Origin of the sequence: Campylobacter concisus (assembly GCF_002913045.1) — a bacterium.
GTDB classification, from domain to species: domain Bacteria; phylum Campylobacterota; class Campylobacteria; order Campylobacterales; family Campylobacteraceae; genus Campylobacter_A; species Campylobacter_A concisus_AP.
The window spans coordinates 230469-287577 of record NZ_PPAF01000035.1 but is presented as its reverse complement, the minus strand read 5'-3'; the positions used below and the strand labels follow the sequence as shown (position 1 = coordinate 287577).

The 57109-nt window shown below is 36.7% G+C and carries 63 protein-coding genes and 1 tRNA gene (1 of these 64 running past the window's edge); 32 read left to right on the top strand and 32 right to left on the bottom strand.

Translation table 11 applies throughout. The annotated features are described in order from the left end of the window. The 13 genes in view from hslU to CYP43_RS05380 are tightly spaced (at most 59 nt apart) and all read left to right on the top strand, a layout consistent with a single transcriptional unit that may run on beyond the window. Positions 1-1140 carry the 3' portion of an HslU--HslV peptidase ATPase subunit gene (gene hslU / locus CYP43_RS05440; RefSeq protein WP_103582785.1) on the top strand. Its footprint begins 183 nt before the window's first position, so 1140 of the gene's 1323 nt are visible here — the last part of the coding sequence; its start codon lies beyond the left edge, outside the window; the stop codon is at positions 1138-1140. Next, positions 1137-2006 (top strand): GTPase Era, encoded by an 870-nt coding sequence (gene era / locus CYP43_RS05435; protein WP_103582784.1) that lies wholly within the window; start codon positions 1137-1139, stop codon positions 2004-2006. Before hslU ends, era begins: the two co-directional genes overlap by 4 nt. A gap of 59 nt (positions 2007-2065) precedes the next feature. Continuing rightward, the gene (locus CYP43_RS05430; RefSeq protein ID WP_103582783.1) at positions 2066-3586 is read left to right on the top strand and encodes a C4-dicarboxylate ABC transporter; all 1521 of its coding nucleotides are present in this window, start codon (positions 2066-2068) and stop codon (positions 3584-3586) included. After that, a complete protein-coding gene (locus CYP43_RS05425; protein ID WP_103582782.1) occupies positions 3583-4230 on the top strand; it encodes a pilus assembly protein PilO in 648 nt (215 codons plus the stop codon). The genes CYP43_RS05430 and CYP43_RS05425 overlap by 4 nt, the downstream gene beginning before the upstream one ends. After that, a complete protein-coding gene (locus tag CYP43_RS05420; protein ID WP_180998646.1) occupies positions 4230-4643 on the top strand; it encodes a hypothetical protein in 414 nt (137 codons plus the stop codon). Before CYP43_RS05425 ends, CYP43_RS05420 begins: the two co-directional genes overlap by 1 nt. Continuing rightward, on the top strand, positions 4621-6141 hold the full coding sequence (gene mshL, locus CYP43_RS05415; protein ID WP_084107949.1) for a pilus (MSHA type) biogenesis protein MshL: 1521 nt from the start codon (positions 4621-4623) through the stop codon (positions 6139-6141). Before CYP43_RS05420 ends, mshL begins: the two co-directional genes overlap by 23 nt. Further along, on the top strand, positions 6134-6961 hold the full coding sequence (locus CYP43_RS05410) for an ATP-binding protein (protein WP_103582781.1): 828 nt from the start codon (positions 6134-6136) through the stop codon (positions 6959-6961). The genes mshL and CYP43_RS05410 overlap by 8 nt, the downstream gene beginning before the upstream one ends. Then, positions 6954-7832 (top strand): transformation system protein, encoded by an 879-nt coding sequence (locus tag CYP43_RS05405; protein WP_103582780.1) that lies wholly within the window; start codon positions 6954-6956, stop codon positions 7830-7832. Before CYP43_RS05410 ends, CYP43_RS05405 begins: the two co-directional genes overlap by 8 nt. Continuing rightward, positions 7829-8368 (top strand): hypothetical protein, encoded by a 540-nt coding sequence (locus tag CYP43_RS05400; protein ID WP_103582779.1) that lies wholly within the window; start codon positions 7829-7831, stop codon positions 8366-8368. Before CYP43_RS05405 ends, CYP43_RS05400 begins: the two co-directional genes overlap by 4 nt. A gap of 9 nt (positions 8369-8377) precedes the next feature. Then, complete coding sequence (locus CYP43_RS05395; protein WP_087580060.1) at positions 8378-10129, top strand: GspE/PulE family protein; 1752 nt, start codon at positions 8378-8380, stop codon at positions 10127-10129. Continuing rightward, a complete protein-coding gene (locus tag CYP43_RS05390; protein WP_103582778.1) occupies positions 10126-11364 on the top strand; it encodes a type II secretion system F family protein in 1239 nt (412 codons plus the stop codon). Before CYP43_RS05395 ends, CYP43_RS05390 begins: the two co-directional genes overlap by 4 nt. A 21-nt stretch (positions 11365-11385) precedes the next feature. After that, a complete protein-coding gene (locus CYP43_RS05385; RefSeq protein WP_087577028.1) occupies positions 11386-11886 on the top strand; it encodes a PAS domain-containing protein in 501 nt (166 codons plus the stop codon). Between the two features lie 2 nt (positions 11887-11888). Further along, entirely contained in the window at positions 11889-13148 is a 1260-nt protein-coding gene (locus CYP43_RS05380; protein ID WP_103582777.1) for a methyl-accepting chemotaxis protein, read from the top strand. A gap of 9 nt (positions 13149-13157) precedes the next feature. Here CYP43_RS05380 and CYP43_RS05375 read toward each other — a convergent pair whose 3' ends face one another. From CYP43_RS05375 to CYP43_RS05365, 3 genes are all read right to left on the bottom strand, one after another. Continuing rightward, the gene (locus tag CYP43_RS05375) at positions 13158-13652 is read right to left on the bottom strand and encodes a SixA phosphatase family protein (protein ID WP_103582776.1); all 495 of its coding nucleotides are present in this window, start codon (positions 13650-13652) and stop codon (positions 13158-13160) included. Further along, positions 13652-14461 (bottom strand): ferritin-like domain-containing protein, encoded by an 810-nt coding sequence (locus tag CYP43_RS05370; RefSeq protein ID WP_103582775.1) that lies wholly within the window; start codon positions 14459-14461, stop codon positions 13652-13654. The genes CYP43_RS05375 and CYP43_RS05370 overlap by 1 nt, the downstream gene beginning before the upstream one ends. A gap of 108 nt (positions 14462-14569) precedes the next feature. Beyond that, entirely contained in the window at positions 14570-15250 is a 681-nt protein-coding gene (locus CYP43_RS05365) for an NlpC/P60 family protein (protein ID WP_103582774.1), read from the bottom strand. Positions 15251-15389: 139 nt separating this feature from the next. On the opposite strand from CYP43_RS05365, the gene murA reads away from it, so the two are divergent. From murA to CYP43_RS05290, 15 genes are all read left to right on the top strand, one after another. Then, positions 15390-16658, top strand: coding sequence for a UDP-N-acetylglucosamine 1-carboxyvinyltransferase (gene murA, locus CYP43_RS05360; RefSeq protein ID WP_103582773.1), 1269 nt, complete (start codon positions 15390-15392; stop codon positions 16656-16658). Between the two features lie 2 nt (positions 16659-16660). Continuing rightward, positions 16661-17821: a molybdopterin molybdotransferase MoeA gene (locus CYP43_RS05355; RefSeq protein WP_103582772.1), complete on the top strand. Its 1161-nt coding sequence runs from the start codon at positions 16661-16663 to the stop codon at positions 17819-17821. A gap of 51 nt (positions 17822-17872) precedes the next feature. Further along, positions 17873-17947: transfer RNA gene (locus CYP43_RS05350), tRNA-Gly, on the top strand. A gap of 65 nt (positions 17948-18012) precedes the next feature. Next, a complete protein-coding gene (gene flgA / locus CYP43_RS05345) occupies positions 18013-18819 on the top strand; it encodes a flagellar basal body P-ring formation chaperone FlgA (RefSeq protein ID WP_103582771.1) in 807 nt (268 codons plus the stop codon). Beyond that, positions 18816-19367: a UbiX family flavin prenyltransferase gene (locus CYP43_RS05340; protein WP_103582770.1), complete on the top strand. Its 552-nt coding sequence runs from the start codon at positions 18816-18818 to the stop codon at positions 19365-19367. Before flgA ends, CYP43_RS05340 begins: the two co-directional genes overlap by 4 nt. Continuing rightward, on the top strand, positions 19364-19834 hold the full coding sequence (coaD, locus tag CYP43_RS05335; protein ID WP_103582769.1) for a pantetheine-phosphate adenylyltransferase: 471 nt from the start codon (positions 19364-19366) through the stop codon (positions 19832-19834). The genes CYP43_RS05340 and coaD overlap by 4 nt, the downstream gene beginning before the upstream one ends. Position 19835: 1 nt before the next feature. Then, entirely contained in the window at positions 19836-20423 is a 588-nt protein-coding gene (tmk, locus tag CYP43_RS05330; RefSeq protein WP_103582768.1) for a dTMP kinase, read from the top strand. A 29-nt stretch (positions 20424-20452) separates the two neighbouring features. Next, on the top strand, positions 20453-21679 hold the full coding sequence (hisS, locus tag CYP43_RS05325) for a histidine--tRNA ligase (protein WP_103582767.1): 1227 nt from the start codon (positions 20453-20455) through the stop codon (positions 21677-21679). Beyond that, positions 21676-23511, top strand: coding sequence for a biosynthetic arginine decarboxylase (speA, locus tag CYP43_RS05320; RefSeq protein WP_084041350.1), 1836 nt, complete (start codon positions 21676-21678; stop codon positions 23509-23511). The genes hisS and speA overlap by 4 nt, the downstream gene beginning before the upstream one ends. Before the next feature lie 12 nt (positions 23512-23523). After that, entirely contained in the window at positions 23524-24702 is a 1179-nt protein-coding gene (locus tag CYP43_RS05315) for a pyridoxal phosphate-dependent aminotransferase (protein ID WP_103582766.1), read from the top strand. Further along, the gene (thiS, locus tag CYP43_RS05310) at positions 24702-24905 is read left to right on the top strand and encodes a sulfur carrier protein ThiS (RefSeq protein WP_103582765.1); all 204 of its coding nucleotides are present in this window, start codon (positions 24702-24704) and stop codon (positions 24903-24905) included. Before CYP43_RS05315 ends, thiS begins: the two co-directional genes overlap by 1 nt. Positions 24906-24912: 7 nt before the next feature. Further along, the gene (thiF, locus tag CYP43_RS05305) at positions 24913-25764 is read left to right on the top strand and encodes a sulfur carrier protein ThiS adenylyltransferase ThiF (protein ID WP_103582764.1); all 852 of its coding nucleotides are present in this window, start codon (positions 24913-24915) and stop codon (positions 25762-25764) included. Continuing rightward, positions 25765-26529, top strand: a complete 765-nt coding sequence (locus CYP43_RS05300; RefSeq protein WP_103582763.1) for a thiazole synthase — start codon at positions 25765-25767, stop codon at positions 26527-26529. It begins immediately after the preceding gene. Then, positions 26529-27683, top strand: coding sequence for a 2-iminoacetate synthase ThiH (gene thiH / locus CYP43_RS05295; RefSeq protein WP_103582762.1), 1155 nt, complete (start codon positions 26529-26531; stop codon positions 27681-27683). Before CYP43_RS05300 ends, thiH begins: the two co-directional genes overlap by 1 nt. Next, a complete protein-coding gene (locus CYP43_RS05290; protein WP_258032162.1) occupies positions 27670-28284 on the top strand; it encodes a thiamine phosphate synthase in 615 nt (204 codons plus the stop codon). Before thiH ends, CYP43_RS05290 begins: the two co-directional genes overlap by 14 nt. Before the next feature lie 36 nt (positions 28285-28320). Here CYP43_RS05290 and CYP43_RS09490 read toward each other — a convergent pair whose 3' ends face one another. From CYP43_RS09490 to CYP43_RS05235, 12 genes are all read right to left on the bottom strand, one after another. After that, positions 28321-28662 (bottom strand): hypothetical protein, encoded by a 342-nt coding sequence (locus CYP43_RS09490; protein WP_180998645.1) that lies wholly within the window; start codon positions 28660-28662, stop codon positions 28321-28323. Positions 28663-28665: 3 nt separating this feature from the next. Further along, positions 28666-28890 carry a hypothetical protein gene (locus CYP43_RS09485; RefSeq protein WP_180998644.1) on the bottom strand — a complete coding sequence of 75 codons (225 nt, stop codon included), beginning with the start codon at positions 28888-28890 and terminating at the stop codon, positions 28666-28668. Further along, the gene (gene mog / locus CYP43_RS05280; protein ID WP_103582761.1) at positions 28891-29430 is read right to left on the bottom strand and encodes a molybdopterin adenylyltransferase; all 540 of its coding nucleotides are present in this window, start codon (positions 29428-29430) and stop codon (positions 28891-28893) included. A gap of 10 nt (positions 29431-29440) precedes the next feature. Further along, on the bottom strand, positions 29441-31093 hold the full coding sequence (locus tag CYP43_RS05275) for an ATP-dependent metallopeptidase FtsH/Yme1/Tma family protein (RefSeq protein WP_103583039.1): 1653 nt from the start codon (positions 31091-31093) through the stop codon (positions 29441-29443). Continuing rightward, positions 31080-32318, bottom strand: coding sequence for a tRNA (N(6)-L-threonylcarbamoyladenosine(37)-C(2))-methylthiotransferase MtaB (gene mtaB, locus CYP43_RS05270; RefSeq protein WP_103582760.1), 1239 nt, complete (start codon positions 32316-32318; stop codon positions 31080-31082). The genes CYP43_RS05275 and mtaB overlap by 14 nt, the downstream gene beginning before the upstream one ends. Further along, the gene (locus CYP43_RS05265) at positions 32318-33907 is read right to left on the bottom strand and encodes a mechanosensitive ion channel domain-containing protein (protein WP_103582759.1); all 1590 of its coding nucleotides are present in this window, start codon (positions 33905-33907) and stop codon (positions 32318-32320) included. Before CYP43_RS05265 ends, mtaB begins: the two co-directional genes overlap by 1 nt. Next, a complete protein-coding gene (gene aroB / locus CYP43_RS05260) occupies positions 33904-34941 on the bottom strand; it encodes a 3-dehydroquinate synthase (RefSeq protein WP_103582758.1) in 1038 nt (345 codons plus the stop codon). Before aroB ends, CYP43_RS05265 begins: the two co-directional genes overlap by 4 nt. Before the next feature lie 2 nt (positions 34942-34943). Continuing rightward, positions 34944-36362 (bottom strand): COG3400 family protein, encoded by a 1419-nt coding sequence (locus tag CYP43_RS05255; protein ID WP_103582757.1) that lies wholly within the window; start codon positions 36360-36362, stop codon positions 34944-34946. 93 nt (positions 36363-36455) lie between these two features. Beyond that, positions 36456-37016, bottom strand: coding sequence for an ABC-type transport auxiliary lipoprotein family protein (locus tag CYP43_RS05250; protein WP_103582756.1), 561 nt, complete (start codon positions 37014-37016; stop codon positions 36456-36458). Continuing rightward, positions 37013-37945 (bottom strand): MlaD family protein, encoded by a 933-nt coding sequence (locus CYP43_RS05245; protein ID WP_103582755.1) that lies wholly within the window; start codon positions 37943-37945, stop codon positions 37013-37015. Before CYP43_RS05245 ends, CYP43_RS05250 begins: the two co-directional genes overlap by 4 nt. Continuing rightward, entirely contained in the window at positions 37946-38686 is a 741-nt protein-coding gene (locus CYP43_RS05240) for an ABC transporter ATP-binding protein (RefSeq protein ID WP_103582754.1), read from the bottom strand. Continuing rightward, positions 38683-39789: an MlaE family ABC transporter permease gene (locus CYP43_RS05235; RefSeq protein WP_103582753.1), complete on the bottom strand. Its 1107-nt coding sequence runs from the start codon at positions 39787-39789 to the stop codon at positions 38683-38685. Before CYP43_RS05235 ends, CYP43_RS05240 begins: the two co-directional genes overlap by 4 nt. A gap of 78 nt (positions 39790-39867) precedes the next feature. Here CYP43_RS05235 and tgt point away from each other — a divergent pair, with 78 nt between their 5' ends. Continuing rightward, on the top strand, positions 39868-40998 hold the full coding sequence (gene tgt, locus CYP43_RS05230; RefSeq protein WP_103582752.1) for a tRNA guanosine(34) transglycosylase Tgt: 1131 nt from the start codon (positions 39868-39870) through the stop codon (positions 40996-40998). Next, on the top strand, positions 40988-41686 hold the full coding sequence (locus tag CYP43_RS05225) for a CorA family divalent cation transporter (RefSeq protein WP_103582751.1): 699 nt from the start codon (positions 40988-40990) through the stop codon (positions 41684-41686). The genes tgt and CYP43_RS05225 overlap by 11 nt, the downstream gene beginning before the upstream one ends. Before the next feature lie 162 nt (positions 41687-41848). Here the strand turns inward: CYP43_RS05225 and rplS are convergent, their stop codons facing one another. From rplS to CYP43_RS05140, 17 genes are all read right to left on the bottom strand, one after another. Next, positions 41849-42205 (bottom strand): 50S ribosomal protein L19, encoded by a 357-nt coding sequence (gene rplS / locus CYP43_RS05220; protein WP_021090978.1) that lies wholly within the window; start codon positions 42203-42205, stop codon positions 41849-41851. An 8-nt stretch (positions 42206-42213) separates the two neighbouring features. Next, positions 42214-42906 carry a tRNA (guanosine(37)-N1)-methyltransferase TrmD gene (gene trmD / locus CYP43_RS05215; protein WP_103582750.1) on the bottom strand — a complete coding sequence of 231 codons (693 nt, stop codon included), beginning with the start codon at positions 42904-42906 and terminating at the stop codon, positions 42214-42216. Further along, on the bottom strand, positions 42903-43433 hold the full coding sequence (gene rimM / locus CYP43_RS05210; protein ID WP_103582749.1) for a ribosome maturation factor RimM: 531 nt from the start codon (positions 43431-43433) through the stop codon (positions 42903-42905). Before rimM ends, trmD begins: the two co-directional genes overlap by 4 nt. Continuing rightward, the gene (locus tag CYP43_RS05205; RefSeq protein WP_072594183.1) at positions 43426-43668 is read right to left on the bottom strand and encodes a KH domain-containing protein; all 243 of its coding nucleotides are present in this window, start codon (positions 43666-43668) and stop codon (positions 43426-43428) included. Before CYP43_RS05205 ends, rimM begins: the two co-directional genes overlap by 8 nt. Next, positions 43668-43895 (bottom strand): 30S ribosomal protein S16, encoded by a 228-nt coding sequence (gene rpsP / locus CYP43_RS05200; protein ID WP_009293992.1) that lies wholly within the window; start codon positions 43893-43895, stop codon positions 43668-43670. The genes CYP43_RS05205 and rpsP overlap by 1 nt, the downstream gene beginning before the upstream one ends. A 73-nt stretch (positions 43896-43968) precedes the next feature. Then, positions 43969-45309: a signal recognition particle protein gene (ffh, locus tag CYP43_RS05195; RefSeq protein WP_103582748.1), complete on the bottom strand. Its 1341-nt coding sequence runs from the start codon at positions 45307-45309 to the stop codon at positions 43969-43971. Positions 45310-45371: 62 nt separating this feature from the next. Next, positions 45372-46130: an RluA family pseudouridine synthase gene (locus CYP43_RS05190; RefSeq protein ID WP_103582747.1), complete on the bottom strand. Its 759-nt coding sequence runs from the start codon at positions 46128-46130 to the stop codon at positions 45372-45374. Continuing rightward, positions 46127-47263, bottom strand: coding sequence for a lipid IV(A) 3-deoxy-D-manno-octulosonic acid transferase (gene waaA, locus CYP43_RS05185; protein ID WP_103583038.1), 1137 nt, complete (start codon positions 47261-47263; stop codon positions 46127-46129). Before waaA ends, CYP43_RS05190 begins: the two co-directional genes overlap by 4 nt. Before the next feature lie 8 nt (positions 47264-47271). Continuing rightward, a complete protein-coding gene (locus CYP43_RS05180) occupies positions 47272-47979 on the bottom strand; it encodes a zinc ribbon domain-containing protein (RefSeq protein ID WP_054196578.1) in 708 nt (235 codons plus the stop codon). Between the two features lie 17 nt (positions 47980-47996). After that, the gene (locus CYP43_RS05175; RefSeq protein WP_103582746.1) at positions 47997-48719 is read right to left on the bottom strand and encodes a Nif3-like dinuclear metal center hexameric protein; all 723 of its coding nucleotides are present in this window, start codon (positions 48717-48719) and stop codon (positions 47997-47999) included. 6 nt (positions 48720-48725) lie between these two features. Beyond that, entirely contained in the window at positions 48726-49586 is an 861-nt protein-coding gene (glyQ, locus tag CYP43_RS05170) for a glycine--tRNA ligase subunit alpha (RefSeq protein ID WP_103582745.1), read from the bottom strand. 18 nt (positions 49587-49604) lie between these two features. Continuing rightward, complete coding sequence (locus CYP43_RS05165) at positions 49605-51143, bottom strand: AbgT family transporter (protein ID WP_103582744.1); 1539 nt, start codon at positions 51141-51143, stop codon at positions 49605-49607. Between the two features lie 5 nt (positions 51144-51148). Continuing rightward, positions 51149-51568 carry a GyrI-like domain-containing protein gene (locus CYP43_RS05160; protein WP_103582743.1) on the bottom strand — a complete coding sequence of 140 codons (420 nt, stop codon included), beginning with the start codon at positions 51566-51568 and terminating at the stop codon, positions 51149-51151. A 3-nt stretch (positions 51569-51571) separates the two neighbouring features. After that, positions 51572-52045: a DUF3972 domain-containing protein gene (locus CYP43_RS05155; RefSeq protein WP_087584427.1), complete on the bottom strand. Its 474-nt coding sequence runs from the start codon at positions 52043-52045 to the stop codon at positions 51572-51574. A 12-nt stretch (positions 52046-52057) separates the two neighbouring features. Further along, positions 52058-52552: a 5-(carboxyamino)imidazole ribonucleotide mutase gene (purE, locus tag CYP43_RS05150; protein WP_103582742.1), complete on the bottom strand. Its 495-nt coding sequence runs from the start codon at positions 52550-52552 to the stop codon at positions 52058-52060. Then, entirely contained in the window at positions 52549-53808 is a 1260-nt protein-coding gene (locus CYP43_RS05145; RefSeq protein WP_103582741.1) for a peptidase U32 family protein, read from the bottom strand. The genes purE and CYP43_RS05145 overlap by 4 nt, the downstream gene beginning before the upstream one ends. Then, a complete protein-coding gene (locus CYP43_RS05140) occupies positions 53808-54566 on the bottom strand; it encodes a chemotaxis protein (protein ID WP_103582740.1) in 759 nt (252 codons plus the stop codon). The genes CYP43_RS05145 and CYP43_RS05140 overlap by 1 nt, the downstream gene beginning before the upstream one ends. Positions 54567-54701: 135 nt before the next feature. On the opposite strand from CYP43_RS05140, the gene CYP43_RS05135 reads away from it, so the two are divergent. Together CYP43_RS05135 and glnA are read left to right on the top strand one after the other, a co-directional pair. Beyond that, the gene (locus CYP43_RS05135) at positions 54702-55481 is read left to right on the top strand and encodes a histidinol-phosphatase (RefSeq protein WP_103582739.1); all 780 of its coding nucleotides are present in this window, start codon (positions 54702-54704) and stop codon (positions 55479-55481) included. Between the two features lie 86 nt (positions 55482-55567). Next, positions 55568-56998, top strand: a complete 1431-nt coding sequence (gene glnA / locus CYP43_RS05130; protein ID WP_103582738.1) for a type I glutamate--ammonia ligase — start codon at positions 55568-55570, stop codon at positions 56996-56998. The last annotated feature ends 111 nt before the right edge of the window (positions 56999-57109 follow it).

The window sequence follows — 57109 nt, the reverse complement described above, 5'->3', positions numbered from 1 at the left end:
AAAACTGAGATCGCAAGGCGTCTTTCAAAGATGATGGGACTGCCATTTATCAAGGTTGAGGCTAGTAAGTATACTGAGGTTGGCTTTGTCGGCCGTGACGTTGAGAGCATGGTAAGAGACCTTGCTATGGCATCATATAACCTCGTAAAAAACGAGCAAAGCGAGAAAAATCAAGACAAAATCAACGCCTACATCGAAGAAAAGATCGTCTCAAAACTACTTCCGCCTCTGCCAAAAGGTGCAAGTGAAGAGAAGCAAGCAGAGTACGCAAAGAGCTATGAAAAAATGTTAAATAGACTAAGAAACGGCGAGCTTGACGAGCTAAGCATCGAGATAGAGGTGCAGCAAAACCCGCTTGAAGCTGGCTCAAATGTGCCACCTGATATGGCGCAGATGCAAGAAAGCTTTATAAAGATAATTGGCATCGGTGGCAAAAACATTAAAAAAGAGATGAAGGTAAAAGACGCCAAAAAAGCCCTTCAAAGCGAAGCAAATGATAAAATTTTAGACCTTGAGAGTATAAAAACCGAGGCCTTAAGAAGGGCTGAAAACGAAGGTATCATCTTTATAGACGAGATCGATAAGGTTGCCGTTGGCTCAGGTAGCTCAAACAGGCAAGATCCAAGCAAAGAAGGTGTGCAAAGAGACTTGCTACCTATCGTTGAGGGCTCAAATGTAAATACTAAATTTGGAAATTTAAAGACAGATCACATTTTGTTTATCGCAGCTGGTGCCTTTCATATAAGCAAACCAAGCGATCTAATCCCTGAGCTTCAAGGCCGTTTTCCACTAAGAGTAGAGCTTGATAGCCTTGATGAAGACGCGCTTTATCAAATTTTAACTCAGCCAAAAAATTCGCTTTTAAAACAATACATCGCCCTACTCTCAACCGAAAATGTCGAGCTAGAATTTGACGATGAAGCAATAAGAGAGATAGCCAGGATCGCTCACGCCGCAAATGAAAAGATGGAAGATATCGGTGCTAGACGCCTTCACACTGTGATCGAGCGCGTGATAGAAGATATCAGCTTTGAGGCTAGTGAAAAGAGCGGCGAGAAGATAAATGTGACAAAAGAGCTTGTAAAAGAGCGCCTAAAAGACGTGGTTGAAGACCAAGATCTAGCGAGGTATATACTTTGAAATCAGGCTTTGTTAGCATCATAGGACGCACAAATGCCGGCAAAAGCTCGTTTTTAAATGCCTTGTTGAACGAAAAGATTGCCATCGTCTCGCATAAACAAAACGCAACTCGCAGAAAGATAAATGGCATCGTGATGAATGGTGAAGATCAGATCATCTTCACCGACACGCCAGGACTTCATGAGAGCAACAAGGCGATAAATCAACTACTAATTAGCCAAGCTATAAAATCGATGGGAGATTGCGATCTCATCGTATTTTTAGCGCCTATTCATGATAATACAAGTGACTACGAGAAATTTTTAGCCCTAAATCCTGAAAAACCACACATCTTAGTGCTAACAAAAGTCGATGAGAGCTCAAATGCGAAAGTCTTAGAAAAGATCACCCAGTATCAAAAATTTCAAGATAAATTTGCAGCTTTGCTTACTTTTAGTACCAAGCAGCCTACTTATAAAAAGCCGCTTCTTGATGAAATTTGCAAGCTTTTGCCAGAGCATGAGTACTTTTATGATCCAGAATTTCTTACTCCGACAAACGAGAAGGAAATTTTTAGAGAATTTATACTTGAAGCGATCTATGAAAATTTAAGCGACGAGATCCCATATCTTAGCGACGCGATCATAAAAAGCGTAAAAGAAAAGCCAGGTGTTACTGAAATTTATGCAAATATCATCACAGAGCGTGAAATCCATAAAAGTATGATCATCGGTAAGAATGGTGAAACGATAAAACGAATAGGAATTTTTGCAAGAAAGTTAATACAAAATTTAACCGGATCAAAGGTCTTTTTAAAACTCGATGTAGTCGTTAAGAAAGGCTGGAGCAAAGAAGAAAAGAGCCTTAATAAAATAATTGGATATTGATTTTTTATTGTAAAAATATTAAAATACAGCCCAATTAGAGCATTATGAGGTAAATTTTTATGTTAAAGCTTAGAAAAATTAACGATAATCCAATCGTTACGCTAGATCCTTATGAATATGAAGGTTTTAGATTTTCTAATAGCAATGTCGATACGCTAAGTCTTTCAAAGAATATTCTAAAGCGAGACTTCTTTATATCTTACATCGAGTACAAAGATATAATAACAGCTACCATAAACATCTCAAGAACAATAGATGATGAGGATATTGAAAATAATATCTCGATCAAAATTTACGAAGAGCTCTCTCTTGATCCTGCGATTGACTATAAAATAGTCTATTTTGAAAGCAATGTTGAAAAAGAAGATAGAATTTTTAATGTTTTTATTGCTACAAATGAAACGATAAATAAAATTTTTAAAAATATTTCTAAAAGAGTACCTTTTATAGATTATGTCGTTGTAGAGCCACTTTTATATAGTGCTATCTATAAAAAAGGCTTACTTCCTAGCACTCAGAGTGATTGTTTTTTGACATTTAGGGCCGATGAAGCATTTATAAGCATTTATGTAAATGGTGAATACCTTACATCAAGAGGTTTAAGATACACACTAAATTATCTAAAAGATAAATTTATAGAGCAAAGTGGCGAAAGAGTAAGCCTAGAAAGCTTTTTGGATATCCTAAAGACAAGAGGACTTTTAGATAGCAATGAAGAAGGCTTTAGCTACGATCTAAATACTGTTTTTGAGGACTATATATTTTACGTAAATGACACGATAAATGTTGTCAATAGAATCTATAGCATAAATATAAAAAATATCTATATTGACTGCGACTATAAAATAGAGCGTTTTGAAAAATTTATCAATACAAAGCTCGGCACAAATGCTACGAAATTAAATACAAGCACTGTAATAAATTCTAAAAATTTAGCCATTAGTGAACGATATAACATGATGGCTTTGTATGCAAATTTTTACAAAAAAGAGGCCTTTAATGCCGATTTTAACTTCTCAAATTTGCTTAGACCTGATCCGTTCACAAAAAGAAAAAGTGGTAAATTTATACTGACATGTGCTGCTGCTTTTTGCCTAAGCATGTCCTATCCTCTTTATAATTATATAGCTGGCAGTATTTTAGAAGCAGACTCGCAAAGACTAAGCGATGAGCTTGATGTGCTTAATGCACAAGCAGCACAAATAAGAAGTACTCTTGAAAGACTAAAAAAAGAGCAAAATGATATAAAGGGATTGACTGACAAAGAGGAAGAGAAGCTAAATTTTAGAAAAGGGTTGCTTCAAGAAATTGAAAACAAAAAAGACCATTACGTAATGAAAGGTTTAAATCTTTTTGAAATTACCGATATGATAAACAACAATAGCGTTTTTATAACAAATATTAAAAATAACGATAAAAATTTAACTGTAACGGTTGTTAGCGATAATGAGAAAAGGATTACGCAGCTAATAAAAGATATTAGCAAGATGCCTAAATATTCAGTAAATACAAAAAAAATTAAAGAAGATAGGCAAAACAACGAATATGAAAGTAATATAAGTATAGAGATTAGACAATGAGACAAGACGTTTTAAGTAAAATAGATAAATATTTTGACGCAAAAAAACAAAGTGAAACAAATATAATTTTTTTGGGTTCAGCTTTAATTATTATTTATATTGTTTATATGCTTTGCTTTGATCCGTCGCAAGATTTTTATGATGAAAGATTTAATTCGCATACTAAAATTAGCAATGATCTTTCAAGAACAAGAGATTATTTAAGATCGACCAGCTCACCTAGTGGGGATAAAAATTTTAAAATAAATGAAGAGACCAAAATACTTGAAACGCTTAAAGGCAAATATTCTAGTGTTTTAAAATTTAATGCCCATTTTGACTCAAAGCTAAAAGAACTATCATTTTTATTATTTAACGATCAAAATTGGGCAAATTTTTTAGACAACATCGTATCTTTAGCAAAGCAAAATAATATAAAAATTTTAGAATTAAAAAGCGATATAAAAGAGCCAAATTTCCAAAAGATTGAGCAAATTTTAAATATTGACTTGACATTTTTGGGAGGTTTTAAAGATATGCTTTCATATATAAATGGTCTTGAAGAATCAAAGCTAGTAGTTGATCTTCATAAAATTGATGTAAATTCTACCCAAAAAGAGCTTGGCGCTAAGATCTCAATATCTGTTTGGGGGATGAAATACTAATGAAAATAAAAATTTTATTGGCTTTTTTATTTTTAAATATTGCTTTTGCTAATCAGCTTCAAGAGGAAATGGACTCTTATGATAAAATTTTTGAAAAAATAAAGGAAAAAAGAAGCGGACTTAGTGATATTGAGCTTTCGAGCATAAAAAATCCTTTTAAACAAGAACCTATCAAGACGGTAACGGATCAAAATTTATCAATTGCCCCTCAGGCTTCAAAAGGGCTTAGTTTAAAAGCAATTTTATTAAACAAAGCAAATATTGATTCCAAGTGGTATGCTGTCGGTGATATTGTTGATGGTTACAAAATAGCCAACATTACTAAAAATAGTGTTTTTTTAGTAAAAGGCGATGAAAAACAAGAGCTAATTTTAAAAAATGGAAGTAAAAATGTTGAGATTAAAATTAAATAAAATATTAATAATAGGTGCACTATTTTGCTTAAATATGAATTATGCTAGTGCTAATGAGAGTAGTTGTTTAAGCAAGAATTTTAATATGAAAATTTCAGATGATGTTGCACTAGTAGATGTGTTAAATCAGCTTTCAGAGATGTGTAACTTTAGTATTGTTGCAAAAGATACTTATAGTAAGACAGAGCTAAAAGATAAAGTTTTTGGCGTTAATATCAGAAATATGAGTCTTAGCGAAGTTTTTGACCTACTTTTAAGTGAGAAAAATTTAAGCTACGAGTTTTCAAATAATGTATTAAAAATTTCATCTTTAAAAACCCAAATTTTTAAACTAGATTATATAACTTCTATTAGAGAAGGAACTGCTGTCACCCAAGCTTCAGTAGATGCTACTCCATCTGAAATTTCTAGTGGTTCAAGTAGTAGCGATAATTCCCAAGATGATAGTTCTCAAGGCTCAAGCAACCTTATAAAAACTACCGAAAGGTTTGACTTTTGGGAAAAACTAGATGCTGAGCTTAAAGCTATTTTAAATAATAGTAGCGAACATATCACAGCGCCTGATCCTATTATAAATCAAAATGCAGGTCTTATCACTGTTACAGCAACCCCTTCTCAACTTAAGCGTGTTGAGAAATATATAGATGAAATGCAAAAAAGACTAAAAAAACAAGTAATTATTGATGTTTCTATTATTTCAGTTGAGTTAAATAATGAATACAAACAAGGCGTTGACTGGAGTAAATTTGAACTTGGATTTAATACATACATTGGTAATTCAAGAAACAATCCTAGCTCAAGCGCTACTTGGACAAATAAAGGAAATAGCCTAAGTGATGGATTTGGACGTACATTAAATATTGCAGCTAATTTAAATTTTAGCCTTGATGGAATGATAAATTTTCTTGAAACAAATGGAAAGACAAAGGTTATATCAAGCCCAAAAGTAACAACACTTAATAATCAGCAAGCGCTAATCTCAGTTGGTGATAACATAAACTACCGTGTTCAACAAAAAACTGACAATGGAAACAGTAATAGTGATAGACTAACAACTACCTACAAACAATACTCTGTTTTTATAGGCATATTATTAAATTTATTACCAGAAGTCTCTGATAATAACAAAATCATGCTTCGAATCAATCCATCGCTTAGTAACTTTAAATACGCTGAAGACGACACAAGACAAAATGCGTTAAGAGAGATTGCTCCAGATACAGTGCAAAAGAAGCTTTCAACTGTTGTTCAAGTTGATAGCGGTGATACTATTATTCTTGGTGGATTAATAGGCCAGACAAAGGGTAAAAATAATACTTCTGTACCTCTTCTTTCTGACATTCCACTTATAGGTGGTGTCTTTAAAAGCACAAGAGACAATATAAAGACAACAGAGCTTATCTTTGTCATCACTCCTCATGTGGTTGATTTTGACAAAAAAAAGCCACTTAACCAATCATTAAAAGACTTAGGTTTTTCTAAAACGATCTATGAATAACAAGAATATTTATACAGATATAAAAAATATCTTTATCAACGAAGACGAAGTAGCTGATTTTGTTAATCTAGATAACTCAATCACTTGTTACAATAAGATCGTCTCGGCTCTAAAAAAGCCATTAAAACTTATACTTTTTTATGGCAAGCCTGGCAGTGGAAAGACCTTTTTGTTAAACAAGATAGCCTCTGATCTTCAAAAGGATAAAAAATTAATTTTTTTCCCGCATCCTTTTTTTAGCGAAGCTACATTTATAGAAGCTCTTTGTGAAGATATATACGGAAATAAACTTGATAATATAAATAATTTTGAAAGTTTTGTTACACACTACTCAAAAGAATTTAAAAATAAAGATGAAATTTTACAAAACCAAATAGTCGTCATTCTGGATGAAGCGCAACTTTATCCTACTGAATTGATCGAAAAAATAAGGCTTATGGCCGATACAAGATTATTTAAATTTCTATTTACTATTCATAAAACTGAAAATGAAGATGTGTTAGCAAAGGACTATTTTCAAACCAGAATTTGGGAGAGTATAGAGCTTGGAAGTGCAAACACGAATGAAATCATAGTTTATTTACAAAGAAAAATAGGACAAAAAGGCTACGATAAATACCTAAATTTTCAGAAAAAAGACTATGACAAAGCCTATGAACTTTGTTGCGGAAATCTACGCACACTAAATAAAATTATGTATAAATTTTATGAAATTTGTGAATATTATGAACAAAATCAGCCGTCAAAATTAAGTAGTGAGGATGCAAATATTAAAATTTTGACAATGTCTGCACTTGATACAGGAATAATTCATGCTTGAATTACAAGAAATTCAAAGGCTAGAAAAGCTCTATGAAGAGTACGAAAAAAAGAATAAAAATAGCTTTTTAAAATTGTTATCACATAAAAAGCTAGGCCTTTTAATAATTACAACCTTGCTAATTGCTTTTATTTTTGGTGCTTTTTTATTTTTTTCAAATGCTAAAAACAAAAAAGAGACAACCAATAATCCAACTTTAGTTGAGAAAAATTTGACAATACAAACAGATATAAAAGAAAAAAACATAACCTTTGCTGAAACTAATGTCAGTAAAAATATTTTAGAAGATGGCAAACAAAAAAGTGAGCAGGCAAAAGAGAGATTTGAATCAGATAAGAAGCAAGATGAGCTCGCTGAGAAAATAGCTAAAAAGCTAGAACAATCCATAAAGCTAAATGAAGATAATAAAGAGCAGGCATCAGATAAAAAACAAAGAAGTGGTGGCGGTTGGCTAAAGCTAAATCTACCAACTGAAAATGAAAATATACAAAATGAACAGCCTCTACCAAATGAAGAGATAATAGAATTAGAACCAAAGGCAAAGCCAAAAATTGATATTCAAATTTCAAGTGAAAACAATGAAATTTCTATACTAAAAGAAAATTTTAATAAAAGCAAAAATCCAGAAATTGCCCTTAAAATAGCAAGAAAATGCTATCAAGATAAAAGATATAGCGACACTATAAAATGGGCACTATCGGCAAATAATTTAGATAGTAGCATTGAGGAGTCTTGGGTTATGTTTGCTAAGGCAAAATATATGCTAAAGCAAAAAGATGATGCCTTGCGCGCATTAGAAGAATATAATAAAAATAAAAATAAGTCCGAGATAAATGAGCTAATAAATAAGATAAAAAGTGATATGTTGTGAAATTTTTACTTATTATATTTTTATCATTAAATGCCTTTGCACTTGGAACGGCTGACATTAAAAGTTATTTTGAAAAAGCTGAATATCCTAAAATTTGTAATCAAAAAATACAAGATCTTTTAAAAGATTCACAAAATGAAGAATTTCTTAATATCTTTGGTATATCTTGCTTAAAAACAAATGATATAGATAGGCTCGCTCTTCCGGCAGGCAAGCTATCAAAAACACAAAGTTCAAGAGAGAATGCAGCATATTTTGCAGATATATTGCTTAAAAAAAAGTTACTGCTTCATGCTATCTTGGATGGGGCTGATATAAGCTATATTAGACTTCCAAAGAGCGATTACATTCTTTCATTTATATTTGATAAATTTGTCAAAAAAGAATACGTTGAGGAGCTTGGCGTATTTATTTTTGAAGAGCCAAATTCAGACACAAGATATGAACTTAGTACAATTGTTAGCCCAAATTTTGCAAAAATGATTTTAAAAATTTTTAAAAATGACGATCTTACTTCGCAGATTGAGTATAGATAAAGAGAAGAGATGAATAATTTAGAAAATTTAACGCTAAAAACATTAGAGCAACTTAATAAACTAAATGATGAGCAAATTTTAAAGATTATAGAGATAAAAAAGATAAATAAAAAAAGTCTTTTGGCTATTTTGCTTGAAGAAAATATGCTAGAAGAAGAGATTTTTTTTGAAATTCTATCTGATATTTATAGAAGAGGACATACTGACATTGATGAAATTTCAACTAGCCTTCAGATAGATCAAAAGCGCTTTATTCAATATGTATGTGATAAATTTAAAATTACATTTTTTGATCTTGACGATATAGATATCGACTACCGTATCAGTGAAAAGCTGAGCACCTCTCAGCTAAAATCATATAACGCTATCCCAGTAAAAGAAGACGAGATAAGCGTTTATGTAGCTTTTAAAAATCCTTTTGATGTAATCATTCAGGATAAAGTTCAAAATTTATTTAACAGAAAGCTATTAAAAGTAGCTTGCGCCGATCCAGCCCAGATAGAAAAATATATAAACAAAATAGCTCTTAATGAAAGCATAAAGGACGTTATTACAGAGATTAGAAAAGAGCTTTCAAGTTCTAGCAGTCAAGGGCAAAGCACAGAAAGCTCTGGAATTTTAAAGCTAATTGAGATAATTTTAAAAACATCCATTCAAAGCAGAGCGAGCGATATTCACATCGAGCCAACCGAAACAAACTGCATTGTAAGAAGCAGGATAGATGGCATGCTAAGCGAGACATTTATATTTGATAAAGATATCTATCCGCCGATGGTAAGCCGAATGAAGCTACTTTCAAATATGGATATCGCGGAGCGCCGCCGCCCACAAGATGGTAGGTTTTCAGCTCAAATTTTAGATAAAGAGTACGATTTTCGTATCTCTACACTACCTATTTTAAACGGCGAAAGCATAGTTTTAAGAATTTTGGACAAATCAAAGGTTATCATAAACATTGAAGACCTTGGTATGCATCCAGATAACTTTGCTAAGTTTAAAAAAAGTATGAAAGCGCCTTATGGCATCATCCTTGTTACTGGCCCAACAGGATCAGGAAAAACGACTACACTTTATGGTGCATTAAATGACATAAAAAGTGTAAAAACTAAGATTATTACCGTTGAAGATCCGGTCGAGTATCAGCTAAATATGATCCAGCAAGTACATGTAAATGAGAAGGCTGGGCTTACTTTTATCTCGGCTCTTCGCTCTATTTTAAGGCAAGATCCAGATATTATCATGATAGGTGAGATCAGAGATCAAGAGACGCTTAGAATCGCAATTCAAGCAGCACTAACTGGCCACTTGGTTTTTTCTACACTTCATACAAATGATGCTATTAGCGCTTTACCTCGTATGGTCGATATGGGCATTGAGCCATATCTAGTAAGTGGCGCACTAGTTTGCATCGAGGCTCAAAGGCTTGTAAGAAAGCTTTGCCCGTATTGCAAACAAAAGGTCACGTTATCTCAAAAAGCTCTTGATGAGATTAAGAAATTTCTCCCTGAAGATTATCAATTTTATAAAAGCGTAGGTTGCCAGCACTGCTCGCAAACTGGATATCTAGGGCGTGAAATGATAAGTGAGATATTATCCATCAGCGATCATATAGCAAGTATCGTAGCAAATAACGCTTCAAAAGAAGAGCTTAAAAAGGCTGCCTATGACGAAGGCTTTATAGATATGTTCCACGATGGCGTTATACGCGCAGCAAATGGTGTAACAACAATCGAAGAAGTATATAGAGTTGCCAAGATATGAAATTTTACGAAATAGAATATATAAAAGATGGCAAACGCCAAAAGATGAGCCTAAAGGCCAATAGCAAAAATGATGTAAAAAATCGTGCAAATATTCAAGGCATGATAGTAAAGATAAAAGAAGCTCAGGTTTCAAGCATTAACAATGATTTTTTGGATTTGCAAGAAAAATTTAACAAAATTTTCTCTTCTTCGAAAGTAAAAATTCCAGCTCTAGTCGCTACCATAAGGCAACTTAGCGTTATGACTAATGCTGGCATATCAATACATGATGGCATAAAAGAGACAGCAAATGCTACTGAGGATAAAAGGCTAAAAACAATATTTCAAACACTGGATGAAGACCTAAATCAAGGTGCAAGCTTAACTCAAAGTATAGAAAATTTTCAAGAAGAGCTAGGCGATGTCACTGTCGCTATGGTAAGGCTTGGAGAGAGTACTGGTAATATGGCTGACGCATTATCAAAGCTAGCTTCTATCTTGCAAGAAGTCTGGGATAACCAGCAAAAATTTAAAAAAGCCATAAGGTATCCAATAACCGTAATATGCTCTATAATTTTGGCTTTTATTGTGCTTATGACATCAGTTGTTCCACAATTTCGAGAAATTTTTAGCCAGCTTAATGCCGACCTACCTCTTCCTACTAAAATTTTACTAAACATTGAATACATAATGAGCAATTACGGCATATATATAATAGTTGTTCTTGTCGCATTTGCTTTTTTGCTAAAAAGGCAATATTCAAATGATGAAAATTTTAGGGATAAGGTCGATAAATATCTACTAAAAGTCTATCTTGTGGGCAAGATAATATTTTTTGCAAATATGAGTAGATTTAATCTAATCTTTACAGAGCTTGTTCGCGCGGGACTTCCTATCGCTGATGCGCTAGATACTGCCGTTGTAACTGTTTCAAATCAAGACATAAGAAATAAGCTAACTGCTGTAAAAGTACTGGTTGGTCGCGGCATAAGCTTAACCGAGGCCTTTAGGCAAACTGGGCTTTATGAGGGTATGCTTATACAAATGATAGGCGCTGGCGAACAAAGTGGTAGCTTAGATGATATGACACAAAAAGTTACTGATTATTATAGAGTGAAATTTAATGATATTATTGATAATATTTCAAACTATATTGAGCCGATACTACTAATATTTATCGCAGCTATGGTGCTTTTGCTCGCCCTTGGTATATTTATGCCAATGTGGGATATGGCAAAAGCTGTTAAAAATTAAATCAACATTTAAAGGAGTAAAATGCCTATAGAAAGAGAATATGGCGTTGATGAGAACGCATTTTTAGTTTCAAAAACGGATACAAAAGGAAGGATTACTTATTGCAACGAGCCTTTTTTAAATATCGTAGGGGTAAAACAAGGTGATCTCTTGGGAAAACCGCACAATATAATAAGGCACACTGATATGCCAAGAGTTATTTTCAAGCTACTTTGGGAACGCATACAAAATAAAGAGGAAATTTTTGCCTTTATTAAAAATAAAACTCTCAATGGTGGATTTTACTGGGTATTTGGCAATATCACAGCCTCGCTTGATCAGCAAGATAATATCGTTGGATACTATTCTGTTAGACGTAAGCCAAATGCAAAAGCAATAGAGATCATAAAACCACTTTATGCAAAACTACTTGAGCTAGAACGAGATGGCGGTATTGAAGCGTCTAAAAAATATTTATTAAAATTTTTGGAAGAAAAATCAACAAACTATGATGAATTTATAAACAACTTGCAAAGGTTCTAGATATGTTTAAGAAAAAATCAAATGCAATAAATGAGATTTTAAGTGTTGTCAAATCGGCAAGCAATGGCATACTAGAGCCTCGCATTGTAAATGTTGGAGAAAAGGACGAGATGTATGAAGTCGCCCTTGGCATAAATGATTTATTAGATCAGGTTGAGGCGCTTCAACGTGAAATTTCAACCTCAGTCCAAGCTGCACAAAACTCGAAAACATATAGAAATATATTTGTAGAAGGGTTTAGGGGTTTATTTAAACGAAATGCCATATCTATGAGCAAGGGTGTCACAGGTATAAAAGACGGCCAAAAAAGCAAGGTTAGAGGTCTTCTATCAAGCGAGCTTGACAAGCTTGGAAACGGTATAAATGGTATAAATTATGTAAGAGATGATCTAAATGAAAGTATCAAAAATTTAAGCCAAACAGCAACAGATGCTAGACAAACTGCACAAGTAGCAAAAGAAAATATGTCTAATATCGCCGAGCTTAGTCAAAATATGGGAGAGCTTGATGGTCTAGTACAAAGCTGCTCGAACGCTACTGGTATGCTAAGCACTAGGGCTTCTGAAATAAGCTCTGTTTTAAATTTAATAAAAGATATTGCCGATCAGACAAATCTGCTTGCTCTTAACGCTGCCATTGAAGCTGCTCGTGCAGGAGAGCACGGACGTGGTTTTGCGGTAGTTGCTGATGAGGTAAGAAAACTAGCTGAAAATACACAAAAAGCCACAAGCGATATAGAGGTCAATATAAAAACACTTCAGCAAGAGGTAAATGATATCGATGAAAATTCTAAAAAAATCGATGAAATTTCTAAACTAACGACACAAAATGTAGAAAATTTCAAAAAGGTATTGAGCGAGTTTAATGCAAACGCACAAAATACCGCTCAAACATCAAAATATGTCGAAGATAAAACCTTTGCCATAATCGCAAAAATTTCGCAAATCGCTTACAAAACTAAAGTGTACTCTGATCTTATAAACGAACAAGGATATAGTGAAGAAATACGTAATTTAGCACAAAACCTGCTAGACTGGTATGAGAACGAGAGTATAAGCGAACACAAGCAAAATAAAAATTTTGATAAGTCAAAAGAGCTTACAGCGTCACTAAATAATGAAATCAAACTCTTGCTAGAGAAGTCAGCCTCTGGCTATAACGAACAAAATTTAAATTATTTTGTTGATAAGTCTAAAAAAATAGAAGATCTAAGCGAGCAAATTTTTACTTCGTATAACGAAATTTTTAAAGATAAAAACTAAAGTGTTAAATTATCTTTGATGTTTTTTGGGGTGGTCAAAAAATAACGCTTTTGCGCCGCCCTCTTTTAACTCACTAAATTTACATCCAAACTCAACGCAAAATATTCCAGAAGTTGGGATATTATCTATTGATGAATCGCTTAAATACTCACAAATTTCAGTTATGCTTGGATTGTGCATGATGATAAAAATATCATCCAAACTCTCATCTATATTTTTGACAAATTTTAAAAGATATTCAAAGCTTATATCATAAAGCTCATCTATAAGATCGATTTCTTCTTTAAATTTTAAAGTTTTGGCGATAATCTTTGCCGTTTGCTCGCACCTTTTAGCGCTGCTTGAAAAGATAGCCCCTGGCATCACATCATACATTTTTAGTCTATTTGCCATAAATTTAGCATCTTCTTTGCCTTTTTGACTAAGCTCCCTTAAGGCATCTTTAGCTCCGTCCTTATTCTCATCAACCGCTTTTGAATGTCTTATGAAATAAATTTTACTCACTATCTCTCCTTTGAGAAATTCTTTATCAAGCAAAGCTCTTCTTTGCTAAATCCAGCTTTTAAGCGATCTTGTTCATTAATCTCTCTAACATTTTTAAATGAATTTGGATATAAACTTAAGATAATGTCAAAGTAGCTATTTTCGTCAATGCCCTCTTTTTTGCAGGCAAATTTAAACCACTTATCACCCTTATAAACGTGAGAAACTTCCTCTTTTAATATGACTTTTAGGCACTCTATTAGCTCTTCTTGCCCGCCCTCGGCTTCTAGTCTTTTGATGATGTGAGCGTTTGCATCAAGGCCGTTTGCTTCCATATATCTTGGCAGTAGCGCCATACGGCTAGTTAGACTACTTGAAGTCTTTTGAAGTGCGATAAAAAGCCCATCATGCACACTTAGCTCGCCGTATCTACCGCCATGCTTTAAGAGCAAATTTTCTATCATGCAAAAGTGTCTGATCTCATCTTCAGCCACTTCTAGCCAGTCTTCATAAAATTCTCTTGGCAAATTTCTAAATCTATAACAAGCATCAAGCGCGATGTCAATAGCACTAAATTCAATATGAGCTACCGAATGGATAAAATTTAAATTTTTATCTTTTGGCTTTACTTTTTTGTTTAGCTCTTTCATGCTAACTACTTCACAAAATTTTGCGTAGCTAGGCGTTATTAGCTCACTTGGTTTAGAGCTTTCGTAAAAATTTATATTAAAATCTCGTTTAAATTTCTCATAAAATAGTTCAAATTTTAAAAATTTAAGCCCAATCTCGCCTTCATTTAAAATTTCCCAAATTTCATCAAAAAAATTCATATTTTCTCTTTATTTAAATCTGTATTTACAAGTGTAAATTTATATAAATAATGCTTAAAATTTGAGCCTAGTATTTGTTTTAAAAGGTTTTTAATAAAAATTTCTGATTTATTTTGCTTTGCCATATCCAGCAAATCTATTTGCTGCTAAGCAACTTGAGTTTGAACACCTTACAAGGTAGCTATTTATCTCTTGATTTCCTTTTAGATGCACGTTTTTTTGTTTTAGATTCATATAGCTATGAATTATCTTTCCGCCAGAATTATGTATAAATTTTACTGTCTCATCGCCAAGGACAGCCGTAACTATGCCAACATGAGTAATATTTTTCTTATCTTTATTTTTCTGAACACCCTTGCCAAGAGTATTTGAGAAAAATACAAGATCACCTATTTTTGGATTTTTATGAGTAATTAAATTTTTACTTTCATAAAAATTATAGATCGCTTTTGACTTTCTACCACCATTATCGTAGTAGCGATTTATTGTCTTTTCATCAAAATACATATTTTGATGCTTTGCATTTACGATAGAAACAAATCCAGAGCAATCACCGCCCGCTCTTGTATTTAGGTATTTTTTAAAAAAAGAACCAAATTTTTTATCTTCTCTATCATTATCTTCATCTATGATTTCACCAATCATTTGCTCACTAAAATCAACGCTTGAAGTTACGGTTTGATTTGTTTCATTTTGCGGAGTTGTCGGTTGATTAGAGTTAAAAGAACAACCTGTAAAAAATATAATGCTAAGAATAAAAAAGATTTTTTTATTTATTGAATTTGACATATTTATATCCAAAATTTTAGTATTTGCAATTTTAACTTTTAAACGTAAATGAACCGGAAATAGTGCTTTGCTTTCTTTATTCTAAGTTAAAAAGCAATATAATATCGGCAAAAAACATATTTTCTTAAGGCAAAAAGCAATGATGCATTATTTAAAGATAAAAGGAAATGCAAAACTAAGTGGCGAAGTAAAAATAAGCGGTGCTAAAAATGCTGCTCTACCGATCATCGCCCTAACCTTACTTGCAAAAAAAAGTGTAAATTTAACAAATATCCCAAATGTCGCTGATATAAAAACGCTTTGCCAACTGCTAACTAATCTAGGAGCAAAGTGTGAATTTAAAGACGAAAACTCGCTAAGTATCGACACTAGCAGTGTAAATTCGACAACGGCAAACTACGACATTGTTAGAAAGATGCGCGCTTCTATCTTAACACTTGGTCCGCTTCTAGCGCGCTTTGGACACTGCGAAGTGAGCCTACCTGGAGGATGTGCGATCGGACAAAGACCTATTGATCTGCATCTAAATGCACTCGAAAAAATGGGAGCAAATATCGAAATAAAGCAAGGCTATGTCGTCGCAACAGCACCAAATGGACTAAAAGGTGCAAAGATCGTTTTTGATAAGATCACTGTAACTGGTAGCGAAAACATCATCATGGCAGCAGCCCTAGCTCACGGTACAACAGAACTTTTTAACGTCGCACTTGAGCCTGAAGTAGTGCAAATTTGTGAAATTTTAGCAAGTAGTGGCGTAAAGATTGAAGGCATTGGCACAAGCAAGCTAAAGATCACTGGTAGCGATCAAAAACTACTTGAAATTTGTGATATCGAAGTAATTCCAGATAGGATCGAGGCTGGCACATATCTTTGTGCTGGTGCCATAACAAATAGCAAAATTTCAGTTACTAACGCAAATGCTGCGCACATGACAGCCATCTTAAACAAATTTGAAGAGATGGGCTTTAGCATCGAGGTCGATGGTGATAAGATCACGATATTGCCAGCTAAAGAGATAAAACCAGTAGAGATAAGAACAACTGAATATCCTGGCTTTCCTACGGACATGCAAGCTCAGTTTATGGCACTTTGCCTTGCGGCAAACGGTGTTAGCACAATAGATGAGAGGCTTTTTGAAAACCGCTTTATGCACGTTAGTGAACTAGCTAGAATGGGCGCTGACATCCGCCTAAATGGACATATCGCAAGCGTTTACGCCCCTGCAAATTTAAATGCAGCAGATGTGATGGCGACAGATCTTAGAGCAAGCTCAGCCCTAATACTAGCCGCTCTCATCGCAAATGGCGAGAGCTTGGTGCATAGAATTTACCACCTTGATAGAGGCTATGAGAGGCTTGAGGAGAAATTTAAAAGCCTTGGAGCAAAAATCGTTAGGCTTGAGGAGTAAAAATGCTGCTAAATGACGCATTAAATGCGCTTAAATCTAAGTTTAAATTAAAAATAGATAGCGAAATTTTACCTATCAGCATGACTCTTGGTAAAACATTGGCAAATGATGTAGTGGCGGTAAAAAATTTGCCATGTTTTGATAACTCTGCGCTTGATGGCTTTGCTGTGAAATTTGAAGATAAAGATAAGCCATATAAAATAGTTGCAAGTGCCTTTGCAGGCGATAAAGAACAGCTAAGCATTGACAAAAATGAGTGCGTTAAGATAATGACTGGTGCGAAGATGCCAAAGGGTGCTGATACGATCATAAAGATTGAAGATTGTGTAGTTGATGGAAATTTTATAAAAGCACCAAATAATCTTAAAAAAGGTGATGGGTATCGCTTTAAAGGCGAAGAGGTAAAGATTGGTGAAATTTTGCTAAAAAGTGGCGAGGTTTTAAACACTAGAGGTATAATGATGCTAGCAGCGCAGGGCATAAGTTTTATAAATATTAAAAAACAGCCTAGTATTGGAATTTATTCAAGTGGAAACGAGATCATCGAGCCTTGGCAAAGAGCTAGTGAGGATGAAATTTATAATGCAAATGCCTTTGGCATCGCTGCACTTTTAAGCTCCATTGGACAAGATAACTCATATCTTGGCATCATAAAAGATAATTTAGACGCCGTAAAAGAGTCATTTTTAAACGCTGCGAACTACGACATTGTTATCTGCTCTGGCGGAGCGAGCGCTGGCGAGGCTGATTTTATGAAAATAGCTCTAAGTGAGCTTGGATACAATGAAATTTTTTCACATATTGATATAAGACCTGGCAAACCTTGCAAGGCTTATGAAAAAGATGGCAAACTTATTTTTGTCCTTCCCGGAAATCCAATGGCAGCTTATGTTTGCATGATGATGCTTGTTTTGCCTCTTTTAAAAGAGGATTGCTTTGTGATACAAAATGCTACAAATGCGCAAAATTTAAATGTAAAAGCAGGCAGGATCAATGCCATTTTTGGAAATATTGAAAATGATAAATTTATAGCAACAAATGGTGGAAAATACGGCTCTGGCATGATAGATCATATTTTAAAAAGCACTTTTATGTTTTTAACTAGCCCAGATCAAAGCGAAATTTTGCAAAATAGTGAAATTTCTCTTATAAAACTTCCATAAAATCTTGACAAATGAAAAACAATCTGATAGAATGCGGACTTCATTTTGACTGCGGGAATAGCTCAGGGGTAGAGCACAACCTTGCCAAGGTTGGGGTCGCGAGTTCGAATCTCGTTTCCCGCTCCATCTTTTTTATACTCATTTTTTTATTTTCCACAAAACTTTTTGCAAATGAAGTCAGCATTTATCCAATGTATTGCATCACAAATGATCAGATTTCACTTAGTACTTTTGGCTTTGAAGGCGAAGACAATGAAATTTTAAACCTAGAGGGCAAAAGAGCTGCTAAGATAGATAGCAAAAAGCTCTATGAAATTCTAACAGCAAATTTTAAAACATATAATGACAAAAGCGGTGGAAGCGTTGCTTTTGTGAAAAACTGCTCTATTATGGATGAGATTCAAATGCAATTTTTAAGATCGATTAGCGATGAATATCCTGGTATCAGCATAAGTGATCTTAGCATCAGTCCACAAAATAAACTTCCAGCAAATTTCAAAGAACTTGTCCTAAAAAATATCTTTTTAGGTGATCAAAATAGTCAAAAAGGTACATTTAGAGCATCATTTGAGGATGTTGATCTGAGTCTAAAAAGCATCTATTTTAAATTTAGCTTTAATGCTAAGATGCCAGCCTTCATAGCAATAAATTCAATGAATACAAACCACATTTTAAGCCTACTTGACTATCAGCCAACGATGATTGAGTTTGACAAATGGCCAAAAGATGCACTTTCTAGCTCAAACAGCTTGGCTCTTATAACAAAAGTACAGATAAAAAGCGGTGAAATTTTAACCAAGCGCCAGTTTAATGCCATAAGTTTAGTCAAAAAAGGTCAAATGCTAAATGCGGTTTTAAGCGAGGATGGAGTTAAGATAATTGCTGAAGTAAAGGCGCTTGAAGATGGAAATTTAGGTGATATGATAAAGATAAGAACAAAAGATAATAAAATTTTACAGGCCACAGTTTCAGGCAAAGATGAGGCAGTGATAAGATGAAAAAGATAGTATTTGCAGCCACTGGAGCAAGTGGGGCTGGACTCTTTTTAAAGCTTGTCAAGGCTGCCAAAGATAGTTGCGAGGCGCATGTCATAGTTAGTAAAAACGCCATGAAAGTCTTGGAGGCTGAAGAGAATTTAAAGCTAAATTTAGATGATCTTGGAGTAAAAATTTATGATGATTTGGATCTTGGCGCAGGTCCAGCTTCAGGCTCATTTGGCACGGAGGCGATGATAATAGCGCCCTGCTCTACCAACACCCTAGCAAAAGTTGCAAACGGCATAAGTGACACGCTCATCACAAGGGCTGCAAGTGTCGCACTAAAAGAGAGACAAGGGCTGGTTTTAGGCGTTAGAGAGATGCCATTTTCTGCCATCGCGCTTTCTCAGATGCAGCTTCTCTCATCTCTTGGAGCTATCATCGCTCCACCAGTTTTGGGCTACTACGCAGAGATAAAGAGCCTAGAAGATATGGAAAATTTTATCATTGGCAAGTGGCTTGATGCCTTAAAAATCGAAAATAATCTTTACAAAAGGTGGCAAATTTGAAAAAATCCTGCATCTATCCAGGGACCTTTGATCCGATCACAAACGGCCATTTAGACGTTATCATAAGGGCTACAAAAATCTTTGATAAAGTGATCGTCGCAGTTGCAAAAAGTGACAGCAAACAGCCGATGTTTGCACACGAAAAACGCATAGAGATGGCAAAAGAGGCAGTTAGTGGGCTAGGCAATGTTAGCGTGCTGGGTTTTGATAACTTACTTGTTGATTTTGCTAAATCGCACGGCATAAACACCGTCATCAGGGGTCTTCGCGCGGTTAGCGACTTTGAGTATGAGCTACAAATCGGCTACGCAAACGCTGCACTTTGGGACGAATTTGAGACGGTTTATCTTATGCCAAGCTTAAATAACGCCTTCATCTCAAGCTCGATCGTCCGCTCAGTCTTACGCCACGACGGCGACGTGAGCAACCTAGTGCCAGCAAAAATTCTTAAAAATTTAAAGGCGTAAGATGTATGTTTTGTTTGAAGGCATCGACGGCGTTGGCAAGAGCACGCAGATAGAAATTTTAGCTTCTAAATTTAGTGATGTCGTCGTCACAAAAGAGCCAGGTGGCACGCAGCTTGGTGAAAATTTACGAGAAATTTTGCTTAGCTCAAGCATAAAAATAGGCAAAAGAGCTGAAATTTTACTTTTTTTAGCTGACAGAGCTGAGCATTTTGAAAAGCTGGTCGCTCCAAATTTAAGTAGGCTTATTTTAAGCGACAGAGGCTTTATCTCCGGCATTGCCTACGCTTTGGCAAATGATGAAAGCCTAGACGAAAACGTGCTTTTGGAGCTTAATAAATTTGCACTAAATGATAAATTTGCAGACAAGATCATCTTTTTTGAAGCAAGTCCTGAGCTAATAAGCGCACGCCTAAAAAGCAGAGGCACAAGCGATAAGATCGAGGCTCGAGGGCTAGAGTATCTTTTAAAAGTGCAAAGTTTGATGAAGCAAATTCTTATCAAAAATGGCTTTGATACACTTTTTATAGACGCATCTAAAAGCATAGAGCTAATTTCAAAAGAGATAGAAAATTTTATAAATTTTAAGTAAAATCACAAAAAATAAAAAAGGATAATGCGATGATAACGGCACTTCGTGGCATGAAAGATATGCTTCCAGCTCGTGCAAAACTTTACGCACGGATAATCAAAACCTGCGAGGAAGTCGCAAAAAACTACGGATATGAGCAAATTTTGACCCCGCACCTTGAGGAGACAGCGCTTTTTAAAAGAAGTGTCGGCGAGAGTAGCGACATCGTGGGTAAAGAGATGTATCAGTTTGAAGACAAAGGCGGCAACGACGTTTGCTTGCGTCCTGAGGGCACAGCTGGCGTGGTTAGAGCGTTTATCGAGGCAAAGCTTGATAGAGCAAATGTGACAAAACGCTGCTTTTATCACGGCTCGATGTTTCGCTACGAGCGCCCACAAAAAGGCCGTTTAAGAGAGTTTCACCAGTTTGGCTGCGAGTGTTTTGGCGAGGGCAGTGTTTACGAGGATGCAAGCATTATTTTGATGGTGAGCGAAATTTTTTACAGGCTAAATATAAAAACAACCCTAAAGATAAACTCCCTTGGCGACGAGAGCTCGATGAAGTCTTACAAAGCAAAGCTTGTTAAATTTCTAGATGAAAACAGTGAAAAAATTTGCGAAGACTGCAAAAGACGCAAACTTTTAAACCCTATCCGCGTGCTTGACTGCAAGATAGAAAGCTGCCAAGAAATTTATAAAAATGCTCCAGTTATCACTGATAGCTTAAGCGATGAGGCGCAAGCTGACTTTGTAAAGCTGCAAGAAATTTTAACGGCAAATGACGTTAAATTTGAGATAGACACTAAGCTAGTTCGTGGGCTGGACTACTACTGCAAGACGGCGTTTGAGTTTATAAGCAATGAGATTGGCTCACAAAGTGCAGTCGCAGGTGGCGGCAGATACGATAGGCTCGTTGAGTATCTTGGTGGTAGAGCAAGTTACGGCGTTGGATTTGCGATGGGCGTTGAGAGAATAATGGAAATTTTAGGTGAGGCCGAGGATGAGCGAGATGGAGTTTATCTTTGCGCGCTTGATGCGGCGAATGTTGATTTTATCTATAATCTTGGCTCAAAGCTTCGCAAAAAATATCAGGTTGAAATTTCTTATGAAGCCAAAAAACTTCAAAAACATCTACAAAATGCCGACAACAAAAATGCGAAAATTTTCCTTTGCGTAGGTGAAAACGAGATGAAAAAGAATAAAATCTGGTACAAAAATTTAGAAACCAAAGATGAAAAAACGATAAATTTAGATGAGCTTGAAAAGGAGCTGGGATGAATGATTTTGGACTTAGCATTTGGGGCAATTCAAATTTTGTTATAGAAGATGGCAAAGTCTGTATAAATGCAGCCAGCAAACCAGCGATCATAGACATCGTAAAAGAGATAAGAGACGATGGATATAGAGGGCCGCTACTGCTTCGTTTTCCGCATCTTATCCAAAAGCAGATCGAGCAGATCCACGCAAGCTTTGCAAAAGCAAAGAAAGAATTTGCCTACAAAGGCAGTTTTAATGCCGTATTTCCACTTAAGGTCAATCAATATCCTGGCTTTGTAAAAAATTTAGTGCGCCTTGGCAAGCCCTACAACTACGGCCTTGAAGCTGGCAGTAAGGCTGAGCTACTTTTAACTATGGCCTACAATAACGAAAAAGCTCCCATAACCGTAAATGGCTTTAAAGATAAAGAGATGATAAATATAGGCTTTATCGCCGCTGAGATGGGACACAACATCACGCTAACGATCGAGGGCTTAAATGAGCTTGAAGCGATAATCGCCATCGCAAAAGAGCGCTTCAAACCAAAACCAAAGATCGGACTTAGAGTAAGACTGCACTCGACAGGATCGGGACTCTGGGCAAAGAGTGGTGGCATACACTCTAAATTTGGACTAACATCAACCGAACTGATAGAAGCTGTAAAGATGCTAAAAAAGGCAAATTTACTTGAAAATTTCACGATGATACACTTTCACATCGGCTCTCAAATAAGCGAGATCCATCCACTCAAAAAAGCACTCATCGAAGCTGGCAACATCTACGCTGAGCTTAGAAAAATGGGCGCCTCAAATTTAAAAGCGATAAATTTAGGTGGCGGTCTTGCGATAGAATACTCGCAGTTTAAAGAAGAAAGTAGCAGAAACTACACACTAAACGAATATGCAAACGACGTTGTTTATATGCTTAAAACCATAAGTGAGCAAAAAAAGGAGATCGAGCCAGATATTTTCATAGAGTCAGGTCGCTACATCGCCGCTTCTCACGCACTTTTGGTCGCTCCTGTGCTTGAGCTATTTTCTCAAGAGTACACCGAAGAGAAGCTAAATTTAAAGAAAAACAATCCAAATTTGATAACTGAGCTAGTTGATCTTTATAAGTCAATCAAGCCTTCAAACGCCCTAGAGTACCTGCATGACGCCATCCATCACACAGAAAGCGTTTTAACACTTTTTGATCTAGGCTATGTCGATCTTCAAGATAGATCAAACGCGGAGGTGCTTTTAAGGCTCATCAGCAAAAAAGCTGTCGTGATGCTTGGTAACAAGAGCAACTCAAGCGATCTGGCTAAAATTCAAAAAGAGGTCCAAGAGAGGTACTTGCTAAATTTCTCTATTTTTCAAAGCTTGCCTGACTTTTGGGGGCTAAAGCAAAATTTCCCTATCATGCCACTTGATAGGCTTGATGAGCGCCCTACTTTGCCAGCTTCGATCTGGGACATCACATGCGATAGCGACGGTGAGATTAGTTATGATGATGAGAAAAACCCACTACTTTTGCACGACGTGGACGTGGAGAAGGAGGATTATTTCTTAGGATTTTTCCTAGTTGGCGCATATCAAGAGGTAATCGGCATGAAACACAACCTCTTCACCCATCCGACAGAGGCCACTATAGAGCTTTCAAATGATGGCTACAAGATCACAAATTTACTTGAGAGCCAGTCTATTTTAGACATTATGGAAGACATGGACTATGATATCTACGAGATCCAAGATACTCTAAACGAGCGCTTAGTGAAATCAACTCTGATAAACGAAACACAAAAGAAGCAAATTTTGGGCGAGCTTTATCTATTTTTAAATGACAATAGTTACCTAAAGACTATCAACTAAAAAGGACGAAAAATGCAACTAGCAAACAGAATGCAAACATTAAGCGAGTCAATAACGATCGCTATCAGCACAAAAGCCAAAGAGATGAAGGCTGCTGGCATCGACGTGATCTCGCTTTCAGCTGGTGAGCCTGACTTTATGACTCCAAAAAAGATAAGAGAAACTGTAAAAAACGCACTTGATAACGATAGCAAAAGCGGCAAATATACGCCAGTACCAGGCCTGCCTGAGGTCATTGATGCCATTAGAGCAAAGCTAAAAAGAGATAACGGACTTGACTACAAAGCAAATCAAATCGTCACAAACATCGGCGCAAAACACTCACTTTTTAATGTATTTCAAGCGCTTATCAACCCAGGTGACGAGGTCATCATCCCATCTCCATACTGGGTGAGCTACCCTGAGATCGTTAAATTTTGTGGTGGCGTGCCTGTTTTTATCGAGGCGGACGAGAGTACAAATTTTAAAATCACAGCCGAGCAGCTAAAAAAAGCGATCACACCAAAAACAAAGGTCTTTTCGCTAAATCACCCGACAAACCCAACTGGAGCTGTATATACAAAAGAGGAGATCGCGGCATTTGGCGAGGTTTTAAAGGGTACTGACATCATCATCACAAGCGATGAAATTTATGAAAAAGTTATTTACGGCAAAGAATTTCACGCAGTAGCCTCAGTGAGCGAGGATCTTTTCAAAAGAACGGTCACGATAAACGGACTAAGCAAGTGCGGAGCAATGCCTGGCTGGAGATTTGGCTATATAGCAAGTTCGATGGACTGGCTGATTGCTGGCATCAAAAAGCTTCAAAGTCAAAGCACAAGCAACATTAGCTCGATCGTGCAAATAGGCGCTATCCCGTCGCTTCTAGGCGAAACCGACGACGATATCGAAAACATGAGAAAAGAGTACGAAAAAAGACGTGATATGGCTGTAAAAATGATAAACGAGATCCCGGGACTAAGCGTTGTAACACCTGATGGCGCGTTTTATCTATTTGTAAAATGTAAAGATGTAGATAGCGACTCGCTTAGATTTTGTAAAAAGATGCTTGAAGAAGCGAACGTAGCCACTGTGCCAGGAGTTGGCTTTGGCATGGAGGGGTACTTTAGAATTTCTTTTGCAACTGACATCGATAGCATAAAAAAAGCGATTGAGAGGATCGCTAATTTTGTAAAAAGCTACAAAATTTAATGATAAGCTTTTTACTAAACGGCAAAAATTTCGAACTTGAAAACGATATCAGTGTTTATAAATTTTTAACTCAAAACGGCTATGAGCTTAAATTTATAGCCCTTGAGCGAGACGGAGAAATTTTGCCAAAAAAGCTTTGGTATGAGAGCTTTATGAGCGAGGGCAAAGTTTATGAGATCATCACTTTAGTTGGTGGCGGATGAGGAGAAAATGATAGAGATAGTACTAAATGGCGCAAAATTTAATGTGCCAGTAAAAAGCCTTAGTGAGCTAAAAGAGCTTGCGCTTGGCGATAAAGAGAGTGAAATTTATAAATTTTTAGAGAAATTTAACGCGACCGAGCCAGACATTTTTATCGTTGATGGCTTTGCTATAAAAGAAGATACCGAGTTACAAAATAGCTCAAATGTTGTTTTTATAAAACGCGGCGTGATGCCTGGGCGTGAAGTTTTACGCTCTATGATCGCCTCACGAAACAGCCCTGAGCTAAATTTAGCCCTAAGCAAGGCAGTAATCGGCGTGGCTGGACTTGGTGGTCTTGGTTCAAATATCGCCCTAAGCCTTGCAAGAGTTGGCGTAAAAAAGCTAGTACTTGCCGACTTTGACGTCGTTGAGCCAAGCAATCTTAACCGCCAGCAGTATTTCGTCCGCCACATCGGTATGAAAAAGACGCAGGCGCTTAAAGAGCTGATAAATGATGTCAATCCCTTTGTCGAGGTCGAGACTCACGATATATTTTTAGACGAAAAAAACGTAGCAAGTGTCTTTGGCGAGTGTGAAATTTTATGCGAAGCCTTTGACAACGTCGCTGGTAAGGCGATGATACTAAACGAAGCAGGCGCTAGCTTAAAAGAGAAAAAGATCATCGGCGCTTCTGGCATGGCTGGATACTTTAGCTCAAATCTCATAAAAACCATAAAATTTGCCAAAAATGTCTATCTTTGCGGCGACCTTACAAATGAGGCAAAGATCGGTCAAGGACTCATGGCGCCGCGCGTCGCAGTCTGCGCAAACCACCAAGCAAATTTGGCCATTAGACTACTTATGGGCTTGGAGGCGTAAGTGCAAAATGATAGTTTGATCCTTGGCGGCAAGGAATTTCAAAGCCGCTTTATCCTTGGCTCTGGCAAGTATTCACACGAGCTCATCGACTCAGCCGTAAACGAGGCTGGAGCACAAATATTAACCCTTGCTCTTAGGCGCATAAACGAGAGCAAAGATCGAAATATACTTGACTTCATCCCAAAAGGGGTAACACTTTTACCAAACACAAGTGGCGCTAGAAACGCCAAAGAGGCCGTTCGTATCGCCCAGCTCGCACGTGAGCTTGGATGTGGCAAACTTGTTAAGATAGAGATCATCACTGACTCTAAATTTCTCTTTCCAGACAACACTGAAACCATAAAAGCATGCGAAGCTTTGGCAAATGACGGCTTTGTGCCGATGCCTTATATGTTTCCAGATCTAAATGCCGCAAGAGCGATGCTAAGTGCAGGAGCAAGCTGTATAATGCCTCTAGCTGCGCCCATTGGCTCAAACCAAGGGCTAGTTTTTAAAGATATCATTGAGATTTTGATAAACGAGCTTGATACGCAGATCATAGTTGATGCGGGCATCGGTAGGCCTTCACAAGCGTGCGAAGCGATGGAGATGGGAGCGGCTGCTATCATGGCAAACACAGCCATCGCCTCATCTAAAAATATCCCGCTCATGGCAAGAGCCTTTAAAGAAGCTATCATCGCTGGTCGCAACGCCTATCTAGCAGGCCTTGGCGCAAAGAGTAAAAGTGCAAACGCCTCATCACCGCTCACTGGATTTTTAGACTGATGAAATTTACAAAAACCGATCACATGAAGCTGCTACCTCACATGCAGGACGTTGGCAGAGATATCATGGATGAGATTTTAAAAGAGCGCGCGAATTACAAGCCCGAAATTTACACCGAAGCAGACGTAAAAGCGGCTCTTAATGCAAAGCACTGCTCGCTTGAAAATTTAAAAGCCCTACTCTCGCCTACAGCAGCGCCATTTTTAGAGCAAATAGCCCAGCTAGCTCAAGCAAAAACAAGGGCAAATTTTGGCTCAAACATCACGCTTTTTACTCCACTTTACATAGCAAACTACTGCGATAATCTCTGCGTTTATTGCGGTTTTAACGCTAAAAATAATATAAAAAGGGCAAAGTTAAGCGACGAGGAGATCACAAGAGAACTGAGAGAAATTTCAAAGAGCGGCTTGGAGGAAATTTTGATCCTAACTGGCGAGAGCGAGACCAACTCAAGTGTCACTTACATCGCAAACGCCTGCGCTTTGGCAAAGAAATTTTTCAAAGTCGTTGGGGTTGAAATTTACCCACTAAACTCTGAGGACTACGCCCTGCTTCACAAAAGTGGCGCAGACTACGTGACCGTCTTTCAAGAGACCTACAATCCCACAAAATATGAAAAAATCCACCTTGGCGGCAATAAAAGAATTTTCCCATACCGCTTAAATGCGCAAGAGCGAGCGCTTCTTGGAGGTATGAGAGGGGTCGGCTTTGCGGCACTTCTTGGCATAGATGACTTTAGACTTGATGCCTTTGCTACGGCACTTCACGCAAGCTTAGTTCAGAAAAAGTATCCACACGCTGAGATCGCATTTTCATGCCCAAGACTTCGCCCTATCATCAATAACAACCGCATCAATCCACGTGACGTGGGCGAGCGCGAGCTTTTGCAAGTGATCTGCGCTTATAGAATTTTTATGCCAACAGCTAGCATAACGATCTCAACCAGAGAAAAGGCTAAATTTCGTGACAACGCCGTAAAGATAGCCGCAAACAAGATAAGCGCTGGTGTAAAAGTGAGCATCGGCGCTCACAGCGAAGAGAAAAAGGGCGACGAGCAGTTTGAGATAAGTGATAGCAGAAGTGTGGATGAGATCAAGGCAATGATAAAAGCAAATGGCCTAGAGCCATTAATGAGCGAGTATGTCTATGTTTAAAATTCTCTGCGTAGCTGACTTTGACAGCTATAAGGGCGATGACTTTTTAAAGAGAATTCAGCTACTTTGCAAGGCTGGCGTGGATGAAATTTTACTTCGTGCAAAGGGGCTAGACGATGCTAATTTTTATGATCTTGCTAGAGTTGTGGCTCAAATTTGTGAAAACTACCGAAAGAAATTTATTATAAATCAATTTTTTGACGTAGCTTGCAAGCTAAAAAGCGACTTTTGGCTCACTTCAGCACAGCTTGACTTTTTTAAAAATCACAGCATTTTTTTAGATGAATTTAGAAAAACAGCTAAAATTTACGCCCCAGCTCACGACCTAGAGCAGGCTAAAATTTCAGCCTCTATCGCTGATGTGTTTGTTGCTTCTCATATATTTGCCACCTCTTGCAAGCCAAATTTAGAGCCAAGAGGGCTAAATTTTATAAGTGAGTTAAAAAGCTTTGATAAAGAAATTTATGCACTTGGCGGGCTAGACAGCGGGAACTACAAAGAGACCATAAAAGCTGGCGCAAACGGCATTTGCTTTATGAGCCTAGCAATGAACGGCGATATGGAGCTTATAAAAAAGATAGCAGAGAGCAAAAACGGCTAAATTTAGTATAAATTACATAAAATAATACGTAAAATTTTACTCATTTTTGCTAGCGATATATGTTTTTATATCAAATATAAGTAGCGTCACAAGCGATGGCAGCATATAGGAGTTTAGCACTAAAAGCAGCGACTTTGTCAAATTTGACTTTATTAAAGTCTCTATGTCAAGGCTGCTGTTGTAGTTAAAAAAATATAGCAAGGCAAACTCGCCAACAAGAACTATGCGAGAGATCTTTAGCAAGATGTCATTTCCCAGTCTTGCAAATTTATCATCGACCACAAGCAACAAAGTGATCCAGCCAAGCAGCCAAATTGAACAGGCTAAAGCATAAACAGTAATGCTTTCATCAAATTTTTCAAGTAGTAAAAATACCAAAGGTTACAAAAATACAAGGCTAGCGACAAACCAAAGAAGTGAGCTAAAGGCTAGCAGGCAAACACAGCCAAAGATAGAAATGGCAGAGATAAAGCCAAAAACCTCTAACCCAAGATAGTAGGCCAGCGCATAGGATAAAAAAGAAAAAACAAGCCAAATTTTAATAACAAATCGCCACCTATTTGCAAAAGCAGTGGCTTTTAAATTTAGGCTATCTGTCAAACCCATTTACGAGATTTTCTTTTGTTTTGGACGAAATACTTTCATGACATTTTCGTCAGTTTCAATAAATGCTCCCTCTATCAAGTCAATGCAGTACGGAACTGATGGAAATACCGGCTCCAAGCACTCTTTTATAGCCTTTGGCTGACCTGGTAAATTTATGATGAGTGCATGGCCTCTGATGCCTGCTGTTTGGCGTGATAGGATCGCTGTTGGGACGTATTGCAGGCTTGCAGCTCTCATTAGCTCGCCAAAGCCTGGCATCATCTTCTCGCAAACTGCCTCTGTTGCCTCTGGTGTCACATCTCTAAGAGCTGGCCCAGTACCACCAGTCGTTAGCACAAGATCGCAGCCAAGCACGTCCACCATGTACACAAGCCTCTCTTTTATCAGCTCAAACTCATCTGGTATAACCTCGTAAAAGTACTCACGCTCGCTCACTATCCAGCTGTCAAGCACCTCTTTGATCGCTGGACCTGATTTGTCCTCGTATGTGCCTTCGCTTGCACGGTCAGAAAGGGTTAATATACCTATTTTTGCTTTCACTTTTTCTCCTTTAGTAGTTTTCATTTAAAATTTTTGCCAGCGTCTCTTTATCTACACTCTCGTACGCTAGCAGATATGAGCTGATCTTTGCGATCTGCTCGTTTGTACCCTTTAAAAAGGACATTATCTCTTCTTTTGCTTGTTTTAAAATTTCTTCTACATCATTTGGATTAGGGACAAATGAACTTCCCATGCCGTATTCATAAACCATCTTTGATGCGATCTCTTTGGCTAAATTTAGATCACTACTCGAGTTTGAAAAGATGTCGTTTTCATCTATCTCAAGCTTGCACATACCAGCGATGAGCACCTTGATACGAGATATCATCTGCGACTTTGACTCGATCTCTTGCTCTGTTGCCATAAATCTATCTTCTATAAGAGAAATTTTTTCAAATTTCACATCAAACCAGTAAGCACTTAGCGCCTTTGCTCCTTGATAAATGGCTTGAATTTTCTTCTCGTTTTCGCTATAGCTTAGCACCTTTTTTTTACCGAGCAAGACCTTGTTTAAAACAGCCTCAAAGTCCCTTATCTTAAGCACGCTCTCGCCGTTTCTTAGGGCATTTATCGCAGCTTCATTTACAAGCGTACTAAGTGCCGCACCTGAAAAGCCAACGCTCATTTTGGCGATATCCTCAGCGGCCACTTCACATTTTTTATCTTTTAGATATGTGTTTAAGATCGCCACTCTGTCGTTAAAATCAGGCATCGAAAGAAAAATTCTCCTATCAAAACGACCCGATCTAAGTAGTGCCTCGTCGATCATTTCGATCCTATTTGTAGCAGCTATTACGATGACGCCAGAGTTGTCCTCAAAGCCATCCATCTCGGTTAGTAGCTGATTTAGAGTGGCTTCTCGCTCGTCGTTTCTAGTACCACCCCTGCTCTTTCCAACAGCATCTATCTCATCGATAAAGATAATAGACGGAGCATAAGACTTAGCTTTGCTAAAAAGCTCTCTTACTCTTTTTGCACCCATGCCAACATAAATTTGCACAAAACTAGCACCATTTTGGTAGAAAAATGGTACATTTGCCTCGCCTGCAACGGCTTTTGCAACAAGTGTCTTGCCAACACCTGGAGGACCTACCATTAGCACACCTTTTGGCATTTTAATACCAAAATTTCTATATTTTTGTGGATTTTTTAGAAAATCAACTATCTCGCTAAGCTCGCTTTTGACCTCACTAATACCAGCTACATCGCTAAATCTCACATTTGAGATGACTGGCATAGTGTTTTGATTTAGCACGCTTTCTATCTCAAATGCGCCATCTTTTTTGCTAAGCAAGCTCTCCTCTTTTTTCCTGATACTTCTAAAGATATAAGCATACCAAAGCACGAAGCAGATAAAGATGATAAATCCCCAGATCATACCAGGAGTGATGTATTGCTTAGTCTTTTCAACAGGTACTTTTTTAATAAGTTCTTTTAGATCGATACCCTCTTTTATGATTGAAAAACGATTGTTTTGTGCATAAAGCACGACTTCATCGTCATCGATTACAGCGCGGTCTATAAAATTTCCATCCATTAGTTGCATATATTGCGAATATGTGATATTTCGTGGTTCTTTACTAACGGCAAATAACAGCACGCTGATTAATGCGATAGCTGCGATTATTAGGATATTTTTCTTATTAAATTTAAATTTTTGCATAATTGGCATCTGGCTTAACTTCATATTCGCTTACCTCCACCCACTCTTTTGTTATATCTTTTTGGCTTAAAATTTTAGCTTTGTTGTAAAATTGATCAAAGCCCTCGTAAAACTCACCATTTTTTTGCTCGACTAAAATTTTCAAAGCCCCATCATGTTTTTTTCTAAAATTTTCATTATTTTGCAAAGCTATGCCTTGTAAAATTTTGAGCCTACTCTTTGCCACATCGCCGCTAACGTCGCTTTTTAGCGTCGCTGAGTGCGTATCACGCCTAGGCGAATAGACAAAAGCGTGCAGATGCGTGATAGGAAATTTCTTAAAATTTTCCACAGCCTCTGTCCATATCTCCTCACTCTCTCCTGGATGTCCAACGATGTAGTCCGTACCAAGTGCAAAGCCAAGTGAGCTAAGCTCATTAAAAAGCTCCAGATCACTAAATGCGTTATTTCGTCTTCGCATGATCTTTAGCATCGCCTGACTCGTGTGCTGAAGTGCAATATGCAGATGACGCTCTAGCCACTCTTCTTTTAAAATTTCTCTAAAGCTCTCATCTATCTGGCTTGGCTCAATACTTCCAAGCCTAATGCGTCTAATGCCAGAAATTTTACCTAAGTTTGCCAAAAGCTTACCAAGAGAGCTATTTGTATCTTTGCCGTAACTGCCTATATTTGTGCCAGTTAAGACAAGCTCATTATAGCCGTTTTGGGCTAAAATTCTTGCCTCTTTTAATATCATCGCCTCGTCCATGCTCCTAGCCTTGCCGCGAACCGAAGGGATGATACAGTAGCTACAGCTAAAGTTGCAGCCTTCTTGAATTTTTATAAAAGCCTTAGTGTGATTTTCATAATTTGTAACTATATTTTTATCGACTGAGTTTAAATTCCCAAGCTCAAAAAATGGCTTCTCTTGCTTTAAAAGCTCATTTAGATCGCTCTTTTTACTAGCTCCAAGTACACCAAATATACCGCTATTAAATAGCTCTTTACCTTTACTAACCGCACCACACCCAGTCAGCACTACCTTCGCCCCACGCCTTTTTACGCCGTTTATGTAGTTTCTGACACCGCTATCGGCAGAATTTGTAACAGTGCACGAGTTTATGACCACGATATCAGCGCTCTCTTCATCATTTGTGATCTCGTAGTCCTTGATGTAGCTTTTTAAAAGCTCAGTATCATAGATATTTGTGCGACATCCAAATGTTTTAAAAAATATCTTTTGCATTAAGAATTTTCACTCTCTTGCTCGCTGTGAGCGGTATGATCGCTTGGATTTTCTTTTTTGCTTATAAACATAGTTTGTGTTGGATAAGCGATCTTTATATCATCTTGAGCTAAAAATGCTTCTATTATCTCAGCGCTAATAGTGCTTCTAAGAGCCAAAGTCGCATAAGAATTTGCCATATACCAACATGAGACATTTATACCATAAGGTTCAAAAAATGTATAAATTCTTGGCTCGACGTTTGGATTTTTGATGCTATATTGGCTTCTTAGTTTATTCATCTGGCGTTTAGCGATATCAGTGTAGCCTTTTGAGTATTTTTTAACGACATTTCTTGCTAGATAGACGGCTTTTTTATGGTTACTATCAAAACTTATCATGATATCTATACCGTCCCAAACAGTCTTCATGCCATAGTGAGCATAGTTTGCGATTAGGTCTGTAAAAATATAGTTATTTGGTACAAAAATGATCCTACCTGCACGGCGGTTTGTCTTATAAGTCGAGTAGCTAACATCCTCAAAAACAGTCAGCCTAAGTAAAGAGATATCGATCACATCGCCCACAAATTCGCTGCCATCATGAAGCACTCTGATCCTGTCACCCACATGTATAGAGCCGCCAAACATGATCACCATCCAGCCAAGCATACTCATAAACATATCTTTCATTGCAATGGCGATACCAGCCGAAGCAAAACCTAGCACGGTTACTAAATATGTGACGTTTTCGATATACGAAAAAAGTAAGATTATGATGATAACGGTGATATTTAAAACGTTTAAAAATTTATTGACCGTGTAAAATCTCTCATTATCAGTAATCGTTCTTTTAACGATAAATTTAGCGATAAATGTTAGCCCGATCGTTAAAAGAATGATGATAGCTGTATAGCCCATACTTAAAAACTGAGCTTTTATATCAGAGGTGGTTAAATTTATAGCCTCATCAGCTCTTTTTTCATAGACATTATAAGTTGTATCAGCGATCTGTTTTGCCGCTTTAAAGTCGCCTATTTCTTGTTTTACCAAGTTTAGGCTTTCCCTATTTTGCTCATTTTCTTCTATCAAATTTAGTCTATTTAGTAAATTTTCTTTTGTTTCAAGCTTTTCCAAAAGCGTATCGAGCTCTTTTATATGCCTTTGATACTCGATCTTATCGCTCTTTATCTTTTTGATATACGAAAAGCCAGATATAAGTGCAACAGGACTTGTTATCCTTGGTGGAGTATCCATTTCAGGAGCTGCTAGCATATTTGAAAATGGCGTTTTTTCATACTCTTTTAGTAAATTTATCTGCTCTTTTAGGGTTTGGATTCTCTTTATGATATCACTGCCTCTTCTTGAGCTTTTGTCTAGCTTTCTTAGTTCATTTTCATTTTTTTCAAGCTCATCAATAAGTCTTTGATAAGTGTTATAGTTAGCATACCTTGTGATCCAGATATTGTTTTTTAGGGAGTTATCTAGATTTGAAATATCTTTTATAAGCTCATTATTTTGTAAATTTTGTGAGCTATTTTGCTCAAGCGTAACGTTCTCCTCAGCATAAAGGGCAAAGCAAAAAAGTAGTAAAGCTATGATCTTTTTCATTTAAATTCTCTTAAAATTTTTAAAACGTCTTCTTTTTTGACGTCATTTTTGATGATCGCACTGCCGATTTTATCTGCAATGATGAAATTTATCTTATCATCTTTTGTCTTTTTATCCATAAAAAATGCCTCATAAAATGCATTTTCGTTTTGTATTTTGTAGCTTACTGGAAGGCCAAATTTTACTAAAACCTGTTTGATATTCTCTGCCTGCGCCTCCCTCATGAGCCCTAGTCTTACGCTTAAACGATTTGCCATATTCATACCTATTGCCACCGCCTCGCCATGTAAAAATTCTTTGTAATTTGTCTCATTTTCTATGACGTGAGCAAAGGTATGTCCGTAGTTTAGGATAGCTCTTAGCCCTTTTTCTTTCTCATCTTGTTCAACCACTTTTGCTTTTAAAATTACCGATTTTTCAACTAGCTTGGCTAAATTTTCATCATCTAAATTTATGCTTTTTAACCAATCAAACATCTCTTTGTCAAAAGTTATTGCCATCTTTAAAGCCTCAGCCACGCCAGCTGCAAATTCTCTCTTTGGCAATGTCTTTAAGAAATTTATCTCACAAAAAACTGCCTTTGGCTGATAAAATGAGCCTATTAAATTTTTGCCAAATTTGTTATTCACACCAGTCTTTCCGCCCACACTCGCATCAACTTGTGCCAAAAGCGTAGTTGGGATATTTATGAAATTTATTCCTCTTTCATAGATGCTCGCCGCAAAGCCAGTCATATCACTTATGACGCCACCACCAAAGGCGATTAGCGTAGATGAGCGATCAAATTTGCTCACAAAAAGTTGCTCTAAAATTTGCTCTACCGTTTCAAGGCTTTTATACTCTTCGCCGTCAGGTACACTTATGATAAATTTCTCATCACACTTCAAAATACTAAGTAGCTTTTCAAGATGAAGCCCCGCTACTTTGGCATTTGTAACGATACCAACCTTACCTTTTAGCTCTAGTCTCTCAAGCTCGTTTATATAAATTTTATAGCTTGATGCTTTTTCTTTAAGATTTAAATTTATCTGCATTTTTACTCACTTACTGGCACAAAAAGCTGTGCGTTTTGGCTCAGTTTTTTATAAAGCCTATTTAAATTTGTCGATAAAAAGGCAAATGCTCCACCATTTGCCACGCTTTTAGTAAACATTACAAAATGAAGCAGATCTTTTGTATTTTTTAGTTTTACAAGCGGATTTTTAAGATTGTGATTTTCTATCTTTATACGCTTAGAAAATAGCGCGCTAATGCTCTCAAAATGCTCTCTTAACGCTTCATCTTCGCTATGCTTATTATCAAAATAGTAAAATTTCATCTCCAAATCAAGCTGTGCACAGCAGTCTGTTATCACGGCTGATTGATTCTCCACTTCTTGACTTTGATCGCCTAGTATAACGCCCTCTTTTATATTTGAGAGCAAAATTTTGCCTGTTTTTAGCACTGGAAGTTTTAGCTCATAAAATAGCTTTTTAAATTTAAAAAAGTACTTATCATCGCTTAAGATTAGACCGATATCGTGCTTTAAAACGTCATGTTTTATAGATTTGTTATCGCTATTAAAATAATCCATCAAAACAATAATGTTTTTCTCTTTTATCGCTTTTAAAGTATCTAAATTTTCACCTAAAGTTGGATTTATCACTCTAAAAAAAAGGCGTTTATTATTTAGCTTTGAATGCAAATACAAGCTATCCTTTATGAGCTTGCTAACACGTTCTTTGTCCATAGAGATCATATCAATCAGCACATAGATATTGCTACCAAATGGACTTGGAAACTGCCCACTTTCACGCTTGATCGAGCGATAAACATTTTGAAGCACATTTGGATCACCAACGATTAGTAATATATCGCTTGGCTGTATCATTACATTTGGCTTTGGCAAGATGATCTCGCTGCCTCGATATATGAGGGCTATTCGCCATTTTTTTTGAGCTACTGAGCTAATGTGACGATACATATAAGAGCTACCTATTGGCACCTTAACTTCCATGATCTCGCCCTCACTAAGCCCGATATTATCAGCTAAAACCGGTAAATCTGGTAAATAGTCCATAAGCCTTGATGCTGCAATATCTCTGATATCAACCACGCTTAAGTGTTTATCGCTTGCAAATGTTTCTTTGCATTTTTCATCAAGCTCCCACGAGTTCATAAAAACAGTCTCGGTCTTTGTACTGATCTGTCTTAAATTTTCATAAACAGCAACCGCTTCATTTTTATCATCGCAAACTATACAAAACTGACTAAAATAGCCATCGCTTACGCTTTTTAGCTTTGAAAGACTAGTTGGGTCAAACTGGTAAAATGTAAAATTTTCATAATTTGATTTTTGGCTGTAATCCTCACTTGAAACAACGATATAGTGATGTAAATTTGATTTTGTTTCAAGTAGTCTATTTAAAAAATTTCTTGCAAAAGTTCCATCTGCGATTATTAAAATTTTCTTCATCAATTCTCCGTATTTTAAAGCTCACATTATAACAAAAGGTCTTTAAAATAAGCTATTTTGGCTATAAATTTAGAAATTTACAGCCAAGAAAATTTAAGAGATTATTTCAGAGATTAGTGTGTCGATTGCTAAATTTGTAGCCTTATTTATCGTATCAAAAATAGTACTTGAGCTTGGATCTGGGCAGAAAATTTCTTTTGTGATCATGCCTGATTTTAGCGAAGTGTTTGCATTAAACAGCTCATAAGCTAGCGAAACTTCGGCCTTGTCGCCTCTTATTTGAAGAGAGATGATGCTTACTTTTAGTCTAAGATCTTTTGCATTTGGTGAAAATATCGGCTTTGCAGCGCAGTTTGAGTAAAGCCCTTTTACGAGCGACTTATAGATCATCTCACTTGGCTCAGAGACAAATTTAGCATCGCTCAGGTATCTTATCTTATTGTTTTCAGCGACGATTAGAATTTTTCTGGTATCGACCATATCAAGGGCGCTCACATTTTCTATGAAGACATTTTTTAGCTCTTTTTGCTTGTTTTCAGCCGAGCACTCCTTATTTGAGTAGTGTATCTCATACATCGTAGCTTGTGGTACGTCGGTCTTTAGCGAGCAGCCAAAAAATAAAAATGCAGCCGCAGCGTATATCAAATTTCTCATTTTTTATCTCCTTTGTCATTTGGCACCGGATTTGTGAAGAAAAACTCGTAAGGATTATCTTCAAGCCTTTGAAGTGCGCCTCTAAATTCGCGAAGCGTCTTGTCAAATCCATTTAAAAAATCACTCGCTTCTCTTAATAACGGCCCAACCGTATTTCTAAGGTCGTATTCGCCATCTTTAGCCTTTTTTGTGATGAGCTCTTGCAGTGAACTATATCCAGTAATAGCCGAATTTGCCGATACAAAAACTTGGTTTGCATTTGAAATTAGAGTGTTTAAATTTTTAACCAGTTCTTTTGTGTCGGTTTTGTTTAAAATGTCTGTAAAATTTTTCATATTTTTAACGATACTATCAACCTCACTTAGCCCCTCTTCGTCTGTTAAAACTTGTGTAAATTTATCAATATTTTTAAGGACTGACTCTACGTGAGCGATATTTTCAGGCGAAAAAAAGTTATCTACTTTATCGAGTGTTTGATTTATCTTTAAGGTGATGTTTTCAGCGTTGTTTCCAAGCTTTGAAAAGAGGCTCTCTTCAAGCTGCAAGATAGGCTTTTGGCCTGATGCAAAGTCTTTTGTGCCACGGCTTATATTTATGCTAGCCACACCGCTAATGGCCTGAACTTCTATACTTGCCACGCTATCGGCCTTGATAGGTAGATCCTCTCTTATTTTCATAGTGATGTTTATGAGAGCGTTTTTATCATCAACAAAATTTATATTACTGACCGTTCCAGCTGGTACACCGATAAATTTAACTGTTGAATCAACCTTTAGACCGCTTGGTAGCTCTGTTGTGTGAATGTAGTACTCTTTAAAATCAACCTTTGTATTATTTTTACTAGTCATCCACCAGATAAATATTGCAAATGCTGTAAGGCAAGCCATAAAAAACATGCCAACAATGGTATAAGAATTTCTATTTTCCATCTACTTTTTCCTCATTTTAAATAGCTCTTCAAGTGGGTTGTTTTTAAGATATTCAAGCTCTTTTATATTTCCCTCAAAGGCTATTTTTTTGTTATCTATTATCAAAAATCTATCCAAAATATCAAAAATACTATCAGCATCATGAGTCACCATGACAATAGTCACGCCGATGCTATCACGAAGCTCTTTTATAAGCGCGTCCATCTGGCGTGAGCTAACAGGATCGAGGCCGCTATTTGGCTCATCTAAAAATAGCACCCTTGGACTTAAAACCAAAGCTCTTGCTAGCGCAGCACGCTTTTTCATACCACCACTTAGCTCGCTTGGATAAAGCATCGAGACCTCTTTTTTAAGTCCAACTTTTTGTATCCAAAACATCGCGATCTCATCGATCTGGCGCTTGTTAAATTTAGAGTACTCATGAAGCAAAACACCCACGTTATCAAGGATCGTCATTGAGCTATAAAGTGCTCCAAACTGAAACATTGTCCCGCTTTCTAGCTTTATCTCTTGCTGCTCCTCTTGACTACTTTTCCACATATTGACGCCATCAAAAAATATATCGCCCTCGCTTGGCTTTTTTAGATATATCATCGTCTTCATAAGCGTCGTTTTCCCAGCACCACTGCCGCCTAAAAAGCCGTAAATTTCAGCCTCTTTGACGCTCCAGCTCACATTATCGTGCATTATCTTATCGCCATAACTTGTCGTTATGTTTTTTCCAACTATTATCTCGTTCATATCTTTAGCCACATAAAAATTATCGCAAAAAATGCATCAAGCGCGATGACCCAAAATATCGCATTTACAACGCTAACTGTTGTCATTGCTCCAAGACTTTGAGCATTTTGACTCACACCAAATCCCCTCATGCAGCCAATGATCGCTATTACTGCACCAAAAAATGGAGCTTTTATCATACCAACAGCAAAGTGTCTAAGCTCGACCATCTCGCGAAATCTATTTAAATAGTCGCTAAAGCTGATATCAAGTATCGTTTGGCAAATAATCATCTGCCCTAAGATACTTATCGCGTCAGCTATAAAGATAATGACAGGCACGCAAAGTACCATGGCAATGATGCGTGGCAGCACCAAGAAGTTAAATGGCTCAAAGCCCATCGTCTTCATCGCGTCTATCTCTTCGGTTAGCTTCATAGCGCCAATTTGAGCAGTAAAACTAGAGGCTGATCTACCCGCGATGACGATAGCAGCGATGAGTGGGGCCACCTCTCTAAGCGTTAGCATACCCATGATCTCTACTATAAATATACTTGCCCCAAAGCTTGCAAGCATCGCACTGCCAAGATACGCAAGCACAACGCCTATCAAAAAAGCGGTGAGGGATACGATAAAAACGGCATTTACACCGCCATCTTTTATGTAGTTACTAAATTCCCTAAATCTAAGACTGGCTGGATTAAATAAAATTTTTATGCTTTTTATTAAAAATTCGCCCAAGAACGTACCAAACTCAGCTAAATTTACAAAACCTTCACAAATTTTTTCACCAAGACGTGAAAAGAAATTTAGACTATTGTGCGGCGGCATGTAGTTAAAATCAATCTTTTCATCATTTAAAAGATCGCCCATTGCCTTTATCTTCTCATCATTTGTAATGATCTCAAATTTCTTACCATTTAGCGTATTTTTTAAAAGGATTAAAATAGCATAATCAATAATTTTTAGCTCGCTAAAGTCAAATTTAACACTGCCACTAAGTTTTTGGATTTTTTTAAAAATGCTTTGTAAATTTTTTGCGTCTTTGTAGCTAAACTCACCTATAAATTTTATAGTCTGAGCGCCATTTGCCACTACAAAAATGACATCATTTTTATTTTGCAAAAAGTTCCTTTGCCTTAAAATTTCTGGATTATATTATAAATTTTGTTAAAATAAAAAATCAAAAAATAAGGGATAACAATGAAATTTGAAGTTATAAAAAAAGATGGAAACGCAAGGCGTGGTATCCTAACAACTGCCCATAGCGTTATACAAACGCCAGTTTTCATGCCAGTTGGCACGGTTGGCGCGGTTAAAAGCTTAGACGCCTTTGATATGAGTGAAATTTTAGACGCAAAGATAATCTTAGCAAACACTTACCACATGTATCTGCGCCCTAGTAGCAAGGTCGTGCGCGAGTTTGGCGGGCTTCATGGATTTTCTAAGTTTGAGCGCTCTTTTTTAACAGATAGCGGTGGATTTCAGGCATTCTCGCTTAGATCAAACACCAAAAACGACGATGGTGGGATAAAATTTAAAAGCCATATCGACGGCAGCACGCACTATTTTACGCCAAGATCCGTCCTTGACACGCAGTACGATCTAGGCAGCGATATTATGATGATACTTGATGATCTGGTCGCCTTGCCTGCTGAGCCAAAAAGAATCGATCTAAGCATAAAACGAACGATAAAATGGGCAAAAGAGGCGATTGATTATCATAAATTTATGCAAAGCAAGGGCGTTGGCTTACAGCAAAATATCTTTGGCATCGTTCAAGGAGGCACCGATTATGAGGCACGTAAATTTTGCGCCGAAGCTTTAAATGAGCTGCCATTTGATGGCCTTGCAATAGGAGGACTAAGCGTTGGCGAGAGCAACGAGGCGATGTATGACACTGTTGAGGCGGTTATGCCATTTATGGATGAGCTAAGGCCGCGTTATCTAATGGGCGTTGGCACGCCAGAGGATCTCGTAGAAAACGTGGAGCGAGGCGTTGATATGTTTGACTGCGTCATGCCAACAAGAAACGCAAGAAACGGCACGCTCTTTACTAGCTTTGGCAAGATAAATATAAAATCAGCTAAATTTATAAACGACCACGCGCCAATTGACCCGCAGTGTCAGTGCTATACCTGCAAACGCTACTCCAGAGGCTATCTAAATCACCTTTTTAAGGCAAGAGAGCTCACATTTTTTAGGCTAGCAAGCCTTCACAACCTGCACTACTATCTAAATTTGATGAAAGAGATGAGAGAGGCGATAGAAAGAGGCGAATTTGCCAAATTTAAGAAAAATTTTTATGCTAAAAGGGTAAAAAATGAGCTATAAAAGTTCAGTTTGTGGATATTTTTATGGCGATGAATACGACTATATTTTGCTTGTTTCTTTCACACAAAAGCAAAGCTATAAATTTTTATTTAAAAATGGCAAGATTTATAAAGAAGATCTTGATCACGAATGCGATAAAAACGAGTTTGAAGCGGCCCTTAAAAAACTATGTAATGAATATGCAAATAAAATTTTAGAGCATCAAGATGAGCTAAATGAGTATGAAAAAATTTATGCTAGTCGAAAAAACTTTAATCAATTTATTAAAAGACACCACTTTTTAAAATACGAGATTAGAAAATTTCAAAACAAGATATCTCACTTTTATGAGACACTTTCGATTTGTCAAAGTGAGCAACAAAATTTAAAAAAAGAGCTTAAAAATAGTACTCATGAGTCAAATGTTTTTAGAACAATGGCCAATGAATATGCCTGCAGAATCGATGATATTTACACATTTGTACAAAGTATAAAAAATGACAAAATCAATCAAAACATTTACATTTTAACAATGATATCAGCTGTAATGCTACCACTAAATCTGATAACTGGGTTTTTTGGCATGAATACACAAGGCTTGCCATTTAGTGAAACTAAAAATGCCACCATGATAGTTGTGTCAATAATGTTTGGAGTGATTCTTTGTTGTGTTGTTTTTTTATTTTGGTATACAAATAAGAAGAAGTAGAAAATAAATAAATTTAGTATATATTTTAAATTTTTATAGCCAAGCGGTAAAAACAATAAAATAAATAGATTTTTTAATATTAAAAAACAAAAAAATATTTAAAAAATTAAATTTAAAAAGAAGATTAAAAGTCCTGAATAGACTTCAGGACAGATAGTAGAATTATTTTCTAAGTTCGCGGATCTTAGCAGCTTTACCACGAAGGTCACGTAGATAGAATAATTTAGCTCTTCTAACACGACCTTTTCTAAGAACTTTTATTTCTTCGATTGAGTCACTAAAAATTGGAAAAATTCTCTCAACACCAACACTGTTAGCACCGATTTTTCTGATGATAAATGTTTCGCCAGTACCGCTACCACGTCTAGCTATACAAATACCTTCAAAATTTTGAATTCTAGTTTTATCGCCTTCGTGAATACGAGTAGCAACACGCAATGTATCTCCTGCACGGAAGTCAGGAATATTTTTACTAGCAATTTGAGCGTTTTCAAATGCTTCAATGTATTTATTTCTCATGTTTTTCCTTATTTATGTGGCTTAAGCTTTTGATATAAATCAGGGCGAAAGAACCTTGTTTTGCAGTGAGCCATCTTATTTTTTAAAGTGTGAATTTTAGCATGGTTACCCTTTAAAAACTCTGAAACCACAAAGATTGATCTAAAATTATCAGGCTTTGTAAAAGATGGAGCTTCAAGCAAATTATTCTCAAAACTCTCAACTTCAAGGCTCATATCGTTTCCTAAAACTCCAGGTATATTTCTTGATATTGCATCACTTATACAAAGCGCAGGAAGCTCTCCGCCAGTTAAAACAAAATCGCCTATGCAAAAAACTTCATCTGCCCAAAGCTCAACAACTCGTTCATCAAAGCCTTCATATCTACTGCAAACAAAACAAATGTGATCTTTTTTAGAAAGCCTCTTTGCATCATTTTGATTAAATTTTTTACCAGCTGGCGTTAAAAATATCACATGAGCATTTTTATCTTTTTCTTTTAGAAATTTGATCGACTCATCCAAAGGCTGTGGAAACATCAAAAGTCCCGCTCCGCCTCCGATCATATAATCATCAACTTTATTATGTTTATCTTTAGTAAAATTTCTTGGATTTATAAAATCAATTTCAATAAATTTATTACCAATTGCACGTTTTAAAATAGAATCAAAAAAATAAGGTTTGACTAAATTTTTAAAAAGTGTAATAAATGTAAATTTCATGAATTTTCTAAAATATCTCTAGCGCCTTTTACCAAAATCTCTCCACTATCCAAATTTACGCTTTCGATAAAATGCTCCAAATATGGAACGTAAAAATTCTTTGGTTTACCACCCAAGGTAAGCTCTTCATCAGTTTTTATGTATAAAAGTGAATTTGCAAAATTATCTTGGATATCTTCTACAATACCCAAAATTTCACCACTTTCTACAACTTTTAATCCAATAATATCAAACTGAAAAAATTCATTTTTTTTTAATTTGCAGTTTTTTCTAGTAAGCTCTTTTGTGGTATATATGGTTCTATTTACAAGTGTTTTAGCAAGGTCTAAGTCATCAAAATTTTCAAACAACACTAGCTCTTTTTGTCTATTGTAGTCTTTTATGGTCAGCTGATCATTGTTTTTGTCAAAAAAGGTTGCACCTTTTTTAAACTGTTCTGGGAAGTCGCTCTTATTGTGAAGCTTTAAGTAGCCCTTTAAACCAACACATCTTCCGATGGTAGCGACTTCAACAATATTACTACTCAATAGCTTTTACCGTTACTCTATAGCTTGTATTATCTTTGGCTTTACAACCAATAATAACGGTCTTTATAGCGTTTATCATTTTGCCATCTTTGCCGATAAGTTTTCCCGTATCAACCTTATCAGCACTTATAATTATCTCAGCAAAATTTTCACCAAGTTCCTGACGATCAACACTTACTTTATCAGGAAAATCAGCAATCAACTTGGCGTATTCGTATAAAAAATTTTTAACCATTATTTTGTAATTTGTGCAACTCTATCGCTAAGTTTAGCACCAACGCTTTTCCAGTAATCTAATCTCTCTTTATTAAAATTTATAACATTTGGTTCAACCATAGGGTTGTAATAGCCAATACTTTCTATCCAGCCACTATCACGTCTTTTTCTGCTATCTGTAACAACTATACGATAAAAAGGTCTTTTCTTACGTCCCATTCTTGTTAGTCTTACTACTGTTGCCATATTATATTTCTCCTCTTGTTTTTTAAATAAAGCTTAAATTTAGATAACAAATATCCAAATTTAAACCCTTTTATCAAACAGGTCTTTTTAAATTTGCTTGAGAAAGCATATTTGCAAGTCCTTTTGCTCCACCTTTTCCTGAAAATTTCTTAGCAAGTTTTGAGGCATTTTCAAACTGCTTTAAAAAACGATTTACTTCTACCTGAGAAAGTCCAGAGCCAGTCGCTAAACGTCTTTTTCTACTATTATTTAAAAGTTCAGGATTTTCACGCTCTTTTTTAGTCATAGAGTTTATCATAGCCTTAATATGTAAAATTTCTTTTGAATTGTCAAGATCTATATCTTTTATCTGATTTGCAATATTTGAAAGACCAGGTATCATCCCAATCAAAGACTTCATACTGCCAAGCTTTTTAACACTCTCCATCTGATCTAAAAAGTCATTAAAGTTAAATTGACCTTTTTTTATCTTTTGATTTAGACGTTTTGCCTCTTTCTCATCTATAATAGTCGATGTTTTCTCGACTAAAGTAGCTAAGTCGCCCTCACCCGTTATACGGCTTACGATGCGGTCTGGTATAAAACTCTCGATATCAGCTACTTTCTCGCCAGTGCCAACAAATCTAAGTGGAATATTTAGCTGTTTTGCAATACTAATAGCTACACCACCCTTTGAGTCAGAGTCAAATTTAGAAAGGATAACTCCAGAAATTCCCAAAATTTCATTAAAACTTGTAGCTGTTTTTACGGCATCTTGTCCACTCATAGCATCAGCTACGTAGAAAATTTCATGTGGATTTATCGCATTTTTTACATCTTTTATCTCTTGCATCAACTTCTCATCGATCGCAAGACGACCTGCGGTATCCACTAAAAGCACATCATAAAGACCGCTTTTTGCTTTTTCTAGCGCTTCTTTTGCTACTTTTATAGGGTTATTTTCATTTTCTATATAAAAAAGATCGATCTCATTTGCAACGCAGAGCTGTCTTAGCTGCTCAACCGCCGCCAATCTTTGCAAGTCACAAGCCGCAACTAAAACTTTTTTCTTTCTTAGCTTTAGATAGTTTGCAAGCTTAATAGTTGTCGTTGTTTTACCACTACCTTGCAAGCCAGCCATCAAAACAATAGTCGGTGCAACTGGTGCATAGACAAAGCCTTGGTTGCCAGGAGCTGTTAAGATAGTCGTTAAATTTGACTTTATCGCATCTAAGAAATTCTTTTGGCCTACGCCAGTTTGCTTTAGTTCGCTTTCGATAGACGCAAGTAGATCTTTGGTGACTTTATGGTGAACATCAGCTTTTAAAAGAGCTTTTTTGAGCACGTCAAGTGCGTTTTTTAGAGCTTTTTCGTCATCTACAAAACGTATCTTGCTAACGGCTAATCTAAAAGACTCGCTAATTTGTTCAAACACTAATCACCTTTCTAAGTTGTTATTAAAGGGCGTATATTACTAAATAATTTCTTTATTGCTCTTTAAATTTCAAATTTATTAGATATCTCAAATCCAAGAGAGTTAAATTCTTTTGGTATCGGCGCTTTAAATTTATAGTTTAAAAGAGCGATAGAATAGGCATGCAAAAACATTCTATTTGCTCTATTTTTGCCGTATTTCTCATCGCCAACGATAGGTAAATTTAAACTAGCCAAATGCACTCTTATCTGGTGCGTTCTGCCTGTTTTTATGGCAACTTTTACCAGCGTTTTTTTACCCACAACCATGAGAGGCGAAATTTCACTGATAGCCTCTTTGCCATCTTTTGATATCTTTGAAATGGCGCCATTTTTATTTTTTATCGTTAGGATCGGCTCATTTACGACCACTTCTTCGCTCATGATGCCCCTAACTGCGGCCACGTAAATTTTCTCAACCTTCATCTTTTTAAATTCATTTATGGCAAGTGCTGCGAATTCATCATTTTTTACAAGAAGCAACACGCCGCTTGTGTCCTTATCGAGCCTGTGAAGGAGTGGAAATTTATAAATTTGACTAATTTTTTCACTAGTTATGGCAGCTGGCTTACTGATTGCTATTAAATTTTCATCTTCAAAAATAATGCTTGGCTTTGGCATCTCTTCGACGCTAAATTTGGTATTTTCACTCATTAGTGCTCGAGCTATCATCACTTTTTGGCCTTTAGCATAGACTAGACCGCTATCTATTAGCTCCTTTGCCTCGTTGTTTGAGATATTTTTTTGTTTGGCTAAAATTTTATACGCTTTTTCTTCGCTCATAAAGTGCTCCTTATATCTTCTATGATCGCATCAGCACTTGCTTGCACAGCGATCTTGCTCTTTTTAGCATCACTATCTATTATGCCACTGATCTCGCTTGCTTTTGCGATATAGATGTTTTCAACTAGGCTAAATAACGCCTTTTGGTTAAATATAAACTCGCCACTTATTATCACTGGGTTAAATTGTGCGCACTCGATTGGATTATGCCCACCAATATTTGGCGCAAAACTGCCTCCAAGCACGACTATATTGCTAATAGCATAGACATTTACAAGCTCACCTAAAGTGTCAAGCAAATTTACTTTAGCTTCAAATTTATACGTTTGACTAAATTTCGCAAAGCTAAAGTCATGCTTTTTAGCGTAGTCGCCTGCTATCTTCTCAACCTCTGCGAACCTCTCAGGATGGCGTGGTGCGATGATTAAAAGATCATTTTCTTTTAAATTTAAATTTTGCAAAATCATCTCTTCTTCGCCCAAATGCGTGCTTGCCAGCACGATCACCCTAGCTTTTGGCTTTTCATAAATTTTACTCACGCTTGGCAAAAACGCAGCCTTTATGTTGCCAACGACCTCTATTTCACCTGCACCAAGCGACTTTAGCCTCTCTTTATCAAGCTCACTTTGAGCGTAAATTTTATCTATGAATTTAAAAAGATATCTGTAAAAAAAGCCAAATTTTAAGTAGCTTTTGTAGCTTCTATCTGAAATTCTAGCGTTTATCAGTATCACGCGGCTGCCTTTTAGCTTTGCCATGAAAACTAGCATAAGCCAAAGCTCAGCCTCAAAAATTACTAAAATTTTGCTCTTTTTTAGCCAAAATGGCAAGAAAATTTCAAACGGTAAAAATCTCGCGTTAGAGCAAATTTTACTTGCCGCTTCAAAGCCTGTATTTGTCACCACGCTTATAGCTTTACTATCAAATTTTTGCATCAAAGGCTTGAGTGCTTGCACCTCGCCAAATGAGCAAGCGTGAAAATGTACATCTGCGTCTTGAAATTTTGGATTATTAAAGAGGAAAAAACGTGCTGGAATCGACTTGTGATACTTTTTTTTAAAACTTAAAAAAAATAAAAAGATAGCCCCAAAGAGATAGAGTATTGAGGCTAGAAAGTAATATATTATTATCACGAAATGTGTTATTGCTCTTGTTTGTATAAAATTCTGCCACAATGCGGACATGTAACGATATCTTCGCCCTTGATAACAGCAGAGAAAGTTTTGTCGTTTATCTGCATAAAGCAACCATAACAAGCTTGTTTTTTTACAGGAACAACAGCCGTATTATGAGCCCATTTTCTAATTTTTTCATAAAATGCGAGAATTTTTTGATTCATAGTGGCGATAAGCTTGTCTTTTTTAGCATAAACTTCTTCACGTTCTTTCCCGATATTTTCAAGTTCAGATGAAGTTTTGCTTTTTATATTTTTTAAATTCTCTTCAAGTTCAGCTTTTTTTGCACCAAGCTCATCTTTTTGACTATTTTTACTATCTATTAGCTTCTCAAGTCTAGCAATCTCTTCATTTGCAGCCTCAAGTTGCTCTTTTGCAATATCTTCTTCAAGACTTAGAGCTTTTATCTCCTTTTCACTTTTTGCACTTGAGCTTTTTTTGGCTACATCTTTTATCTTTGCACTAAACTCGGCAATATGAGCATTTGTGCCTGATTTTTGAGATTTTAGGTCATTTACCTCTTCATCTAGTCTTTCTATATTAACCGTTATGGTTTCGCACTCTTCTTCTATATTTTTATAAGCCTTTTCTATGTCTTGAATGCGTGGTATAAAGCCATCTATTTGTTTATCAAGATCAGATAATTCAACTAATTGTTGTAAGTATTTATTCATAATGTTTCCTTTTTTTGTTAGCAATATGTAAATGGATTTTTAGAATTGCGTATTATAACTTCAATTTTCAGATTTTGCAAATATTTTGCTAAAAAATCACCAAAATAACGTTCACTTTCATAGTGATTTATATCGATTAAATTTAGCCCATTTTCCTTTGCATAAAGAGCTTGATGATACTTTAGATCACCCGTTAAAAAGACATCTGCTTTGACATCTTGGATGAGATCTCCGCCACTTCCAGTACAGATACAAATTTTAGAAATTTCATCTTTTGCATGAACTACTCTTAAATTTTCTAGTCCAAGTTTTTCTTTTACAAATTTGCAAAGCTTACTAAATTTTATCTTCACATCAGCATAGATCAAAAAGCCCTCTTTACTTGAAATTTCAAGCCCCAAAACCTGCATCACAAATTTTTCATTTAAAAAGACAAGGTCGGCATTTGTGTGAAGCGAAATGAGCGAGATATTTTTTATCATCATCTCTCTTATGAGTGAGCTTGGATAAAGGCTGTAGTCTAAGCTTTTTAGCCCCTTAAAAATGAGCGGATGATGAGTAATAATGAGCGAATTTGGCAAGACATTTTGCAAAAGTTCGCTATCCAAATCAAGACTTAGATAAATTTGCTCAAATTCGCTATCAAATGAGCCAACTTGAAGGCCACTATTATCCCAAGACTCTTGGCTCGCAAACGGGCAAATTTCATCTAGAATTTTATAAATTTCAGCTATTTTCATAAAATTTTACTTTTGCTCTAGGCTCTCTTTATAAGTTAGCGCACACTCTTTTGCAAGCTCTCGAATTTTTAGGATGTAGTCTTGCCTTTGCGTTACACTAATCGCTCCGCGCGCGTCAAGGACGTTAAATGTGTGAGCCGCAAGCATGCAGTAGTCGTAAGCTGGCAGTGAAATTTTAGACTCTAAGCAGCGTTTGCACTCGTTAAATGCGTTTTCAAACTGGTTAAAAAGCATATCAACATTTGCTACTTCGAAGTTATATTTGCTCCACTCATACTCGCCTTGTTTATGCACGTCGGCGTAGGTTACGATGTTGCCATTAGAGTCGTCCCAAACGATGTCATAGACGCTATTTACATCTTGGAGATACATAGCCAAACGTTCAAGGCCATATGTTATCTCACCAGAGATCAGCTCGCATGTGATGCCACCCACTTGCTGAAAATAGGTAAACTGCGTCACTTCCATGCCATCTAGCCAGACCTCCCAGCCTAGCCCCCAAGCGCCCAGAGTCGGGCTCTCCCAGTTATCCTCGACGAAGCGGATGTCGTGATCTTTTAAATTTAACCCAAGCTTTTCAAGGCTTTTTAGATAAAGCTCTTGGATATTTTCTGGACTTGGTTTTATGAGCACTTGAAACTGATAATAAGCGCCTAGACGGTTTGGGTTTTCGCCGTATCTGCCATCAGTCGGACGGCGGCTTGGAGCTACATATGCAGTCGCCCATGGCTTTGGTCCGAGGCTTCTTAAAAATGTCGCTTGATGATAAGTACCAGCACCAGCTGGCATGTCGTATGGCTGAAGTATAACACAACCTTGCTCTTGCCAATAGTTTTGAAGGGTTAATATTATTTGTGAAAATGTCATTGCTTTCCTTTTAAAATTTTACTTTACATAGTGTATAAACGCACCAGGCCCTAGCGGTAGATCAAAAATGTACCAAAATGACATTAGCGCTGTCCAAGAAATTAAAAATGCAACCGTATAAGGAAGCATAATAGAAACCACTGATCCTATTTTTAACTCTTTATTGTATTTTTGCATAAAAGCTACTATCAAAACAAAAAACGGCATCAAAGGAGTTATGATATTTGTAGTAGAGTCGCCTATTCTAAAAGCAGCCTGTGTAAGCTCTGGTGAGAGTCCAAGATTCATAAACATTGGTACAAAAATTGGAGCCATCATCGCCCACTTTGCAGAATCAACAGCTATAAATAAATTTATAAAAGCGATCAAGAAAATAAAAACTATGATAAGACTAAGTCCAGTTAGTCCGACCTCTTTTAGAAAAATAGAACCTTTTATAGAAAGCACTAGCCCAATATTTGAGGTATTAAAAAGATATGTAAACTGGGCTGCAAAAAATATCAAAACCAAAAATCCTGATAGCTCAGAAATAGATTGTTCCATAAATTTTATGGCGTCATTACTACTTTTTATACTCCTAGCACCTACGCCGTAAGCGACACCTACCACTATAAAAAGCAACATCATAAAAACAACAATAGAATGCATAAAAGTAGATTTCATAAAGCTTTCATTGCCTTTTGCTCCAAATAAAGAACCAGAAGGCAAAATAGCCACAAGCAATAAAATCACAAAAACAATTAACGCTATTAGTGAAAATTTTAAGCCACGTTTTTGCTCTACACTTATCCCACTATGCTCTTTCAGGCTAAAATCACCTAGAAAATCAAATTTGCCAAGCCTAGGCTCTACGATTTTATCTGTCACAAACCAGCCAACAAATACGATCAAAAATGTCGAAGCGATCATAAAGTACCAATTTGCAGTTGCTAATACCACATAATCCGGATTTAGTACGCTAGCTGCTTGCATAGAAAATGCCGCAAACATCGGGTCATTTGTACCGATTAATAAATTTGCCGACCAGCCGCCGCTAACACCAGCAAAAGCAGCAGCTAATCCAGCAATTGGATGGCGACCAAATCCAGCAAATAAAATAGCTCCAAGCGGGATTAGCACAACATAGCCAACCGAGGAAGCAACATTTGACATTACACCAAGGAAAATAACGATTGGAGTTACCCATATTTTGGAAGATTTTAAGGCAATCTTTGTCATAAGTGCTGACAAAAGTCCAGACTTGTCTGCGATACCAATACCTAGAATAATCGCAAAAACTACTCCCAAAGGATAAAAATTAGTAAAATTTTTAAGCACAGACGAAACAAAAGATCTAAGACTATCAGCAGAAAGTAAATTTATAACATTTGCATTAAGCTGTGATATTTGTCCATCTTTGATAGCCTGATAGCTTACACCAACGCCCATCTTTTCTAGCACAAACGATATTATTATCGTAATAATCGAAAGATAGATAAAAAGCATAGTTGGATTTGGTAATTTATTACCAAAATTTTCAATAAAACTTAAGATTGAACTATTGTTTTTTTTATTCATTTTTTCTAACCTAAAATAGATATAAAAATTTTTATCTCATCGCTGCCGTAAAGCTCAAAGTCCGTTTCATAGGCTCTTTTTAGCTCACTATTTTCAAAATACTTCCAAATTTTACCCCAAAATTTTCCTACGTTTTGCGGCTCTCTTGCAAAAGTAAAAACGGCATATTTGCCACTTTTTATCCCTAGAATTTCATCACTTTTGTGGCTTGATCTTGTGCCGATGAAGTTATCGTAATGTCCGTTAAGATCGCTTTCATAGTTGCAGTAAACGCTATAAATTTCACTTTTGCCATCATAGTACTCATTCATAAATTTAGACCATAAAGCTGGAATTTTACTCTTGCCGCCTATCTCATCTTCATTTTTAGTGCGAGTTTTTACTCCGTAAATTTCAAAGCTATCATCTAAATTTATAATCTTCATAAACTACTTTTGTCCGTTAAAATTTTCAACCGCTTGGTTCCACATGAGTTTGTATTTTCGTTTTAGAAATTCAACTTCATCTTGTGAAATTTTAAGCTGTTTTGTAAGCGTCTCGACCGTTTTTCTATCTTCATCATAGAGCTCTTGCATCGAAATGAGCGCCTCTTTTAAAAATTTATTCTCATTTCTTAAGGTTTCAAGCGTCTCATCTTTTGCGTCAAGCACCTTTTCGTGTAAATTTAATATCGTTCCAATCGTCTTTTCAACAAAGCTGATACCATCTTGGCCTTGCGGTTGCATAGATAAATTTTGCGAAACACTAGGCACCACGCTCATCGTTCCTTCGCTCGCTTCTATCAAAATTTCTCCATTTTCCTCTTTGGTTTTCAAAACGCCACGATTTATCATATCTTCGATAACTTCACGCTCTAAGTGCACAAGTTTGCAAAATTCATCAACTCCAAGATAGGTCTGCACCGCTTCTCCTTTTTACAGTATCACTTCAACCTTTGAAGAGTCTTCCTCTAAAGCCTTTATCTTCGCCTCTCTATCGGCTTTTAGAGCACTTGCCAGACTATCATCTTCAAGAGCTAAAATTTGCACCGCCAAATAGGCTGCATTTATAGCACCGGCCTTGCCGATAGCTAAGGTCGCCACTGGCATGCCACTTGGCATTTGCACAGTTGAGTAAAGTGCGTCAACACCGCTAAGGGCCGAACCTGCCATTGGTATGCCGATCACTGGTTTTGTTGTATTTGCAGCGATAGCTCCAGCTAGGTGAGCCGCCATACCAGCAGCTGCGATAAAGACTTTTGCTCCCTTTTTCTCAGCATTTGCAACGTACTCACTCGTCCTTTTTGGACTTCTGTGAGCTGAGCTTATTATCAACTCATATTTCACGCCAAATTTTTCAAGAGTTTTTGCCACCTCACTAACTATCTCATAGTCACTCTTACTTCCCATTATAATAGAAACAAATTTCATATTTTCTCCCTCAAAAAGCTAAATTTTGGCAGCTTGACACCAAGACTTATCTCGTTTTCATTGCCACTATGAATTTCGCTCATAACTTTACCTTTTTTAGTTATAAGCTGTTTAAATTTGATAAATTTCTTACCATCTTGTGAATAAATCTTTGAGATTTCATTTTCACCATCTTCTATAACCGATCCAGTAGGAGCCACGATCTCATAGCTATTGCCTGGAAAAATTTTATATTTACACTTAAAAAATTCGCCATCTTCGCTTATGGCATTTACCTGATGTGTGCCCTCTTCTAGGCTACTAACGTGATTTTGCGTATCTATTCTCTCATAAGGCCTATGCACCAAGTAGCCGTCTGTAAAGCCGCGATTTTTCAGTGTATTTATCTCATTTTCATAAATTTGTGCGTCAAATTTATCGTCCATGGCGTCATCTATCGCCATTTTATAGGCTCTTGCCGTGCAAGCTGCGTAGTACTCGCTCTTTGTGCGACCTTCTATTTTTAGGCTATCTATTACACCACTATCAACGATCTCTTTGATGTGCGAGATGAGGCAAAGATCCTTTGAGTTCATAATATGAGTGCCGTTTTCATCCTCTTCTAAGCGGAAAAGCACGCCACTCTCTTCGTTTTTAGCGTAAAGTTCATACTTAAATCTACAATCATTTGCGCAGCTGCCGCGATTTGACATACGTCCGCTTTGAACTGAGCTTACTAGGCACCTGCCAGAGTAGGCAAAGCACATTGAGCCATGTACAAAAATTTCGATATCAAGAGTTGGAATTTCTTCTTTTATCTTTATGACATCTTTTAAGTTCATCTCGCGTGCTACGACGATACGTTTTGCACCCATATCATGATAAATTTTTGCATCAAGCGCATTCATAACGTTTGCCTGAGTTGAGAGATGTATCTCGATATCAGGAGCGATGGCTTTTGCTAAACTCATAACGCCTGGAGTTGCGATAATAAAGGCATCTGGCTTCATAGCCGAGATAGTCTGCAAGTGCCTTTTTAGTGGCTCGATCTGAGAGTTAAAAGGAAAAGCATTTATGGTCGCATAAAATTTCTTTCCCTTTGCATGTGTGTAGTCTATCGCCTCTTTGAATGTTTCAAGGTTAAATTCCCTCGCCGATCTAGTCCTTAGTGAAAAGCTAGCCACCGAGCCATAAACAGCGTCGGCTCCATACTCAAGGGCGATTTTAAGTTTTGTTAAATTTCCAGCTGGAGATAAAAGCTCAGGCCTTTTTAGCACTATTTTTTACCCAAACTTTCTATCAAGGCTTCGATATCATCGTTGCTGACAAGATTTTCAGTCGTTGTATCACCAGCGATGTGAACAGCAGAGCTAACACGCTTATCATCGTCGATTTTACCTTCAAACAAGGTATTCATATATTTGCTAAGTGCTCTCATAACGTTGATAACACGCTCAATCTTTTGTCTGTGGATGTCTTGATACTGCATCATATCCATAGCCATCATGATCTCATCTTGTCCCATTTGTAAATTCCCGATGATGTTATCAACCGTACCAAGAAGTGCGTTGTTTTTCTCCAAAGCTTCGCTAAATGCGGCAATATTTGGAAATTTCTGACTTAGTGTCGTAAATAGTTCGATGTTTGAGTTTATCGCATCTTTTAAGCTATTTGAATCGCTCTCAGCGTCCATAAAAAAGTTATTTATCGTCTCAAGCTTATCAAACATCTGAGTAGCTTTTTCTTCGCTATCTCTTGTTACGTCATCAAGCTGATGAACCATTTTGTGATCTTCCGTTGGTGGTGGTGGTGGCCAAACGCCATCTGCACTTACTCTGTAGTTTTCTGCATTCTTTGAATTACTTTCTGATTTTGACTGTGGCTCATCTTTAGTATCGATTGTTTCTGCAACTTCTGTTACCTCGTCCGTATCCCCTTTGACGTCCGCAACCTCTTGGCCAGCATCTTCTTTAGTATTATCTAACTCATCATCTAGCCTACCTGCCATAAGTGCGTCAAGTTCCTCTTGGGTCATAAAAGCTCCTAATAAAATTTGGCTTGATTATATAGGATTTAAATAAAAAGTAAGTTTAAAGGCAATACTTTTATCTTTAAATTTATAAATTTTTAGATAGCATTTTTAAAAATAAACGACCTTAAAAGGCTAAAAATGACCGTCGATCTTCACAACCATACGCCACTTTGCAAGCACGCAGTTGGCGAGCCAAGAGAGTATGTACAAAATGCCATAAAAGCTGGCACAAAATACTTTGGTTTTAGCGATCATGCACCGATGAACTACGATGAAGCTTACAGAATGAGCTTTGATGAAATGCAAGGCTATGAAGACGAAATTTTACATTTAAGAGATAAATTTAGCGGTGAGATAGAAATTTTGCTTGGCTATGAGATGGACTTTTTAGATGGTTTTATGGATGAGCGAGTTTTTGTTAGAAAGGTTGATTATCTAATAGGCTCTGTGCATTTTTTTAATGGCTGGGCATTTGACAATCCAGAATTTATCGGTGGCTACGAGGGCAAAGACTTGGATCAAATTTGGCAAGAGTATTTTGATCATGTAGAAAGATCGGCTAAGCTTGGCAAATTTGACATTATGGGGCACATCGATCTTTTAAAACTTTTTAAATTTTTGCCAAAAAAGGATGTTAGGATTTTGGCTAAAAATGCAGTAAATGCGATAAAAGAAGCAAATTTAGTTGTTGAGATAAATGCCGCTGGCTTTAGAAAACCTATCGGCGAGCAATATCCAAGCCTGAATTTACTTGAACTAATGGCCGAAAAAGATATAACTATCACCTTTGGCTCAGATGCTCACGCAAAAGAAGATATCGGTAAAAATGGTGAAATTTGCGAGCAAATAGCTAGAGATTTGGGTTATTCAAAGTGTGCAATATTTAAAAATAGAGATAGAGAATTAGTAAAATTTTAGATCGGGTTAAAATAAAATATAAATTTAATCTTAAATATTAGGTTTTATGATAGAATACGAAAATTAAAAACCAGAAGGAGAAAAGAATGGGAAAATTCGTCCAAAATATAGATCATTTTTTTGATTTTTGTAAAGAAAATGAAGTCAAATTTGTAGATTTTAGATTTACTGATTTAGGTGGTGCTTGGCATAGCATTAGCTACAACATAAAAGCTGTTACAAAAGAAAATTTCATAAATGGCATCCCAATGGACGCTAGCTCTATGCATGGCTGGCAACCGATTGATAAGAGCGATATGATAATGAAGCCAGAAGCTACAACTGCATTTTTAGACCCATTTACTTCTGATATTACAGTTGTTGTTTTTTGCGATATCTACGACATTTACAAAGGTCAAATTTATGAGAAATGCCCTCGCTCAATAGCCAAAAGAGCAATGCAGTACGTAAAAGATAGCGGTCTTGGTGACGAGGCATATTTTGGCCCTGAGAATGAATTTTTTGTATTTGACAATGTCAAAATCATCGATAGTCCAAACTGCGCGATGTATCAAGTAGATAGCGAAGAAGGCGAGTGGAACGATGCTACTGACTTCAAAGATAGCTATAACACAGGTCATCGCCCACGCAGAAAAGGCGGTTACTTGATGACTCAGCCAATCGACAGCATGGTAGATCTAAGAGCCGAGATGATGCAAGTTCTAGAGCAAGTTGGTCTTGAAGTCTTTTTAGGACACCACGAAGTCGCTCAAGGACAAGGTGAGATCGGCGTGAAATTTGGCAATCTAGTAGAAGCTGCCGATAATGTTCAAATTTATAAATATGTCGTTCGCATGGTCGCTCACCTAAATGGCAAAACAGTTACATTTATGCCAAAACCACTTTATGGCGATAACGGAAGCGGCATGCACGTGCATCAATCAGTCTGGAAAGATGGTAAAAATTTATTCTATAAAGAGGGCAACTACGCAAATTTAAGTGATTTCGCAAGATACTACATCGGTGGCGTTTTAAAACACGCAAGAAGCGTTGCCGCCTTTACTAACCCAAGCACAAACAGCTACAAACGCCTAATCCCTGGCTTTGAAGCACCATCTATCCTAACATACTCTAGCCAAAACCGCTCAGCAAGTATCCGCATACCTTATGGTTCAGGCGAAAAGTCAGTTAGAGCCGAGATGAGATTTCCAGATAGCACAGCAAACCCTTATCTAGCCTTCTCGGCAATGCTAATGGCGGGCCTTGACGGCGTTAAAAATAAATACGAGCCAGTTGGCCCGATGGATGAAAATTTATTTAAACTTCACCTAGATGAGATCAGAGAGCGCGGCATCGAGCAGCTCCCACACACACTCCGTGGCAGCCTTGAAGCGCTTATCCGCGATAACGAATACCTAAAACCGATAATGAGCGATCTTTTCATAGATACCTATCAACACTTCAAATTTGAAACTCAAGTTTGGCCTTACGAAGCGCGCCCAACCGCTTATGAGTTTAAAACTTGTTTCTCTTGCTAATCTAAATTTTGCCTTGGCACACATGCCAAGGCTTTTTATACCAAACACGATTAATACAAAAATACAAAATATTTAACATAAAATTTTATGTATTTTTATTATAAATTTTAA

Excerpts from the sequence above, each read along its gene's own strand:
- CYP43_RS05430 (WP_103582783.1), top strand. The coding sequence starts at position 2,066 with ATGTTAAAGCTTAGAAAAATTAACGATAATCCAATCGTTACGCTAGAT.
- CYP43_RS05425 (WP_103582782.1), top strand. The coding sequence starts at position 3,583 with ATGAGACAAGACGTTTTAAGTAAAATAGATAAATATTTTGACGCAAAA.
- CYP43_RS05420 (WP_180998646.1), top strand. The coding sequence starts at position 4,230 with ATGAAAATAAAAATTTTATTGGCTTTTTTATTTTTAAATATTGCTTTT.
- mshL (WP_084107949.1), top strand. The coding sequence starts at position 4,621 with ATGTTGAGATTAAAATTAAATAAAATATTAATAATAGGTGCACTATTT.
- CYP43_RS05410 (WP_103582781.1), top strand. The coding sequence starts at position 6,134 with ATGAATAACAAGAATATTTATACAGATATAAAAAATATCTTTATCAAC.
- CYP43_RS05405 (WP_103582780.1), top strand. The coding sequence starts at position 6,954 with ATGCTTGAATTACAAGAAATTCAAAGGCTAGAAAAGCTCTATGAAGAG.
- CYP43_RS05395 (WP_087580060.1), top strand. The coding sequence starts at position 8,378 with ATGAATAATTTAGAAAATTTAACGCTAAAAACATTAGAGCAACTTAAT.
- CYP43_RS05390 (WP_103582778.1), top strand. The coding sequence starts at position 10,126 with ATGAAATTTTACGAAATAGAATATATAAAAGATGGCAAACGCCAAAAG.
- CYP43_RS05385 (WP_087577028.1), top strand. The coding sequence starts at position 11,386 with ATGCCTATAGAAAGAGAATATGGCGTTGATGAGAACGCATTTTTAGTT.
- CYP43_RS05380 (WP_103582777.1), top strand. The coding sequence starts at position 11,889 with ATGTTTAAGAAAAAATCAAATGCAATAAATGAGATTTTAAGTGTTGTC.
- CYP43_RS05370 (WP_103582775.1), bottom strand. The coding sequence starts at position 14,461 with ATGAATTTTTTTGATGAAATTTGGGAAATTTTAAATGAAGGCGAGATT.
- CYP43_RS05365 (WP_103582774.1), bottom strand. The coding sequence starts at position 15,250 with ATGTCAAATTCAATAAATAAAAAAATCTTTTTTATTCTTAGCATTATA.
- murA (WP_103582773.1), top strand. The coding sequence starts at position 15,390 with ATGATGCATTATTTAAAGATAAAAGGAAATGCAAAACTAAGTGGCGAA.
- CYP43_RS05355 (WP_103582772.1), top strand. The coding sequence starts at position 16,661 with ATGCTGCTAAATGACGCATTAAATGCGCTTAAATCTAAGTTTAAATTA.
- flgA (WP_103582771.1), top strand. The coding sequence starts at position 18,013 with ATGTATTGCATCACAAATGATCAGATTTCACTTAGTACTTTTGGCTTT.
- CYP43_RS05340 (WP_103582770.1), top strand. The coding sequence starts at position 18,816 with ATGAAAAAGATAGTATTTGCAGCCACTGGAGCAAGTGGGGCTGGACTC.
- tmk (WP_103582768.1), top strand. The coding sequence starts at position 19,836 with ATGTATGTTTTGTTTGAAGGCATCGACGGCGTTGGCAAGAGCACGCAG.
- hisS (WP_103582767.1), top strand. The coding sequence starts at position 20,453 with ATGATAACGGCACTTCGTGGCATGAAAGATATGCTTCCAGCTCGTGCA.
- speA (WP_084041350.1), top strand. The coding sequence starts at position 21,676 with ATGAATGATTTTGGACTTAGCATTTGGGGCAATTCAAATTTTGTTATA.
- CYP43_RS05315 (WP_103582766.1), top strand. The coding sequence starts at position 23,524 with ATGCAACTAGCAAACAGAATGCAAACATTAAGCGAGTCAATAACGATC.
- thiS (WP_103582765.1), top strand. The coding sequence starts at position 24,702 with ATGATAAGCTTTTTACTAAACGGCAAAAATTTCGAACTTGAAAACGAT.
- thiF (WP_103582764.1), top strand. The coding sequence starts at position 24,913 with ATGATAGAGATAGTACTAAATGGCGCAAAATTTAATGTGCCAGTAAAA.
- thiH (WP_103582762.1), top strand. The coding sequence starts at position 26,529 with ATGAAATTTACAAAAACCGATCACATGAAGCTGCTACCTCACATGCAG.
- CYP43_RS05290 (WP_258032162.1), top strand. The coding sequence starts at position 27,670 with ATGTCTATGTTTAAAATTCTCTGCGTAGCTGACTTTGACAGCTATAAG.
- CYP43_RS09485 (WP_180998644.1), bottom strand. The coding sequence starts at position 28,890 with ATGGGTTTGACAGATAGCCTAAATTTAAAAGCCACTGCTTTTGCAAAT.
- CYP43_RS05275 (WP_103583039.1), bottom strand. The coding sequence starts at position 31,093 with ATGCAAAAATTTAAATTTAATAAGAAAAATATCCTAATAATCGCAGCT.
- mtaB (WP_103582760.1), bottom strand. The coding sequence starts at position 32,318 with ATGCAAAAGATATTTTTTAAAACATTTGGATGTCGCACAAATATCTAT.
- CYP43_RS05265 (WP_103582759.1), bottom strand. The coding sequence starts at position 33,907 with ATGAAAAAGATCATAGCTTTACTACTTTTTTGCTTTGCCCTTTATGCT.
- aroB (WP_103582758.1), bottom strand. The coding sequence starts at position 34,941 with ATGCAGATAAATTTAAATCTTAAAGAAAAAGCATCAAGCTATAAAATT.
- CYP43_RS05255 (WP_103582757.1), bottom strand. The coding sequence starts at position 36,362 with ATGAAGAAAATTTTAATAATCGCAGATGGAACTTTTGCAAGAAATTTT.
- CYP43_RS05250 (WP_103582756.1), bottom strand. The coding sequence starts at position 37,016 with ATGAGAAATTTGATATACGCTGCGGCTGCATTTTTATTTTTTGGCTGC.
- CYP43_RS05245 (WP_103582755.1), bottom strand. The coding sequence starts at position 37,945 with ATGGAAAATAGAAATTCTTATACCATTGTTGGCATGTTTTTTATGGCT.
- CYP43_RS05240 (WP_103582754.1), bottom strand. The coding sequence starts at position 38,686 with ATGAACGAGATAATAGTTGGAAAAAACATAACGACAAGTTATGGCGAT.
- tgt (WP_103582752.1), top strand. The coding sequence starts at position 39,868 with ATGAAATTTGAAGTTATAAAAAAAGATGGAAACGCAAGGCGTGGTATC.
- CYP43_RS05225 (WP_103582751.1), top strand. The coding sequence starts at position 40,988 with ATGAGCTATAAAAGTTCAGTTTGTGGATATTTTTATGGCGATGAATAC.
- rplS (WP_021090978.1), bottom strand. The coding sequence starts at position 42,205 with ATGAGAAATAAATACATTGAAGCATTTGAAAACGCTCAAATTGCTAGT.
- trmD (WP_103582750.1), bottom strand. The coding sequence starts at position 42,906 with ATGAAATTTACATTTATTACACTTTTTAAAAATTTAGTCAAACCTTAT.
- CYP43_RS05205 (WP_072594183.1), bottom strand. The coding sequence starts at position 43,668 with ATGGTTAAAAATTTTTTATACGAATACGCCAAGTTGATTGCTGATTTT.
- rpsP (WP_009293992.1), bottom strand. The coding sequence starts at position 43,895 with ATGGCAACAGTAGTAAGACTAACAAGAATGGGACGTAAGAAAAGACCT.
- CYP43_RS05190 (WP_103582747.1), bottom strand. The coding sequence starts at position 46,130 with ATGAGCGAAGAAAAAGCGTATAAAATTTTAGCCAAACAAAAAAATATC.
- CYP43_RS05180 (WP_054196578.1), bottom strand. The coding sequence starts at position 47,979 with ATGAATAAATACTTACAACAATTAGTTGAATTATCTGATCTTGATAAA.
- CYP43_RS05175 (WP_103582746.1), bottom strand. The coding sequence starts at position 48,719 with ATGAAAATAGCTGAAATTTATAAAATTCTAGATGAAATTTGCCCGTTT.
- glyQ (WP_103582745.1), bottom strand. The coding sequence starts at position 49,586 with ATGACATTTTCACAAATAATATTAACCCTTCAAAACTATTGGCAAGAG.
- CYP43_RS05165 (WP_103582744.1), bottom strand. The coding sequence starts at position 51,143 with ATGAATAAAAAAAACAATAGTTCAATCTTAAGTTTTATTGAAAATTTT.
- CYP43_RS05160 (WP_103582743.1), bottom strand. The coding sequence starts at position 51,568 with ATGAAGATTATAAATTTAGATGATAGCTTTGAAATTTACGGAGTAAAA.
- purE (WP_103582742.1), bottom strand. The coding sequence starts at position 52,552 with ATGAAATTTGTTTCTATTATAATGGGAAGTAAGAGTGACTATGAGATA.
- CYP43_RS05140 (WP_103582740.1), bottom strand. The coding sequence starts at position 54,566 with ATGACCCAAGAGGAACTTGACGCACTTATGGCAGGTAGGCTAGATGAT.
- CYP43_RS05135 (WP_103582739.1), top strand. The coding sequence starts at position 54,702 with ATGACCGTCGATCTTCACAACCATACGCCACTTTGCAAGCACGCAGTT.
- glnA (WP_103582738.1), top strand. The coding sequence starts at position 55,568 with ATGGGAAAATTCGTCCAAAATATAGATCATTTTTTTGATTTTTGTAAA.